This window comes from Isoptericola haloaureus, from assembly GCF_036689775.1.
GTDB classification, from domain to species: Bacteria; Actinomycetota; Actinomycetes; order Actinomycetales; family Cellulomonadaceae; genus Isoptericola; species Isoptericola haloaureus.
Window position 1 is genome coordinate 1 of the sequence record NZ_JBAGLP010000095.1, and the last position, 57,671, is coordinate 57,671.

A 57,671-nucleotide genomic window follows, 5' to 3' on the forward strand; every position below is an offset into this window, starting at 1 on the left:
GCCGCCAGCGACCGTCCTGAGCCAAGATCAAACTCTCCGTAAAAGAGAGAAGACACCACCAACCACAACAGGCCGGCGACGCCATATCGCTACTGGCCCGACCCCACAAACTAGCAAAACAAGCTGTCCAATCTCGTCCAAAGGAACCAATAAAGGTTCAAAATTTGGCATTGACTATCAAACACACTGCTGAATTCTCAAACAACCGACACACACCATCCAAGACCGGAACAACCCGTCCCGACCCCGTCCGAGGCAACCCCCCTAACTTAGCATTTCGCTTTTCTCTCTGCAAATCGCCCTGATCTCGCGATCAATGACGACTCGGACAAAAGAGCGTCGTGCTCCACCCGGTTCAGGGCGCACAATGCTACCTGTCCCGGAGGGTGGTGGTCGTCAACTCCGGCCCGGCCACCGAACTGAACCGTCGCGGTTCGTTCATCTGGTGTCCGTCGGCCCGTCGGGCTGACATCAGAGAACATTACCGACGTGTATCCCCGAGAGTCAACGCGGGACGACGTGGCGCGCGCCACTGTCGACAGGAACCGCGGAATTCCGCGCCTCTCCGCCGCTGATCCGGCCGTGGCAATCCTGTGGGCGGGTTCCTGAGCCCGGTCGGCGCCGCCGGACTCGCCCGGCGAGCAGCCGGCGGGTTCCATCGTCCGCGTCCACCCCGTCGACACCGGGGCGACAGGACGCACCGCCGCGGGACAACACCTCTCGTCCGCCCGGCGTGCGAGCACCGGGCGGACGAGGGCCCCGACAAACGGGCACCCGGCCGACCGCCAACCGGCAGGGACTGTCGGGCGACGGGCAGCCGGCCGACGCCGGAGCGTGGAGCTCCATCACGAGGACGTCGTCCGCAGTAGGCCGACCCCGGGCCGGGCAACGTGGTGTCGGCCCGACGGCGCCGTGCATCGGGGAGAAACGGGCCGGCCGCCCGAGCGGGCTGCGGCGGCCGGGTCGTGGCCTCGCGTCGTCGCGTCGTCGCGCACCCGGCCACCGGAGGCGTCCTCGTCCCCTCGGGAGCGTCCAGGAGGAGGCACCACGGCCGGCTCCGAGGACGCGGGGCGTCCGCTCCATGCCAGGAAACGAGAACGACGCCCGCCAGCAGTGCTGGCGGGCGTCGTGTCTGGCGCGCCCGGAGGGATTCGAACCCCCAACCTTCTGATCCGTAGTCAGATGCTCTATCCGTTGAGCTACGGGCGCAGACCGTCCGATGCGTTCGCACCGGCCGACGAGAACTCTACCGCCCTGACGGCCGATCCCCAAACCGGATCGGCCGTTCGTGACCGACGCCACGAGCAGCCGGTAGAGCTGCAACAGAAAAGGCCCCGGGCGTCGAGCACCGAGGCCTTCCTGGCGGAGACGGCGGGATTTGAACCCGCGAACGGGTTGCCCCGTTACCACCTTAGCAGGGTGGCGCACTAGACCAGACTATGCGACGTCTCCTTGCGGCCGGCGACGAACCACGTCCCCGTGCCGCGGCGACCAGAGTAACCGCCCGGGGCACGATGGGGCAAAGCGCCGTCGTATCGTCGGGGCATGACGCGCACCACAGACGGTGAGGACTACGACGTCCTGGTCATCGGCTCCGGGTTCGGCGGCAGCGTGGCCGCGCTCCGCCTCACCGAGCGCGGGTACCGCGTCGGTGTCCTGGAGGCCGGGCGCCGGTTCGCGGACGACGAGTTCCCCCGCACGTCCTGGGACCTGCGTCGATTCCTCTGGGCACCGGCCCTCGGATGCTTCGGGATCCAACGCATCCACCGGCTGCGTGACGTCGTGGTGCTGGCGGGAGCAGGCGTCGGCGGCGGGTCGCTCGTCTACGCCAACACGCTGTACCGGCCCGTCGGACGCTTCTGGCAGGACCCGGCCTGGCGAGGCATCACCGACTGGGAGGCCGAGCTCGACCCGTACTTCGACCAGGCCGAGCGCATGCTCGGCGTCGTGGACTACTCCCGCACCACGCCCGCCGACGAGGTGGTCCGCGACGTCGCTGCGCAGATGGGCGTCGGAGCGACGTGCCGCACGGCCCGCGTCGGCGTGCATCTCGGGGATCCTGCGAGGACGGAGCCGGGTGCCTCCCGCCCGGACCCCTACTTCGGCGGCGCGGGGCCCGACCGCCACGCCTGCCTGCACTGCGGCGAGTGCATGACGGGGTGCCGGCACGACGCCAAGAACACCCTCGTGAAGAACTACCTGCACCTGGCCGAGCGGGCAGGCGCCCAGGTGCACGCCCTGACCACGGCCACCGCCGTCGTCCCCCGGTCCGACGGCGGCTACACCGTCCGGACGCACCGCACCGGGCGCCCCTGGTCACGACGCCGGGCGCTGCACGCCGGGCAGGTCGTCCTCGCGGCCGGCACGCTCGGGACGCAGCGACTGCTGCACGCGATGCGCGACGGCGGCGCCCTCCCCCGGCTGTCCGACCGCCTCGGCGAGCTCACCCGCACCAACTCCGAGGCGCTGCTCGGGGCGGTGCGTCCGTCCGGCGCACCGGACGCGCCCGACTACTCCCGCGGCGTCGCGATCACCTCGGCGTTCGCACCCGACGCCGACACGCACGTCGAGCCGGTCCGCTACGGCCACGGATCGAACGCGATGGGGCTGCTGCAGACCGTCCTGGTCGACGGCCGGCGCCGTCCCGGCGACCGTCCGCGGGTCCGGCGCTGGCTGACCGAGCTGTGGCGACAGCGGCGGCACCTGCCCACGCTGCTGAACCTGCGCGGTTGGTCGCAGCGGACGGTCATCGCCCTGGTGATGCAGAACCGCGACAACTCCCTGACCACGGTCACCCGACGGGGGTTGTTCGGCCGCCGACTGACGTCCCGTCAGGGCACGGGCGAACCGAACCCGACGTGGATCCCGGTCGCCCACGACGTCGTGCGGGCCATGGCCGACCGGATGGGCGGGGTGGCCGGCGGGAGCATCGGCGACCCGTTCGACGTCCCGATGACCGCGCACATCCTCGGCGGATGCACCATCGGGGTCTCGGCGGAGTCCGGGGTGATCGACCCCTACCACCGCGTGCACGGGTATCCCGGACTGCACGTCGTCGACGGCTCGGCCGTGACCGCCAACCTCGGGGTCAACCCGTCGCTGACGATCACGGCCATGGCCGAGCGCGCCTGTGCGCTCTGGCCCAACCGGGACGAGCCCGACCGCCGGCCCGCTCCGGGCAACGCCTACACCCCGGTCGCGACGACCGCTCCCCGGCGACCGGTCGTGCCTCCGACGGCACCAGGGGCCCTGCGGCTGCCCCTCGTCGAGATCCGCTGAGACGACGACCGGGGTGCGACGTCGTGCGTCGCACCCCGGTCCGTCCGGCGGAGGGCGGGGGATTCGAACCCCCGGTTGCTTGCGCAACAACGGTTTTCAAGACCGTCACATTCGGCCGCTCTGTCAGCCCTCCTCGGCCCGACAGTGTAGTCGGGCCCGTTTCCGGCCCAGCACGACGGTCGGGGGACGGAGCAGCTCCGTCCCCCGACCGTCGTCCGACGTCGTCAGGCCGGCTGGCTGCCCGTCCGCAGCTGCCGCATCGCGAGCTGCACCAGCGAGGTCAGCGTCTGCTTCGTCGCCGCACGCGACCGCGCGTCGGTGTAGAGCATCGGCACGTGCGCCGGGATCTGCAGCGCCTCCCGCACGTCCTCGAGGCGGTGCTTGGCCACGCCGTCGAAGCAGTTGACGCCCACGACGAACGGGACGCCGCGCGACTCGAAGTAGTCGATGGCCGGGAAGCACTGCTCGAGGCGGTCGGTGTCCACGAGCACCACGGCACCGATCGCGCCCCGGACCAGGTCGTCCCACATGAACAGGAAGCGGTCCTGACCGGGAGTGCCGAACAGGTACAGCCACAGGTTGCCCGGCAGCGACACGCGCCCGAAGTCCATCGCCACGGTGGTCGTGGTCTTGCGGTCGGTCACACCGCCGGCGTCGTCGACACCCATGGAGTGCTCGGTCATCGCCGCCTCGGTGTTCAGCGGCTCGACGTCCGAGATGGACCCGATGAACGTCGTCTTGCCCACGGCGAAGCCGCCGGCGACCACGATCTTCGTGACGGTCGGGGCGGCGCTGTTCTCGCCCGCCGTCGACTGCGCCGGCCCGGCGGTCTGCGCGGGCGCGGAGGCCGTACCGCTCGAGGCCTGCGGGGCGGCAGGGGTCTCCGCCGCCGGGGCGCTCTGCGCCGGCGGGGCGGGGTGCTGGTTGTGCGCCGGGGCGGCGGGTGCGGCCGACTCGGTCTCCGCGACCGCACCACCCTGCTGCGGGGCGGCCGACGCCGCGGAGGCGGCCGGAGCCGACGCTGCGCCGCCGAGGACGCTCTGGCGCGCCGGGCCGCTGCTCGCACCGACGGAGGGAGCCGCGCCGCCCGTCGACGCGCTCATCGCACCGGCAGGCTGCGAGACCGGCGCCCAGCTGGGAGCGAACCCGCCCGAGCCTGCGGGCGACGCACTGTCAGAGGGCGGAAATGCCATTGAGAACACTCTCCAAGACGCTCAGGGAAAGTCCCGAGTGGTTGCTGCCGTGGCCCGTGTGGACGTTCACCGGGGCCGAGGTGTGCACGGTGATGTGCCCCTCCTCCTGCATGTCCGCGACCAGGACGCGGACCACACCGAGGGGGAGCTTGAGCAGCGCCGACAGTTCGGCGATCGACACGTAGGTGTGCGCGGCGTGCTGCAGGATCGCGCGCTTCTCCGGTGTCAGACCGTGGCTGCTCACCGCCCCCGGCATCACCTCGACGAGCGCCTCGAGCGGCAGGTCGGACATCGACGAGCGGACACGACCTCCCGTGACCGCGTAGGGACGCACCGTGGCAGCCTCGTAGCCGTCCGCGGATTGCGCGCCCAGGGAACCGAACGGTGCGTGCGTCATGCTCTACCTCATCCCACCTGTGCGGAGCGCTGGTTGCCGTCGACCGGAAGGTTGCCGCGCATCTCGGAGATCAGCTGCGGCGTCAGCGTCGACTCCGTGCGGGACACCAGAAGAGCCATCTCGTATCCCACGAGCCCGATGTCGCAGTTCCCGTCGGCCACGACCGCGAGGACCGAGCCGTTCGAGACGTTCATCAGGAAGAGGTACCCGTTGTCCATCTCGATGATGGCCTGGCGGACGTTGCCGCCGTTGAGCTGGCGCGAGGCACCACGGGTCAGGCTCGACATCCCCGACACGATGGCGGCGAGCTGGTCGCCGCTCGTCCGGTCGAGCTGGTCCGACATCGCCATCAGGAGACCGTCGGCCGAGACCACCAGGGTGTGGCGGCTGCCCGGAACGGTCCGGACGAAGTTGTCGAGAAGCCACCCGAAGTTGGTCGCTTCAGTACTGAGGGTCACGCTTCCTCCTCGTCAAGTGCGCTGATCTGCGCAGGTCACCGCTGGTGCGGAGCCGATCCTTGGACATCATTCACGCTCAGGGGCCCATCCGTCGAGGCCCCCTCGTCGGTCTTCTCCGAACGGCCACGCGCCGTGGCGGTCTGGAAGGCCGACAACCGAGCGCGCAGCTGCTCCGGGTCACGCTCGATTCGGGCGGTGAAGCGCTCCGGGGGCTCCACGGTCTCGTCGCGTCGGTCGCGGCGCGTCAGCCCGTTGGCTGCCGGCGCCACGCTGGCGGGACGATAGGTCTGCTCCTCGTTGGTCGTCGTCACGTTCTCTTCCTGGAAGACGCCGCGCTGCATCAGCGTGGACATCTCCTCGTACAGGACGGCCGAGGCCATCCACTCCGACCGCGCCTCGACGGTGTCGGAGACGTCCTGCGGGTCGAACGCGTCGACGTCGGCCGTCTCGGTGGATCGCAGCGGAAGGACGGAGTCGCCGTAGGACGTCCGGGACGGACGCTCCCCGTTCACCGTCGGGTCGGTCTGGGTCTCCCTCGCCGCCGGAGCAGGCTCCGCCGACGCGGACGCCGGCGTCGACGAGGCGGCGGGCTCCGGCCGGAACGGCACCTCGTCCGCCACGGGCGGGGAGAACGCCGACGGCGCGGAGCCGTCCGGACGCGCCGCTCCCCAGGCCTCGTCGAACGGCCGGTCGGCCGGTCGACGCTGGGCGGAGGGCAGCGGGAGCTCGTCGGGACGCGGTGCCGGCACCGGTGCGGCGCCGTCCTGCGGGGCGGCGTCCAGGGTGGCGGCGTCCTCGACTCGGGCCGGGCCGCCGTCACGGGGTGCGGGCACGGTCGACGGCGTCGCCGAGGAGTCGGCGGTCGGCGCGGTCAGCGGGTCCACCCCGCCGGCCGAGCCGACCGGCTGCGCGGAGTCTCCGCGGGTCACGGACCCGACGGCGGACTCCGGGGCGTCCTTGGGGGCCGGCTTGCGACCGAACAGCCCACGCTTGCGGTGCGCCGTCGACGAGCCGCCCTCGGTGCGCCGCGTCGGGAGGTCCGACATGAGCTCCTCGAAGGCGGGCAACGCCGCGAAAGCGGCGCTCGACGCGGCGGGCGCGGACTCGGCGGCGGACGAAGCGGGCGCCGAGTCGGCGGAGGCCGCCTCGGGCTGCGTCGCGGGTGCCGGCCGGTGGTCCGCCACCGGTGCGGCCGGGACGGCCGGGGCCGGTTCCGCAGGCGGCTGCCAGGCCGGAGCAGGAGCGGGCGTCGCCGCGGTCCGCTCCGGCGCGGGAGCCGAGCTCGCGGACGTCGGCTCCGACGCGGCCGGACGCTCCGGGACGGGTGCCGGCGCAGGGGCCGGGGCGGACGCCGGCGCGGGAGCCGGGACCGGCGACGGCGGCACGACCTGGTCGGACTCCGGGCGCTCGGACGGCGCCTCCTCCTCGACCCGCGGGGCCGGGGCCGACTCGGACGTCGAGGTCTCCAGCTCGGGGACGTCGGCCGGGTCGTCCGTCACCGCGTCGAGCTGGAGGGTGCTCTCGGCGAGGTTGTCCATCGTCCGGAAGCTGGAGAACAGGCCGGTGCGCTGCTGCGGGGCGACGGGCTCCGTCGTCGGCTCGGCGTCGGGCAGCGCGATGGCACCGGACTGCGCCTCCGGCTCCGGCGGCCCGGTCGGGGACGGCCGGCGGCTCGGCAGCGAGGCCGCCGCCGGCTCGACCGCGGTCGGCGGGGCCCACGCGCTGTCTCCGGGGTCCGACTCCTCGAGGTGCGGCGTCTCGAGCGGCGGCAGCACGATCGCCTCGGTCGGGGTCGCGGTCGTCTCCGAGCGGCGGCGACGCGGCATGCCGGCGCGGGTCGTGCCGTCCGTCAGCGCCGCGATGTCGACCGGTTCGACCTCGGGCGCCTCGGGGGCGACGCTCTGCATCGACGACGTGGCCGGGGCCGGTGCCGGAGCCGCGGGTGCGGGCGGCGCGGGCGCCGGCTCGACCGGGGCGGGGGCGGGAGCGGGCTCGGCCGGCGCGGGAGCCGACGCCGGCGCGTGGTCCTCCCCCGGGACCGGGACGGTCGACGGCTCGCCCTGCGGCAGCGGGGTGTCGGTCGACGGGCTCGTCAGCTGGGCGGCGGAGGCCTGGGTCGACGCCTCCAGCGGGTCGGTCGGCTGCGGCAGCGGCATCGCCTCGTCGGCCACGAACAGCTCGTCGGGGAAGGTCACGGTCGCGACCGTGCCCTTGCCGTCCCGACCGCTCGAGAAGTCGACGTGGACGCGCAGACGCTGCGCCAGGCGGCCGACCACGAACAGGCCCAGGCGCTGGGCGCCGACGGCGTCGGACGCCGCGGACGAGGCGACCTTGGCGTTGGCGTCGGCGATCTCGGCCGCCGACATGCCCAGGCCCTGGTCGACGACGGAGACGACGACGCCGCGCGTGTCGCGCGAGGCCGTGACCTCGACCGCGGTGTGCGGCTCGGAGAACATCGTCGCGTTCTCCAGCAGCTCGGCCAGCAGGTGAGCCGCGTTCAGCGCGTTGTGGCCGAGCATGTGCGGGTCGGCCTGCAGGTTCAGCCGGACCCGGTCGTACAGCTCGATCTCGGAGGACGCCGTCCGGATAACGTCGGAGATCGGCATCGGGGTGCGCACGCGGCGGCCGGAGTCGATGCCCGCCAGGACCAGCAGCGACTCGGCGTTGCGGCGCATACGGGTCGCGAGGTGGTCCAGCCGGAACAGGTTGGACAGCGTGCCCGGGTCCTCCTCGGACCGCTCCAGCTCGTCGAGGAACGCGAGCTGACGGTTCAGGAGCACCTGGTCGCGGCGGGCCACGTTGACGAACATCTCCGCGATCGAGCCACGCAGCGCGGCCTGCTCCCGCGCCACCTCGATCGTGGTCGCGTTGACCTCGTTGAACGCGTTGGCCAGACGACCGATCTCGTCCGTGGACTCGACCGGGATCTGGACCACGTCCATCTCGGGTGCCTGGCCCGGCACCGCCATCTGCTCGACCATCTGCGGCAGGCGGTCGCGCACGTCCGCCGTCGCGACGGTCAGGCGCCGCAGCGGCGTGACGATCCGGCGCGCGATGACCAGCGCCAGGACCAGCGAGATGAGCACGATGCCGAACGTGGCGGCGACCGTGCCGATCGCCTGGTTGCGCGCGTCGGCCGAGGCCTGCGCGGCGTAGCTGACGGTCTCGGTCCGGACCTCGTCGCGGACCGGGCGCATGGAGTCGATCCAGCCGGCGGAGAGCTCGGACCAGCTGTTCGCGGTCTCCGGCTCGATGGAGGAGAAGTTCACGTAGCGGAGCTTGAACCGCAGCTCGTCCAGCTCGTCGGAGAACGGCGGGACCGTGATGTCCAGGCCGAGGCGGTCGGCCTGCGCCTGCGCGGCGACCTGCAGCTCGTCGGTGGTCTCGATGGCGTTGACCATCCGGCTGACCAGCTCGCCGTCGCGGTCCTCGCCCTGCTGCGCCGCGCGGGCGGCGTCGGCCAGCGCCAGGCCCACGATCGGACGCTCGATCGTGTTGGCCAGCATCACCTCGTCCATCGCGACGTAGGCGTTGAGCAGCTCGGCCAGCCCGGAGTCCGTGGAGGACGCCGACACCGCGCGCGGGAGGTCCAGGGCCCGCTGGATGATGTCGGTGTACTGACCGGTGGCGGCGGTCTCGGTGATCTGGCCCGCGATGACCTTGCGCTGCAGCTCGTCGAGCGCGCGCCGGTCCTCGAGGGTCACGTCGATGGCGTCCTGGACGTTGACGCTCAGGGCGTCCGTCTCGAGAGCACGCAGCTCCTCGTCGCGGGCGTCGACGGCCTCGTCGGTCTGCTCCTGCGCGGCGACCAGCTGTTCCATCGCACCGTCGGCACCGTTGAGCGCGGCGACGGCGAGCGCGCGCTCGGTCGCCACCGCGGTGCCTGCGGCGTCCTGCGCCTCGAGGCTGTCCACCAGCTCGGACGTCTGGTCCGCGCTCACGGCGTCCTGCAGCGCGCCCCAGGAGATGTAGGCCGCCGCCAGCATCAGGACGAAGATCGGCACGGCGAGTGTCGCCAGGATCTTCCCGCGAACGCCCAACCTGCGGAGCATCTGGACCTCTCTCCATCACTTATCGTTCGAGGTCGGCGGGGGGTCACCCTCCCCGAACCTCCGGCATGTCGCCACCCGCCGGCGGGACCGCTTCCCCACGCACGACGGCGCGCGCGAGTAGTCTTCGTCGGTGTGCGAGCCGTCACGATATCGGGCGATGGGCCCACAGCGAAACTCACCACGAGCCAGGTCGAACCAGACGAACCGGGCGAGGGCGAGATCCTCGTCGACGTCGCCTCGAGTGGCGTGAACCGTGCTGACCTGCTACAACGCGCCGGGCTCTACCCTCCGCCACCCGGCGCCCCCGCCTGGCCGGGGCTCGAGATATCCGGCACGGTCGCCCGGCTCGGCGCGGGCGTGTCGGACCGGCGTGTCGGCGACGAGGTCGTCGCCCTGCTCGACGGGGGCGGCTACGCGGAGCAGGTCGTCGTCCGCGCGAGCCAGACGCTCCCCCGACCGGACGGCGTCGACCTGGTCGACGCGGCCGCGCTGCCCGAAGCTGTCTGCACGGCCTGGACGAACCTCGTGGACACCGCGCGGCTGCAGGCGGACGAGACGTTGCTGGTCCTCGGCGGGTCCGGCGGCGTCGGGAGCATGGCCGTCCAGCTCGGCCACGCCCTCGGGGCCCGCGTGGTCGCCACGGCGGGCGGACCCGAGCGGGCCGCGCGCTGCCGCGAGCTCGGGGCCGACGTCGTCGTCGACCACCGCACCGAGGACGTCGTGGACGCGGTGCGGGCCGCGACCGACGGCCGGGGCGCCGACGTCGTCCTCGATGTGCTCGGCGGCGGAGGCCTCGGCGACAACGTCCGCGCCCTCGCCCCGGGTGGCCGCCTCGTCGTGATCGGGCTGCAGCAGGGGCGCACCGGCGAGCTCGACCTCGCCCGCCTCATGGCGAAGCGCGCCCTCGTCACGGGGACCCTGCTGCGGTCGCGCAGCCCGCAGGAGAAGGCCGCCATCGTCGAGGCCGTCGGGGAGCACGTGTGGCCGCTCGTCGCCGCGGGCCGGGTCCGCCCGGTCGTGCACGCCCGGCTGCCCTTCGACGAGGCGGACCGGGCCCTGGGGATGCTCGAGTCCGGCGAGGCCTTCGGCAAGGTGCTCCTGCTGCCCTGACGTCGCGGCGCGCGCGGGGCAGACTGGGACCATGACGGACGAGCATCCCGGCGAGGCGTCGGCACCGGAGCCCGCGGAGACCTCACCCGCCGCACCGGAGACCTCCCGCATCTCCGAGCCGGCCAAGGTCATGCGGATCGGGAGCATGGTCAAGAAGCTGCTCGACGAGGCACGGGCCGCCCCGCTGGACGCCGCGGCGCGCGGGCGGCTCGCCGAGATCCACGAGAGGTCGCTCACCGAGCTGGAGGACGGGCTCTCGGAGGATCTCGTCGCCGAGCTGCACCGCATCACGTTGCCGCTGACCGACCACGACCCGCCGTCGGACGCGGAGCTGCGGGTCGCCCAGGCACAGCTCGTCGGCTGGCTCGAGGGGCTCTTCCACGGCATCCAGACGGCGTTGGTCGCCCAGCAGATGGAGGCGCACCACCAGCTCGACCAGATGCGGCGCCAGCTACCCCGCGGCGCACGCCCCGGACCGGGTCTCGCGGGCAGGGGGCCGGAGGACGGCGACGACGCCGCGTCGCCGGGCCAGTACCTCTGAGCCGACGCCCTACTCGCGCCCGGTCGCCGTCATCGCGATGGCTCCGGACACCAGCACCAGGCCGACGATCTCCGGCCAGCTCGGCAGCTGCCCCAGGACGACGGCGCCGACCACCGTGGCCGTCGCCGGCAGCAGGGCGAGCAGCACGGCGAAGGTCGCCGTGCCGATCCGGCGCAGCACCACCTGGTCGAGCACGTACGGCACCACGGACGAGCACACGGCGACCACGAGCAGGAACCCGAGCAGGCGCAGGTCCGGGACCACCGTGGTGACCGAGCCCGCGAAGAACGGCGCGAACACGACGGCACCGGTCGCCATGCCTACGGCGAGCCCGTCGATCCCCGCCCCACCGCCGGCCACGCGCTTGCCGAGCACGATGTACCCCGCCCAGCAGGCAGCGGCGGCCAGCACGGCGACCAGGCCGACCAGCGCGTCGGAGCGGGCCAGGTCCCCCTCGAGCGTGACGCCGGCGAGCAGGATCACGCCGGCCGCGGCGACGACGATCGCGCCGCGCTCGCGCCAGCCGCGCCCGGTGATCGCGGCCACGGCGATGGGACCGGTGAACTCGATCGCGACCGCCACGCCCAGCGGCAGATGGTCGATGCCCACGTAGAAGACGATGTTCATCGCGGCCAGCGCCACGCCGAACAGCCCGGCGCCCACCAGCTCCTGGCGGGTCCAGCGCCGGCGCCAGGGACGGCGCCAGGCCACCAGGACGACGGCGGCGAGCACGATCCGCCACCAGCTCACCGTGGGCGCGCCGAGGGTGTCGAAGAGACCGACCGCGACGGCCGCACCCAGGTAGAGCGTCAGCCCGGAGGCGACGAACAGCAGCGGTGCCGGCACACGGTCGGCAAGGCCGCCAGGGGCCGACGGCGGCGAGCCGGGCCGGGCGGGGGAGGTCGCGTCGGGCACGCGGGGAGCCTACGCGGCGCGGTCGTGTCGCCGCGCGAGGACCGGCCGCAGCCGCCAGGATGTCACCGAGAGGTTCCGGGACGAGATGTCCATCGACCTGCACGAGGAGCTCGGCATGGGGTTCGGCGAGGCCGTCACGACCGTCTTCGGCAAGTACGCGACCTTCTCGGGGCGGGCACGCCGCGCGGAGTTCTGGTGGTGGTACCTGTTCGTGCTGCTCGTCAGCATCGCGCTCTCCGTGATCGCGGCCGCCACGGGTGGCTTCACCCTCGACCCGGACACCGGGATGCCCGAGATCGGCGGCATGTACTACGTGACGCTCCTGGTCGGTCTGGCGCTGCTGCTCCCCAACCTGGCGGTGACCGTGCGCCGTCTGCACGACACCGACCGCTCCGGCTTCTGGTGGTTCATCGGTCTGGTCCCCCTGGTCGGATGGATCATCCTGCTCGTGCTCATGGTGCTGGAGGGAACCACGGGACCGAACCGCTTCGGCCGCGACCCGAGGTACCGGTCCGACCTGCCGAGCTGATCCGACCTGCCAGGCTGACCAGCGCCGACGACCCGATGTGGAGAAACCCTGATGATCTCCTGGACGTGAGGTGTGCGGTGCCCTAGGTTCGGCACGCGTCGGCACGCAGGGTGGCGACGATCGACCGTCACGAAAGGCACATCATGGGATTCGGCGAAGCCGTCAAGACCGTCTTCGGCAAGTACGCGACCTTCTCGGGCCGAGCCCGCCGCTCGGAGTTCTGGTGGTGGGCCCTGTTCACGTTCCTGGTCAGCATCGTGGTGTCGATCATCGTCAGCGCCACCGGCGGCTACTCGATCAACACCGAGACGATGATGCCGGAGTTCGGCGCCAGTTACCTCCTCGTCGTCGTCGTGAACCTCGCGTTCCTGCTGCCCTCCCTCGCCGTGACGGTCCGTCGTCTCCACGACACGGACCGCTCCGGCTTCTGGTGGTTCATCGGCCTCGTGCCGTTCGTCGGCCCGATCGTCCTGCTGGTCTTCATGGTGCTGGAGGGCTCGCCGGGCGCCAACCGCTTCGGCCCCAGCCCGAAGGGTGCCGCCGCGCCGGTGCAGCCCACCGTCTGAGCACCGCCGTCGTCCCGCGCACCTGACGCCGGGCCGGACGGCGGCCCGAGGCCCGGCCCGGCCTGCGCCCGCCGCGCACCGGCGGGGATGCGCAGGGCCCTCGCGACGTCGTCGTCTCCCGAAGTGGAGGCCGCCCAGCGGCCGTGAACGCGACGTCTCGAGGGCCCTGCGCATCCCCGCCAGGAACGAGAGCTACCCCTTCACCGCCCCCGCCAGCATCCCGCGCACGAAGTAGCGCTGGAGCAGCAGGAACACGATCAGCGGCACGATCATCGAGATGAACGCCCCGGCGGTCAGGATGTGCCAGTCACCGCCGCGGGTACCCGCGAGCTCGGCGACGGCCACCGTCAGCGGCCGGTACTCCGGTGCCGCGAAGGTCAGGCCGACGAGCAGGTCGTTCCAGACCCAGAGGAACTGGAAGATCCCGAACGCCGCGATGGCCGGCACGAGCAGCGGGAACAGCACGCGGAAGAAGATCTTCACGTGCCCCGCCCCGTCGACGCGGGCCGCCTCGACGAGCGACCGCGGGATGTCCTTCATGAAGTTGTGCAGCAGGAACACCGCGAGCGGCAGCGCGAAGATCGAGTGGGACAACCACACGGCCCAGAACGACCCTTCCATGCCCCAGTTGTTGTAGTTGGTCAGCAGCGGCACGAGGGTGACCTGGATGGGCACCACCTGCAGCGCGAAGACCGCCACGAACAGCAGGTTGCGGCCGGGGAACTCGATCCACGCGAACCCGTAGGCCGCCAGCAGCGCGACGGTGATCGGGATGATCACCGCCGGGATCGTGATGACGAAGGTGTTGATGAACACCTCCGACAGTCCCGTCCCGCTGCCGTAGAGCGCCTGGTCGTAGTTGTCGAGCGTGAACTCCGTCTCGCCCGTGAAGATGCCGGGGATGACGGTCCACCAGCCGCTGCGGCGGATGTCGATCTCCGGCCGGAACGACGTCACGAGCAGCCCGACCGTGGGAATGGTCCACAGGATCGCCAGGATCACCGCGGTCAGGGAGGCCCAGGGCGAGGTCAGCCGACCCTTGGTGGCGATGGCCCGCTTCTCGAGACGCGTCAGTTTGCGTTCCTTGACCGGAGCGGTGTCCTCCGTCTCGGGGTTCGTCGTGGGGACGGGCGGCGTCGTACTCATCGAATCTCCTCCGACCTACGCATCTGCCGCACGTTGTAGGCGACGATCGGCACGACCAGGATGAACAGGACCACGGCGAGCGCAGCGGCCAGTCCCTGGTTGTTCTGGCGGAACGCCTGCGTGTAGAACTCGTTCGCGATGATCTGGGTGCCGAACTGACCGCCGGTCATGGTGCGGACGATGTCGAACGCCTTGAGCGTCGTCATGGCGATGGTGGTCAGGACGACGACGAGGGCCGGCCGGATGCTCGGCACGGTGATGTAGCGGAACATCCCCATCCCGTGCAGCCCGTCGAGGCGGGCCGCCTCGACGATGTCGTCCGGGATGGCCTTGATCGCCGCCGCGAGCACCGTCATGGCGAAACCGGTCTGGATCCAGATCATGACGACGATGAGGAACGCGGTGTTCCACGGTTCGCCGATGAGGAACTGCTGGGGTGGCAGTCCGAGCCAGACCAGCAGCTGGTTGAGCAGACCGATCTGCTCGATGCCCGGCTGGTCGGGCCGGAACTCGTACACGAATCCCCAGATGATCGAGGCGCCGACCATGGAGATCGCCATCGGGATGAAGATCAGCGTCTTGGCGATCTTCTCGAAGCGGGCACGGTCGACCAGCACCGCGTAGACCAGCCCGACGAACGTGCTCACCAGCGGGGCCAGGATCACCCAGGCCGCGGTCACGACGAGCACCTTCTGGAACTGCGCACCGGTGAACATCGTCACGTAGTTGTCGAACCCGACGAACTCCGTGGTGGTGCGGTTGAAGAACGAGTTGAACAGCGTCTCGAGCCCCGGGCGCAGCAGACCGTAGGCGATGAGCAGCAGGGCGGGGCCGACGAAGCCCACGGCGACCACCCACGACGGGATGCGCTTCGGCCGGTCGACCAGGAACAGGATCAGGCTCATCACCGCGACGAACAGCGCGATGCCGACGCCCATGACGACGAACTTCTGGGTGACCGTGTCAGGATTCAGCAACCAGTCCACGACATTCTCTCCTCACGGCGTAGGACGGACCGGGTCCGCCGACGGCCTGTCGGCGGACCCGGTCCGAGGACGTCACGGCCAGCTGTTCTCGATCTGGTCGGTGACCTCCTGGGTGGAGGAGCCGGTCACCCAGTTCACCATCCCGGTCCAGAAGGTTCCGGCACCGACCTCACCGGGCATCAGGTCCGAACCGTCGAACCGGAACACGGTGTTCTCGTCCGCGAGGATCGCGGCGGCGTCCTGGTCGAACTCCGTGGCGAGGTTGCTCACGTCCAGGCCGTTGTTCGCGCTGATCCAGCCGCCCTCGGGCGTGGCGATGGCCTTCTGGTTGGCCCAGTCGGCGCTGGCGAGGTAGGTCTGGAACGCCTGCACCTCCGGGCGGTCCTCGAACGCCAGCACGAACTCCCCGCCGCCCAGCATCGGCTGGGTCTCCCCGTCGCCGGGCAGGTAGAAGGCGTAGACGTCACCGTCCGACCCGACCTCGGTCCCCTCCGGCCACTGCGTGGCGTAGAAGTTGGCCATGCGGTACATCCAGCAGGTGCCGTCCAGGACACCGACGCCGGCCTGGTCCCACGGCGTGGTGGCGATCGAGTCCACGCCGCCCAGTCCCGCGTTGACGTAGTCCGGGTTCTTGAGGATCTCCCCGGCGGTGTCGAACGCGTCCACGATCTGGGGGTCGTTGAACGGGATGTCGTGCATGTACCACTGGTCGTACACGTCGGGGCCGGCCGTGCGGAGCACGACGTCCTCGATCCAGTCCGTACCGGGCCAACCGGTCGCGTCACCGGACTCGAAGCCGACGCACCACGGCAGGACCTCCTGCTCGGTGGCGATCGTCTCGCTGAGCTCCATCAGCTCGTCCCAGGTCTCGGGGACCTCGTAGCCGGCGTCGGCGAACATCGCCGGGTTGTACCAGACGAACGACTTCGCGTTCGCGCCCAGCGGGGCCGCGTAGAACGTGCCGTCGACCGAGCCGTACTCCTTCCAGTCCTCGCTGAAGTACTCGTCGACGTTGGCCGCGGTCGCCTCCGGAGCCTCCACGACGGCGTCCGGGAAGTCGGACACGATCGTGTTCAGCAGGCCGGGCTGCGGCATGTAGGCGATGTCGGGGGTGTTGCCCGCCTGGATGCGGACGAGCAGCTGCGCCTCGAACTCGCGCGAGCCCTCGTACTCCACCGTGACGCCGGTGCACTCCTCGAACGCGTCGTAGGAGTTCTCCTGCTGCGTCTGCTCGGGGTCGACGATCGAGGTGTAGATGCTGACGCTCGTGCCCTCGAGGTCACCGAACTCGTCGTACGCGGCACAGTCGATGTCCGCGGCGGCACCTCCGCCACCGCCGTCGCCCGTGTCGTCGCCGCCACCGCCGTCGTCGTCCCCGCCGCCGCACGCAGCGAGCACGAGGGCGAGACCGGCACCGGCGGCCACCGCCGCCAGACGTCGGCGCGCGCTCGTCGTGGTCCTTCGTGTCATCGCAGACCCTCCACTCCATCGTGTGTGGTCGCCCGGCGGCCGTCCGCCGTCGGACTCGTCCAGGACTTTCGACCGGCCGCCACCGGACACGTCGTTCCTGGTGAAAGTCGACCGCAAGGTTTCACGCGGTGCAACCTCACAGCGCGCACAACTTGATGACGATGCCGTAACGATCAAGACGGGGTCGGATCTGTGACACCCTTGAGCCGACACCGTCGGACCGCACCGGAAGGACCACCATGATCGAGCTGAGGACGCCCCGTGAGATCGAGGAGATGCGTCCTGCCGGCCGGTTCGTCGCCGAGACGCTGCAGGCTGTCCGCGAGGCCGCCGAGCCCGGCGTCAACCTGCTCGAGCTCGACGCCCTGGCGCACCGGCTCATCAAGGAGCGCGGTGCGGAGTCCTGCTACATCGACTACCACCCCTCCTTCGGCGCGAGCCCGTTCGGCAAGGTGATCTGCACCTCCGTCAACGACGCCGTGCTCCACGGGCTCCCGCACGACTACGACCTCGTCGACGGGGACCTGCTCACCCTCGACTTCGCCGTCGCCGTGGACGGCTGGGTCTCGGACTCGGCGATGTCCTTCGTCGTCGGCGAGTCGCCGTCCGAGGAGCGGGCGGCCGCGGACGAGAAGCTGATCCGCACCACCGAGGTCGCGCTCGAGGCCGGGATCGCCGCCGCGCAGCCGGGGAAGAAGGTCGGGGACATCTCCGCCGCGATCGCCGCGGTCGCCCGGGAGGCCGGCTACACGATCAACACCGACTTCGGCGGTCACGGTGTCGGACGCACGATGCACGGCGACCCGCACGTGCCGAACGACGGCCGCGCCGGGCGCGGCTTCCCACTGCGTCCCGGGCTCGTCATCGCCATCGAGCCGTGGTTCCTGGAGACCACCGACGAGATCTACACCGACGACGACGGCTGGACGCTGCGCTCGGTCGACGGCTCGCGCGGGGCGCACAGCGAGCACACGATCGCCATCACCGCCGACGGTCCGATCGTCCTCACCGCCCGCGACTGACCCCCGCACCCCGCCGAGGCAGGCACCCTCCGGCCGAGGTAGGCAACTTCTCGACGAGGTAGGCAGCTCCCTCTCGGGGCCGCCGCAGACGCCGCCGGAGGTTGCCTCCCTCGGCCCACCTTTGCCTACCTGGTGGGAAGGTTGCCTACCTCGGCCCGCCTTTGCCTACCTGATGGGAAAGTTGCCTACCTCGCCGGAGAACTGCCTACCTCGGCGGGAGGAGGGAGCGGAGCACCTCCACCGCGCCGTCGTCCTCGATCGGCCCGGTGACCTCGTCCGCGGCCGCCTGCACGGCGTCGTCCGCGTGCCCCATCGCGACGCCGCGCGCCGCCCAGCGCAGCATCTCGAGGTCGTTGTGCCCGTCGCCGATCGCGACCGTGCGGTGCGGCTGCAGGTGCCGCCGTCGCCGCACCTGCTCGAGCGCCGTCGCCTTGGACACCCCCAGCGGGGCGAGGTCCATCCAGGCGCTCCACCCCACGGCATAGGTGACGTCCTCGAGGCCGAGGTGCTCGACCAGCTCGTGGAAGTGCCCCGACGTCGAGTCCGGCCGGCGCACGATGACACGGGTGACCTCGGTGGACCAGAGGTCCTCCATGGGGACGATGACGTGCTCGCCCTCCAGCTCGCCGTCCGGGAAGTGCTCGGTCATCCGGAACCCGACGCCGAGGTCCTCGACGGCGTACCGCGCGTCCGGGAGCTGCTCGCGCAGCAGGCGCAGCGCCGGTTCCGGGTCGAACGTCACGACGTCCTCGGTGGCCCACCCCTGCGGCGACGCCGGGTCCAGCCGGACCGTGACGGCACCGTTCGAGCACACCATCCACCCGGTCCCGATCCCGAGAGCGGACGCGACCGGGAGCATGGCCAGCAGCGACCGTCCGGAGGCGAGCACGACCTCGTGCCCGGCCTCGCGGACCGCTCCGACGGCCTCGCGCACGGCGTCGGTGAGGTCGCCGTCGTAGGACAGCAGGGTCCCGTCGATGTCGAGGGCGACGAGCATCGGGCCGTCCGGAGGCAGGGTCCGGGCCATCTCAGCGCACCGGCTCGAGGACCTCGAGTCCGCCGAGGTAGGGGCGCAGTCCCTCGGGGACCCGCACCGAGCCGTCCGGCTGCTGGTGGTTCTCCAGGATCGCGACGATCCACCGGGTGGTGCCGAGGGTGCCGTTGAGGGTCGCCACGGTCCGCGTGCCGTGCTCGGCGCGCTCGCGCACGTTGAGCCGCCGCGCCTGGAACGTGGTGCAGTTGGAGGTCGAGGTCAGCTCGAGGTAGCGCTGCTGGGTGGGCAGCCACGCCTCGCAGTCGAACTTGCGCGCCGCGCTGGTGCCGAGGTCCCCGGCCGCCGTGTCGATCACCCGGTAGGGCAGCTCGACCGCGGCCATCATGGCCTCCTCCCAGGCGAGCAGACGCTGGTGCTCGGCCTCGGCGTCGTCCACGGAGCAGTAGCTGAACATCTCCACCTTGTGGAACTGGTGGACGCGGATGATGCCGCGCACGTCCTTGCCGTGCGAGCCCGCCTCGCGGCGGTAGCAGGCGCTCCAGCCCGCGTACCGCTTCGGGCCGTCGGACAGGTCGATGATCTCGTCGCCGTGGTAGCCCGCGAGCGCCACCTCGGAGGTGCCGACCAGGTACAGGTCGTCCCGCTCGAGGCGGTACACCTCGTCGGAGTGCTCCCCCAGGAACCCGGTGCCCCGCATCGTCTCCGGGGTGACGAGCGTGGGCGTGATCATCGGGGTGAAGCCCTCGGCGACGGCCTTGTCCATGGCCGCCTGCAGGATCGCGAGCTCGAGGCGGGCACCGACGCCGGTGAGGAAGTAGAACCGCGACCCGGAGACCTTCGCGCCGCGCTGGGTGTCGATCGCGCCGAGGCCCTCGCCGAGGTCGAGGTGGTCGCGCGGCTCGAAGCCCTCGGCCGCGAAGTCGCGCGGCGTGCCGACGGACTTGACGGTGACGAAGTCCTCCTCGCCGCCCGCCGGGGCGCCCGCGACGATGTTCGGGATCCGGAACAGCAGCTCGTCGAGCTCGGCCTCCGCCTCGTTCGCGGCGGCCTGGTGGTCCTTGACCTCCTGGGCGAGCTGCTTGGTGCGGCCGATGAGCGCGGCCTTCTCCTCGCCGGTCGCCTGGGCGACCTGCTTGCCCATCGCCTTCTGCTCGGCCCGCCGGGACTCGAACTCCGCCAGGGAGGAGCGCCGGCGGGCGTCGGCGGCCAGCGCCGCGTCCACCAGGTCGAGGTCCTCGCCGCGGGCACGCTGGCTCGCGCGGACGGCGTCGGGGTTGTCGCGCAGGAGACGGATGTCGATCACGCCCGCCAGCCTAACGGCCGCGCGGACTTCCGCTCCCGGACGTCCGCGCGGCGACGCGCCGCCGACGCCGTCGTGCGGTCGAGGGGGATCAGTCCTATCTTTCGGTCATGCCCTGGGAACTCACCGTCGGGATCGTCGCACTGGTCGTCGGCCTGACCGCACTGGTGGTCGCGCTCGTCGTCCTGCGCCGCAGCCGGCACGCCGCCGCCCCGTCGTCGGGGCGGGGGACGCCGACCGACCGTCCGCAGCGTCCCCAGCTCGCCGTGGTGGTCAACCCCTCCAAGGAGAGCACCCAGCAGGCGATGGAGACCGTGCGCCGGGTCGCCGGGGAGGCGGCGCTGCCGGCACCACGCTTCTACGAGACGACCGTCGACGACCCCGGCACCGGGCAGGCCCGCGCCGCCGTGCGCGACGGGGCCGACATCGTCGTCGCGGCCGGCGGGGACGGCACCGTCCGCGCCGTCGCCGAGGGCATGCTCGGGTCCGAGGTGCCGATGGGCATCATCCCGGCCGGGACGGGCAACCTGCTGGCACGCAACCTCGACCTGCCGCTGACCGACCCGAAGGACGCCCTGGCGGTCGTCCTCGGCGGGATCGACCGGTCGATCGACGTGGGCCGCGTCCGCGTCACCGAGCGCCCGCCCGACGAGGAGCCGGACGACACCGACCACCTGTTCCTCGTCATCGCCGGCCTCGGCTTCGACGCCGCGATGGTGGCCGACGCCGACGACCAGCTCAAGGCGAAGATGGGCTGGGTCGCCTACTTCCTGGCCGGGGCGCGCCACCTGCACGGTCGGCGTATGGCCACGCGCATCACCGTCGACGACGAGGAACCGGTCGAGGCCAGGCTGCGCAGCATCATGGTGGGCAACTGCGGCCGGCTGCCGGGCGGCATCAACCTGCTGCCCGACGCCACGCTCGACGACGGCGTGCTCGACGTCGCCGCGATCGACACGCGCGGCGGGCTCGCGGGCTGGGCACAGCTCTTCGGCGAGGTCGTCGCGCAGGGCATGGGCGTGCAGAACGACATGCGGGCCAAGATCGGCCGGATCGACCACGTCAAGGCCCGGCGGGCCACGATCCGCGTCGAGGACGGCGAGCAGGCGCAGGTCGACGGCGAGGTGCTCGGCAAGGCGGTCCAGATCGAGACGTGGGTCGAGCCCGGGGCGCTGGTGGTCCGCGCGCCCGCCTGAGCCGCATAGGCTGACGGGGTGCGTCTCCTCGTCCGACTCGTCGTCGCCGTGGTGGCGCTCCTGGTCACCGCCGCGTCCGTCGTCCTGCCGACGAGCGCGCACGCCGAGGAGTCCGCCGCCCCGACCGACACGCCGCTCGTGCTGGCCGGCGTCGCCGGGCTGCAGTGGACGGACATCGACGCCGCGCGCACCCCGCACCTGTGGCGGCTGGTGGGCGGCGGGTCGGTCGCGTCGGTCTCGGTCCGCACCCTGACCCCGACCTGCCCGCGGGACGCCTGGCTCTCGCTCTCCGCGGGCAGCCGGGTCGTGACCGAGCGGCCCGAGGACACCGGCGCGGGCGCGGACGGAGGCAGCGCCGGCGGGGGCGACGACGGCGAGGACGACGGCCGGGCGGCGGCCGGGGAGCCGGAGCAGCCCTGCCCGCCGTTGCCCGCGGTCCGGGGGCCGGACGGCGGCGGACCCACGCAGGTGCCCGGCTGGGACGCGCTCGTCGACGAGGACGCCCTGGCCTCCACGGGTGCCGAGCCCGGCACCCTCGGCGAGCTGGCCCGCACGGTCGGCACGTGCACGACGGCGGTCGGCCCGGGCGCAGCTCTCGCGACGGCGGACCGGTCCGGCGACGTGCTCCGCTACCTCGCCGGCCCCGACGACGTCACGGCGGCGGCGGACCTGACCACCTGCCCCGTGACTGTGGTCGACCTCGGCGAGCTGCCGGACGCCGCCACCGAGCGGGCCGACGCCGTCGCCGCCGTCGACGCGGCCGTCGGACGGATCGCCGACCTGCTGCCCACCGGTGGCCGGCTCGTGGTGGCCGGCCTGGCCGACACCCCGCTGGGCCCCGCCGACCTGCAGGTGGTGGTGGACTGGACGCGTCCGGGCGGCCAGGCCACCTGGCTGACCTCCACCTCGTCACGCTGGCCCGGCGTGGTGGTGGCCGGCGACCTGTCCGCGACGCTGGCCGACGCCCTGCTCACCGACGCCGATCCCGACGAGCTGGCCGCCGCCGAGCAGGACCCCGACAGCAGGCTGGCCGGGCTCGTCTCCGCGTTCACGGGGTCCCCGCTGGAACGCGGCGAGGACCGCCGGCTGTCGGTGTTCCGCACCGTCGAGAACCGGCAGTACCTGTCCGTCCTGACCGAGACGCTGCCGCGCATGACGCCGGTGCTGGTCGGCGTGCTCGCGATCGGCGTCGTCGGCGTCGTGACCGGGCTGCTGCTCGCGCGTCGCCGGCGCACCGGCGACGCCGCGTCCGCAGGGTCCCCCGCGGACGTCCCGCCGCCGTGGCGCACGGGGCTGGCGATCGCGGTGCTGACCGTCGTGGCCTCGCTGCCCGCCGCCGCCACCCTGGCCACGCTGTCGCGCTGGTGGGTGTGGCCGGTCCCGGTCGCGGTCCTGTGCCTCGCGATCGGTGCCGCCGCGCTCGCCGTGGCGCTCGGCGCGTGGTGGGCCCGGCTGCTGCTGCCGCGCACGCCGTGGCGGCTGCCCACGACTCTCGCGGCGATCACCTGGCTCGTGCTCACGGTGGACGGACTGACCGGCACCACGCTGCAGCAGGGGTCGCTGCTCGGCCCCGCCCCCTCGCTCGGGGCGCGCTTCTACGGGTTCTCCAACTCCGTGTTCGCCGTGTACGCCGTCGTCGGCCTCGTGCTCGCCGCCGGCGTGGCCGCGCTGCTGCGCGACCGGGGCGCCTCCCGCCGCGCCCAGGCGTGGTCGGCCGCCGCGGTCGGCACGGTCACCGTGCTCGTCGACGGGCTGCCGCCGTTCGGCGCCGACCTCGGCGGCATCCTCGCGCTCGTGCCCGCCTTCGCCGTGCTGGTCCTCGGCGTCGCCGGGATCCGGCTGACCTGGCGGCGCGTGCTGCTCGTGCTGGCCGCCTCCGCCCTCGTGGTCGCCGTCGTCGCCGTCCTGGACTGGGCCCTGCCCCCGGCGACGCACCTGGGCGGGTTCGTCGACTCCGTCCTGGACGGCACCGCCCTGGCGGTGATCGCCGGCAAGGCGGCCGGAGCCTGGGCCACGGTGGCGAACCCCGCCGGGGCGTTCGCCGCCGTCGTCTGCGCGCTCGCGGCCTGGGCCGTGATCGACCCGCGCCGGGCCCGGCTCGACGGCGTCGCCGCGGCCTACGCCCGCGAGCCCCTGCTGCGCCGCGCCGTCCTGGCCGTCGTCACGGTCGGCGTCGTCGGCACCGTGGTCAACGACTCGGGCGTCGTGGTGGCGATGTACGTGCTGCTCGTCGGCACGCCGCTGCTGCTCGTCGGCCGCCTCGAGGCGACGCTCACCCCGCCCGCCGCACCCTCCGGCGCCGCCCGGGGCACGGGACGCCGGATCCTCGGCGTGGCCGCCGGCGTCGTGGTCGCGCTGCAGCTCGGCGGCGCCGCGGTGCCGGCGGGCGGCATGTCCCACGCCGGGGACGTCACCGCCGGTGGTGATCCCGTGCTGACCGACGAGGAGCCGGTCGTCGTCGTCGGCACGAACGGTCTGCGCTGGCAGGACGTCTCCCCCACCCGCACCCCGACCCTGTGGGGCCTGCTGCGCGACGGCGCGAGCGCCGGCGGGATGACGACGACCGTCACCGGACCGTCCGGGGACTGCCGGGCCGCCGGGTGGCTCAGCCTGTCGGCCGGCCGCAGCACCGTCACCGGCGCGTTCGACGACGGCACCTGGCGCTGCACGGACTGGGGGGTGACGGCGGACGGCGAGGGCGCCGTCGTCGACGGCTGGGACGCGCTGCAGGCCGAGCAGGCGGCCTCGGAGTTCAACCCGCACCCCGGGGTGCTGGGCGAGACCCTGTCCGCGGGCGACGTCTGCACGACGGCGGTCGGCCCCGCGGCCGCCCTGACGCTCGCGGGCCGCGACGGCACCGTCGAGCGGTACCGGACCCTGGACGCCGCGCTGCAGGACCCGGACGACGTGTTCTCGTGCCCGGTGACCGTCGTGGACGCCGGCGCCGCGCCCTACCACCCGACCGGCGAGGGATCGGACGCCCGGCCCGTGCCGACGGACGCCACGCAGCCCGGGCCGGAGCGCGACGCGATGCTGCGCGACGTCGACGCGACGGTGCGCAGCGTCCTGCTCGCCGCCCCGCGGGACGTCACCGTGCTCGTCGCCGACATGGGGAACCCCGCGCCCACGCGGCCGGCGCTCGGCGTGGGCGTCGCCCGGACGCACACGGACGCCGCGCCGTCGTACCTGGCGTCCTCGGCCACCCGCTGGGTCGGCGTCGTCCGGCTGCTGGACCTGCCCCCGACCCTCGTCGCGGACTTCGACCTGCCACGGCCGACGGACTTCTCCGGGGCGCCCGTGACGCTCAGCGAGCAGCGTCCGAGCGGCACGGGCGCCACGGTCCGCGACCTGTCGTCCCTGACGGAGCGGGACCACGGCCTGCGCGAGGTGACCGGCGCCGTGACCGGGCTGCCGACCTACGTCGCCCTCGCCGCCTTCGGCCTGGTCGTGCTCCTGCTGCCGACGGTCCGACGACGCGCCTCCGACCGCACCACCCGGCTGTGGACGGGTGCGCTGGAGACGGTCCTGCTGGTGTGCGCGGCGATCCCGGCGGCCTCGTTCCTCATGACGACCTGGTCGTGGTGGCGGATGCCGGACCCGCAGGCGGGTCTGTGGGTGGCGCTCGCGGGCGGCACCGCGCTGGTGGCTCTCGTCGGGACCCTGGCGCCACGTCGCCCGGCGTGGGCGGGCACGGTCGTGCTCGCCACGGTCACGTTCGTGGTGCTCACCCTGGACGCGGTGCTGGGCACACCCCTGCACCGCGGCAGCCCGCTCGGCGCGGCACCCACGCTGGGCGGCCGGTTCTACGGCTTCGGCAACCCGACGTACTCGGTCTACGCGGTCGTGGCGGTGCTGGCCGCCGCCGGGCTCGCGACCGTCGTCGCACGGCGGTGGGGTCGGGTCGCCGGCGCCGTCGTCGCGGGCGTCGTCGGCCTCGTCGCACTGGTCGTGACGGTCTGGCCCACGTTCGGCGTCGACGTCGGGGGCGGGCTGGTCCTGGTCCCGGTGTTCGCCGTCGTGGTGCTCGCGGCGCTCGGCGCGCGGCTGACCTGGCGCAAGCTGCTGGTCGCCGGGGGCGCCGGCGTGCTGCTGGTCGCCGTCATCGGCGTCCTGGACTGGCTGCGGCCGCCGGCGCAGCGCTCGCACCTGGGCGCCTTCGTGCAGTCCGTGGTGGACGGCACCGCCGTCGAGACGATCTGGCGCAAGGCGGGCTACGCCCTCGGCTCCCTGGACGGCGGTCCGCCGGCCTGGCTGTCGCTGGCCGTCCTGCTCGGGGTCGTGGCTGCCCTGTGGGCGGGTCCACGCTTCTCCGCGCGATGGCTCGAACGGGCCGAGGAGGCGTGGCCCCTGCTGCGTCCGGTGCTGGTGGCGCTGCTCATCGCGGGCGTGGGCGGTGCGCTCGCGAACGACTACGGCATCCGGGTCGTGACGATCATGCTCTTCCCTGCGGTGCCGCTGATCGGTCTGCTCGTGCTCCGCACCGACGATTCTCGACAGATGTCTGCCAACTGAGTCACATCTTTTGGTTGACACTCGTCATAAGTGCCCCTAGATTCGGGGCCATGGTCATTGACGACCGCGCGGCGCGGATGCCGCGCCAGCGGGCGCTTCAGTCGCCTACCGGACCCGTGATCGCTGCGACGTCGCCGCGGAACGGGTCACATCACGCTCTCCGTCACGGACGCGAGAGGAGGCTCCTGCTCCACACCCCGGAATGAGAAACCCCGCCCTGTCCGTATCCGTCGTGGCGGCGACGGGGACGTCGGCGGGGCACTCACGCACTACATCCAGGAAGGCAAGTGCGATGTCCCATTCTATGCGTTCACGTGCTCTCGCGGCGGTAGCCACCGCGGCGTTGGCACTGCCGATCGCAGCGGCGACGGCGTCGGCCCACGACGGCGTCGACCACGGCTCCGAGGACGGCGCCGAGGCGGCGCTCGACTGGTCCAACTACGAGAAGATCCTGCTCACCGAGAACACCGGCGAGCCCATCGCCATGGCCGTGATGCCCGACGGGTCGGTGCTGCACACCGCCCGCGACGGCGCGATCCGGCACACCGACCCCAGCACGGGCGTCACCGAGGTGGTCAACACCGTCGACGTCTACGCCAACTCCGAGGACGGCATGCAGGGCATCGCCCTGGCCCCGGACTTCGAGGAGTCCGGCTGGGTGTACCTGTACTACGCGCCCCGCGTCATGGACGTCGAGGGCTACCCCACCACGACGCCGTCCGGCTCGGCCCCCAACTCCCTGCCCGAGGGCGAGGACGAGTCCTACTGGGACCAGTGGAAGGGCTACAACCAGCTGACCCGCGTGCAGTGGGACGCCGAGGCCGGCGCCCTGGACATGAGCACCGAGCAGGACCTCCTCGAGGTCGAGGTCCAGCGCGGGCAGTGCTGCCACGTCGGTGGTGACATCGACTTCGACGCCGAGGGCAACGTCTACGTGTCCACCGGCGACAACACGCCGGCCGGCACCCCGGGTTCCAACGGCTTCGCCCCCAACAACAACGCGCCCGGCATGAACCCCGGGTTCGACGCGCGGCGCGGCGCCGGCAACACCAACGACCTGCGCGGCGCGATCCTGCGGATCCACCCCGAGGAGGACGGCAGCTACACGATCCCCGAGGGGAACCTGTTCGCGCCGGGCACCGAGGGCACCCGTCCCGAGATCTTCGTGATGGGCCTGCGCAACCCGTTCCGGATCGACGTCGACGACGTCACCGGTGCGGTGAGCTGGGGCGACTACGGTCCCGACTCGGGCGTCGCCAGCGACGAGCGTGGCCCGATGGGCTACGTCGAGTGGCAGAGCACGACGACGCCGCTCAACGGCGGCTGGCCGTACTGCCACGGCCCGAACGCCAACTACAACGAGTGGGACTTCGAGACCGCGACGCAGGGCGACTGGTTCGACTGCGAGGCCGGGGCGGAGAACAACTCCACCTGGAACACGGGTCTCGACGTCCTGCCGCCGGCGACGGCGCCGCAGGTCTACTACGGCGACAACCCGGGTGACCAGCCGTTCGACGAGTTCGTCGAGTTCGAGGCGCAGGGCGGCCAGGGCCCGATGGGCGGCCCGACCTTCGCCTTCGACCCGGAGGGTCCCGAGACCCAGTGGCCGGAGTACTGGGACGGCAAGGCGTTCTTCTACGAGTTCTCCCAGGACTACATCGCCGGGATCACCATCCCGGACCGTGACGGCCCCGTCACGCACGTCGAGCACGTGCTGCCCAACGCGGCCCTGACCGACAACGTGCAGGCCATCACCGACAGCCCGATCGACATGGAGTTCGGTCCCGACGGGTCGCTGTACATCCTCGACTATGGCAACGGCTTCTTCCGGCAGAACCCGGAGGCGGGCCTGTACCGCGTCGACTACGCCGAGGGCAACAAGGCCCCGACCGCGGTCATCGAGGCCGACCCGATCTCGTCCTCCACGGCGCCGCTCGAGGTGACCCTGGACGGCTCGGGCTCGACCGACCCCGAGGGCGAGGAGCTCACCTACGAGTGGGACACCAACGGTGACGGCACGTTCGACGAGACCGGCGTGGAGATCACCACGACCTACACCGAGCTCGGCCAGTACACCGCTCGCCTGCGGGTCACCGACCCGGCCGGCCGCATCGGCCTGACCTCCGAGCTGATCACGGTCGGCAACGTGGCGCCGACGCTGACCGCCGACTACCCGGCGGACGGCGCATTCTTCGCCTGGGGCGACGCCGTGCCGTACGCGTTCAGCACCTCCGACCCGGAGGACGGCACCGACACGGTGTGCTCGAACCTGTCCTGGACGCTGGGTCTGGGCCACGACACGCACGCTCACCCCGAGGTGCTCGGCAGCGGCTGCTCCGGCGCCTGGGTCACCCCGGCCGACGCCCCGGAGCACGGCGAGACGGAGAAGCTGTACGCCGTCGTCGTGGCGAACTACACCGACCAGGGCAACGGGGACATCCCGCCGGCCCAGGCCGAGGTCTCGCTCCTGCTCAACACCTTCACCCAGCAGGCCGAGCACGCCGACACCCTCTCCGGCGTGGAGGTCGTCAGCGACGACACCGCGGGCGGCCTGGCCAAGGTCGTCTCGTTCGACGCCGGTGACCACCTCGCCTGGGACCCGGTGAACTTCGCCGGGATCGACGGCGTCGAGGTGACCGGTGCCGGGACCGGCACGATCGCGCTCCGCTGGGGCGCGGCCGACGCCGAGCCCTTCGCCACCGCCGACCTCGACTCGTCCGGCTGGTCCACCGTGGCCGCGGACGTGACCGCGTTCCCCGAGGGCACCGGCGAGCTCTTCGTCACCTCCACCGGCGGCGTCGAGCTCGACACCCTGGAGTTCCAGGGCGACGGCGTCAGCGACGTCACCCCGCCCGAGGCGAGCCACTCGCTCGACCCGGCCGAGCCCACCGGTGACAACGGCTGGTACACCGGCGAGGTCGAGGTGGCGATCAACGGCACCGACAACGGCGAGGTCGCCGACGCCGAGGTCTCCTACGACGGCGGCGAGACCTGGGAGAGCATCCGTCACCGCTGGTTCGGCATCCAGCCCGTCACGCTCGACTCCGACGGCGTGCACGACCTGCAGTACCGCGTCATCGACAGCGGCGGCAACGTCTCCGAGGTCGGCGAGGTGACCGTCTCCATCGACACCACGGCCCCCGAGGTCGCGGTGACCGGTGTGGCCGACGGTGACGAGCTCGGCTCCTCCGAGGTCCTCGACCTCGGCGCCGAGGCCTCGGACGCCACCTCCGGTGTCGCGTCGTGGAGCCTCACGCTCGACGGCGAGGAGATCGAGGTCGGCGAGATCGAGCTGTGGACGCTCGACCTCGGCGACCACGAGGTCGTCGCGACCGCGACCGACGAGGCCGGCAACACGGCCGAGACGACCGTGAGCTTCACGGTCACCACCTCGGCCGCCGACCTCGCGGCGCACCTCGACCGCCTCGAGGAGGCCGGCGAGCTGTCGACGTCCGAGTCGGCCCGCCTGCACGCCTTCCTCGAGCAGGCCGAACGGCACGCCGACGCCGGCCGCGACGCCAAGGCGGCGAACGCCCTGCAGCGGTTCGCCGACGCCACCGACGAGGAGGTGCTGATCCGCGACGCCGAGGCGCTCATCGCCGAGCTCGGCTGAGCCGCTCTCCGGAGCACCGGGTGGGGCGGGGCCACCGAGGCCCCGCCCCACCACCCGGGCGGCACCGCAGCCGCCCACCGATCCACCTGTGCAGCACCGATGCTGCCCACCCAAGGAGGAACCGCAGTGACCACGCACAAGACTCGTCGCCTCTTCGCGACCACCGCTGCCGGCGCCCTGCTCGCCGCCGGCCTGTTCGGCGCCGGGGCCGCCAACGCCGTCCCGGACCACCCGCACGGCGACGACTACCCCGGCGAGGGCCAGGGTCGGACCGTTCCCGCCAACAAGATCGGCATCCAGCTCTTCAGCTACCTCGGCTGGCAGCGCGACATCGGCGTCGACGGCGTCATCGACGGTCTCGAGGAGGTCGGCCTGCGCAACGTCGAGGGCTTCGGGACGCCCGGAGGCTTCTTCAGCTCGTACGGGGACTACTCCGCGTCGGAGTTCCGCACCGAGCTGCGCGACCACGGGATGCACATCCCGAGCTCGCACGGCAGCACGAACGAGGAGACCTTCGACACCACGCTCGAGCTCGCGAAGGACTTCGGCCAGAAGCACGTGGGCTCGGGTGGCTTCGCGGCCCCCGGTATCGGGGGCGGCTACGAGAACGTCATCGCCACCGCCGAGACGATGAACCGCCTCGGCGAGCGCTCGGTCAAGAACGGCACCGGGAAGTTCTTCGGCCACAACCACGCCGGTGAGTTCCAGACGATGTACGAGGTCCCGGAGACGGGCGAGATGAAGAGCGCCTGGCACATCCTCGAGGAGAACACCGACCCGCGGTACGTGGCCTTCGAGGTCGACGTCTACTGGGCCGTCTCGGCCGGTGTCGACGTGGTCGAACTGCTCGAGACCTACGGCGACCGCATCGACCTGCTCCACATCAAGGACGGTCACGCGCCGTACACCCGCGACACCCTCACCGACGTCGGCGAGGGCGACATCGACTGGGCCCCGATCCTGCGGGCCGCGCACGGCAAGATCGACTACTACATCCTGGAGCGCGACGGCGCCCCGAACAGCATCGAGTTCGCCCAGGACAGCTTCGAGTACCTCTCGACGCTGCGCTACTGAGACGCACCAGCGCCACGCCGCGGCCCCGGTCATCCTCGCGATGGCCGGGGCCGCGGTGCATCCACGACCCGCCCACCGGGCGAACACCGGGTAGACCGTGACGCCCGGCGGGTGGCGTCGAGGGGGTGAAACCAGGAATCCTTGCGCCCGCACAGACGTTGTGCAAAGTGGAACAAGCCCAACAGCCAAGGAGAGTTGTGCGACGCATCCCGAGAAAGGTCGAGATCGAGGACGACGCGGGCAACGTCACGCGGTACGTCCGACACGAGAACGGCCTGGGCTACGTCTCCCCCCACGCGACCGTCCACCCGGAGGCCCGGATCGAAGCCGGCGCCTACGTCGAGGCCGGCGCGCGGGTCGCAGCCGAAGCCCGGGTCGACCGGTTCAGCTGGATCGACGTCGACGCCGTCGTCGGTCCCCGTGCACGCGTGGGCCAGTGCGTCCACGTCGGACCGCGCAGCGTCGTGGGCGAGGACGCCCGCGTCGGCGCCTACGCCCAGCTCGGCGAGGACATCGTCCTCAAGCCGGGCGCGGACGTCGAGGCGGACGCCGTCGTGCCCGAGCGCACCGTGGTGCGCCCGGCACGACGTCAGCGCCACGACTTCAGCACCGCCGCCTGAGAGCCGTCACCACGAGGTGACGCGCCGCCCCCCAGGACGACGCCTCGCCGGGCGTGCCCGGCGAGGCGACCCGATCCTGGGGTCATGACGACAGCACCACGGCCGGCGACGGCGTCCGTCGCCGGCCAGCAGCAGCTGATCCTCCAGACCCTGCCGTTCGACGACGCCCGGGACGCCGAGGACGCCCGGCGCGGTCTGGTCGCGCGGCGCACGCCCGGCACCGTCACGGCCGACGACGGTCGCGTCGTGTGGGACGGCGACGCCTACGCGTTCCTCGACGGTGACGCCCCGGACACCGTGAACCCGAGCCTGTGGCGCCAGTCCCGGCTCGTCGCCGAGCAGGGGCTGTTCGAGGTCGTCGCAGGCATCTACCAGGTCCGCGGTCTCGACCTGTCGAACATCACGTTCGTCGAGGGCGAGACCGGCGTCGTCGTCATCGACCCGCTGATCTCGACCGAGACGGCGGCGGCCGCCCTCGCGCTGTACCGGGAGCACCGGGGCGACCGGCCGGTCACGGGCGTGATCTACACCCACTCCCACGTCGACCACTTCGGCGGCGTCCGCGGCGTCGTCGACCAGGAGGACGTCGACGCCGGCCGCGTCCCCGTCCTGGCGCCGGAGGGCTTCGTCGGGCACGCCGTCGCCGAGAACGTCTACGCCGGCACCGCGATGTCCCGCCGGGCCGGGTACATGTACGGCGCGGCCCTCGCCCGCGGACCGCAGGGGCAGGTCGGCGCCGGGCTCGGCCAGACCACGTCGACCGGGACCGTCACCCTGATCCCGCCGACGCTCGAGGTGACCACGACCGGGCAGGAGGAGGTCGTCGACGGGGTCCGCATCGTGTTCCAGATGGCCCCCGGCACCGAGGCGCCCGCGGAGATGCTGTTCTACTTCCCGGACCACCGGGCGCTGTGCGCCGCCGAGGACGCCACCCACACGCTGCACAACCTGCTCACGCTGCGCGGGGCGCTCGTGCGCGACCCGCACGTCTGGGCGCACTACCTCACCGAGACCGTCGACCTGTTCGGCCAGGACCTCGAGGTCGTCTTCGCCTCCCACCACTGGCCCACCTGGGGACGCGAGCGGGCGGTGGAGTTCCTCGAGAACCAGCGCGACCTGTACGCCTACCTGCACGACCAGACGCTGCGGATGCTGAACCAGGGCCTCACCGGCCCCGAGATCGCCGAGACCATCGAGCTGCCGCCCGTGCTCGAGAACGCCTGGAACGCCCGGGGGTACTACGGGTCGGTCAGCCACGACGTCAAGGCGATCTACCAGCGGTACATGGGCTGGTTCGACGGCAACCCGGCGCACCTGTGGGAGCACCCACCGGTAGAGAGGGCCCGGCGGTACGTGGACTTCATGGGCGGGGCCGACGCCGTCGTCGCCCGGGCCCGCGAGTCCTTCGACGCGGGCGACTTCCGCTGGGTGGCCGAGGTCGTCAACCACGTGGTCTTCGCGGACCCCGAGCACGCGGGGGCCCGCGAGCTGCTGGCCGACACCTACGAACAGCTCGGCTACGGGTCGGAGAACGGCACCTGGCGCGACTTCTTCCTGTCGGGGGCGACCGAGCTCCGCGACGGACGGTTCGGCACCCCGACCGCCACGAGCTCACCCGACATCGTCGGCAACCTCACTCCGGCGATGCTCTTCGACGCCCTGGCCGTCCAGGTGGACGGACCCCGGGCGTGGGACGAGCGGCTGTCGATCGACGTCGTCCTCACCGACACCGGCGACCGCTACCGGCTGCGTCTGGCGAACGGCGTGCTCACGTACAGCACCGCGACGCAGCGCGGCGAGGCCGACGCGACGCTGACCACCACCACCCCTGCGCTCCCGGCGCTCGCCCTGGGCGGCGCGACCACGCCCGACGCGCTGGAGGCTGCGGGCATGGAGCTCAGCGGCGACGCATCGGCGCTCCGGCGCCTCACGGCCGTCCTCGACCCCGGAGACCCCGACTTCGCGATCGTGACGCCCTGACCGGCTCGGCCGGTCGGGAGGGGCGTCCAGTCAGCGCGAGGAAGCGCGGCGGGGTCGGACCTTGTCGACGGCGCGACGCACCTGACGCGCCCCGACGGCGGCCATGACGTCGCGGTACTGCCCGGCGCGGTGGAGCTGACCCGCGAGGTCGTTCGACGACGGCCGGTGCCGCAGGTCGCACGGGACCTCGACGGCGACGTAGCCGGCGCGCAGGAGGTCGATCGTCATCCCGGTCTCGACGCCCCACCCGTGGGCGAGCGGCGTGGCCGCCTCGAAGGCGTCCCGGGTGAGGCACCGCATGCCGGACAGCGGCTGCGTGGGGCTCCAGCCCGCGAGGCGCTGGATCGCCCGGCGGGCCGCGCCCACGACGACGCCGCGCCCGCCGGCGCCCTTCTGCTTCGGCAGCAGCGCGATGGCGAGGTCGGCGACGCCCTCGCGGACCGGGGAGACCAGCGGGGCGGTGTTGACCGCCGTGTCGCCGAGGTCCCCGTCGACGAACAGCAGGAGGCGCGGGGCGCGGCCGTCCGCGTCCCGCATCGCCACGACGGCGGCGCCGGTCTCCATGGCGGCAGCCTTGCCGCGGTTGTGCGAGTGCCGCACGACCACCGCCCCGGCCTCGCGCGCGACGTGCTGGGTGTCGTCCTCGGAGCCGTCGTCGACCACGAGCACGAGGTCGACGTGCGGGATCGCCCGGGCGGAACGCACCGTCGCGGCGATGCGCTCGGCCTCGTCCTTCGCGGGGACGATCACCGCGACGCGCTGCGAGCTGCGGCCGTCCCGCGTGGTCGGCGGACGCGGCGTCTTGGCGACCGGCATGCTGGGCCGACGTCCCGCCGGCCGTCCCGTGGCGCCGCTGGTACCGCCCTCGGGGACGGTCGCGCCGTCGGTCCTGGTACCCCCTGGATCCGCGTTCACAGCTCCCTGCCTCGTGCGGTGGTCACGACCGCGGTCGTCGATGATCCCGGCCTGTCGCGCCGGGATCGGAAGTGCAAAGAACTTCCCTCGGAATCTTACGCCCAGAGTAGGGCGGACCGAAGGACCGACGGCCGGTGCGGCGGGGCGGAGCGGGTGAAAATTCCGTGAGGATCAGCGCAGCGTGACCTGGCGGGAGACAATCCCGGCCCGGGCGCGTCGCTGGGTGGCGTCCAGGGGCTCGTCCACGGCGAGCGCCGCCTCGAACCGGCTCGACAGGTCCTGGATCGGCTCGGCCAGCTCGTCGGCCTCCGTGCCGCGCGGCAGCTCCCACACCGGCACGACCAGACCGCAGGCGCGGAACATACCGAGGAACTTGCCCCCGGCGAGGCCGGAGTCGCGCTTCGCGTGCATCCGGGCGATGGCGTCGACGACGCGGTCCTCGTCCTCCGTGCGGGCCCACCGCACGAACTCACGGCTCATGCGGCACCAGTACGCGGCCTCGACCCCGTCGATCTTGACGGTGGGGACCGACTGGCCGGCGGCCTCGTCCAGACCCGCCTTGATCTCGTCGGTCATCTCGGCGGAGTCGTCGATCCAGTAGTCGTACCCCTCGTGCACGGTCACCTCGAAGGGCACCGAGTCGTCCAGGACGTCCTGCAGGCGCGGACCGTCCGCAGACACCTCGAGGTGCTCGGGCAGGATCCCGGTGCCCGGCTCGCCCTCGACGGCGGCCAGCAGCGCGGCGGCCAGGTCGCGGCTCAGGTCGTCGGAGTTCAGCACGCCCTGGACGCCGAGCAGCACGGTGCCGTCCTCGCGGCGCATGGCGGCCCACCCGCCGGGCAGCACCGTGGCGATGACCACGTCCTCGCCGCCGTGCTCGGCGGTGGTACGAGCGGGGGCGGTCGCCGAGGGCACGATCTCCCGCATCGAGACCCAGTCGGCCTCCCCGGACAGACCCTGGAACGGACGCAGCACGAATTCAGCGGTGGACTTGGCCATGGGTGGCATCCTAACGGGCCGCGATCCGCCGTGTCCCCGCGCCGCCGGCCGGGTGCCGGCTCAGCCGACGAGCTCGTCGAACAGCCGGGCGCCCTCGCCGTCGGCGAACCCGATGACGTTGCCGGACGGGTCGGCGAACCAGACCCCGTCGCCACCCTCCATGAAGCCGCGGACGACCCCGCTGTCGTCGTGCTCGAAGCCCTCGTAGCGGATCGGCTCGACGCCGTGGGCCGCGAGCTCGTCGACCACCGCGTCCACGTCGTCGACCATCAGGTGGAACACGGTGAACGACGCCGGGGTGTGGTCCTCCCCCTTGGGGTAGACGAAGACCGAGGTCCCCCCGGGCAGGTGCAGGACCAGCGAACCCCGGGCCTCGGTGACCTGCAGCCCGAGCACGTCGGAGTAGAACCGCTGGGCCGCATCGACGTCGTCGACGGAGAAGCTGGCGATCCCGCGCTGTGCAGTGACCATGACGCACTCCCTCGTGCCGCGACGGCACCCGGGGACCGCGACCGGTCCGTGCGATGAGGACGCCGCCTCTTCCAGGATGCGCCGACATCGGGCACCCGGCCGGGTGAAATCCGGCCGGGTGCCCGACGACGTCCCGCGGTGTCAGCCCCTGCCGGGCGTGGCGACGGTCAGCGTCGCCGCGGCGGCGTCGTCGACCACTGTGGTCTCCCGGTCCGTGGTGACCGTGACGGCGGAGGCCAGGTCGACCCCGGCCTCGCCCGGCCCGTGGGTCCGGAACGTGACCGTGACCAGCTCCAGGTCACCGGACGGCGCCGGCGAGGTCCCGAGCCGCGTGTGGACGACCTCCAGCGAGCCCCGACCGGCGCTCGTGTCCGAGTAGCCGCCCTCCGGCGTCGTGGCCGACCCGGCGACGTAGGTGAGGTCGCTGCGGTCGTACTCGAGGGTCAGCTCGTACGCGTAGAGGTCCACGACGTCGGACGCCGTGACGGTCACCTCGACCGTGTCGCCGGGCGAGGGGGCCGGGTCCGAGACCTCGACGGCGAACGACGGGTCGGCGTCGTCCGCGGTGGCCACGGCGGCACCGCCGGCGCACAGGGCGAGGCCGAGCACCCCGGCTCCCGCCAGGAGGCGGGTCCGACGGGTCCGCGCAGGGGTGGTGGGCATGGTTCGGTCCTCTCGGAGGCGGGTCGGCGGGACGGTCGCGCGGGTCACTGGTCCAGCTCCCCGTACAGGGCGGGGCTGGTCCGCGCGCCGGTGGCCTGCTCGAAGGCGTACGTGAGCCCGAGGAGCGTGCCCTCGTCGAAGTCGCGGCCGAGGAACTCGAGGTTCACGCCCGCGCCGTCGATCGTGTCGTCCTCCGGGATCGCCTGCCCCATCGGGACGGTGACGGCCGGCATCCCGGTGTTCGGGCTGAGGCGCAGGTTGCGGCCCTGGGTGCGGTAGGGGTTGCCCGAGGGGTAGACGAGCGCGTCGAGCTCGGCCTCGTCGAGCATGCCGGTGACGAGCTCCTTGCCCATCGCCAGCACCTGCGTGTGCGAGCCCTCCGGCCCGGCCCACGCCTCGTACTCCTCCTCGGTGACCGCGGCGCGCCGCTCGTACGTCCACTGACGGCTGGTCACGAAGCGCCCGGAGTCGATGATCTCGGGCAGCGTGCGTGCCTCGACCTCCGGAGCGAGGTACGCCTCGACGTACTCGGCGAGGTCGTGCCGGAACTCGGGCGTGCTGCCCGAGCCCTCGGCGAGCACCGTGGCGAAGGCGTCCGGCTCGGCGACCTCGACGACCTCGGCCCCGAGGGACTCGAAGGTCTCGACGGCCTCGGCCCAGAGCCGGTTCGTCGTCGCGTTGCTGCCGAGCATGGAGGGCACGTACCCGATGCGGGCACCGTCCAGGGCGTCGGCGTCGAGGTACGCGGTGAACGAGTCGGGGACCAGCCCGTCCTGCCGTGCGGTGACCGGGTCGTTCTCGTCCACGCCCACGACGGCGTCCATCGCCACGGCGGCGTCGGTGACCGAGCGGGTCATGGGGCCGCCCGTGTCCTGGCTGAGCGCCAGCGGCACGATCCCGTCGCGGCTCGCCAGCCCGACGGTCGGGCGGACGCCCACGAGCTGGTTGTAGGAGGACGGCACGCGGATCGAGCCGCCGGTGTCGGTCCCGAAGCCGATCCCGGCGAGGTTCGCCGCGATCGCCGCGCCCGTGCCGCCGCTCGAGCCGCCGGCGGTGCGGGAGGTGTCGTACGGGCTGGCGACGTAGGTGGTCTCGCCGGCCGGCTGGTACGAGGAGAACTGGGAGGAGAACCCGTAGGCGAACTCGTCGAGGCTGGCCTTGGCCAGGAGGACCGCCCCGGCGTCGCGCAGGCCGGTGACCATCGTCGCGTCGTCGGTGGTGACGTTGTCGTCCCAGCAGCCGCAGCCGGCCGTGGTCGGCATGTCGACGGTGTTGTAGTTGTCCTTCACGGCGACCGGCACGCCCAGCAGCATGCTCGTCATGCCGGACGCGGCGCGCTCAGCGTCGGCCTCCGCGGCCACCCCGAGGGCGACGTCGCTGGTGGAGATGATCGAGGCGAGCGGACGTCCGTCCTCGGCCGGGTCCACCAGCGTGCGGTCGTAGGCCTCGATGCGGTCGAGGTAGGCCTGCGTGATCTCCACCGAGGTGGTGACGCCGGCGTTCATGGCGGCCTGCATGTCCACGACGGAGGCCTCGACGAGGTCGAACGGGCCGTCGTCGTAGACCATGCGCTGGGCCAGGTCGGCCAGGTCGGTGACGGTGATCTCGCCGTCACCGTCGGTGTCGGCGACCGCCACGGCGTCCCAGCCCTTCGACCCCGTGGTGGTGCCGAGCGCCTCGGTCAGCACGTCGAGGTCGTCGGTGGTGACCTGCTCGTCACCGGTCAGGTCGAGCTCGCTGTAGTACGGGGCCAGGAACGCGGCGCCGGGCTCGTCGGCGGCGGCGGCAGGTCCGGCGACGACGGCCACGGCGGCCGTCCCGGCCAGGGTCGCGGCGGCGCCCGTCGCCACGACACGCATGCAGGGGATCCTCACGGACGTTCTCCTCCGGTCGGGTGGGGCCGGGCTCGTGCTCGGCCCGTCCCGACGCTAGGTCGATGACGTTTCATCGACCGGCATGAATCGTTTCGATCACTTTTCGGACCAGCGGTCGGGATTCGGTCCTCTCGGCGCGCCACGGCGGGGCGTAGCGTCGCCCTCATGAGCTGGCTCGCCGCGACCCTGCCGGTCCTCGACCTCGCCACCCACGCCCTCGAGGCGGTGCGCACCGCCGCCCGGCGGGCCGGGGCGACGGGTGCCACGGTCGACGAGCCCCTCGACCCCGCCCGTGTCGCCGCGTCCTTCGCCTCCGACCGGCTGCTGCGGGTCGACGGCGCGCCGGTCGCCGGCTTCGCCCCGCACTCCGGCTTCTTCCCGACCGCCGACGGCTGGGTGCGCACGCACGCCAACTACCCCCACCACCGGACCCGGCTGCTGCGGCTGCTCGGGCTGCCCGACGACGCGACGCGGGACGACCTGGCCGCCCGGCTCGCGACGTCGTCCGCCCAGCAGGTCGAGGACGACGCCGCGGCCGCGGGGGCGGTCGCCGTGCGGGTCCGCACCGAGGACGAGTGGCGGGACTCCGGCCCCGGCCGGGCAGCCGCCGTCGGCCCCCTCGTCCGGATCGATCCCCGCGCTGCCGCCCCCGACGGGCACGGCTCCTCCCCGCAGGCCGGCCCGGTACCGCTGCGCGGACTGCGTGTGCTGGACCTGACCCGGGTCGTCGCCGGGCCCGTCGGCACCCGCACGCTCGCCCTGCTGGGCGCGGACGTGCTGCGCGTCGACCCGCCCGCACCGGCGGAGATCCCCGCCCAGCACCTCGACACCGGCCAGGGCAAGCGCACGACGCTCCTCGACCTGCGGGACCGCCCCGACCGCGAGCGCGCGCAGGAGCTGCTCGAGGCCGCCGACGTGCTGGTCACCGGGTACCGGCCCGGCGCCGTGGAGGACCTCGGCCTGCGCGTCCCCGCGTCCGCCGTCCACGCCCGGGTCTCCGCGTGGGGCACCGCGGGGCCGTGGGGCACGCGGCGCGGGTTCGACTCGATCGTGCAGGCGGCCTGCGGGATCGCGCTGGTCGAGTCGCCCGACGGCGTCACCCCCGGTGCGCTGCCGGCCCAGGCCCTCGACCACGCCACCGGCTACCTGCTGGCCGCCGGGGTCCTCACGGCGCTCACCGACCGGGCCGCCGATGGCGTCGGACGCGACGTGTCGGTCTCCCTGGCCCGCACGGCGACGTGGTTGCTGGACGCCCCCGGGCGCGACGCGCGGCACGCGACGCCCGCGGTCCCGCCGTCGTCGACGAGCGTGACCCACGACGGCGTGACCACGGCACGTCCGGCGCTGCCCGTGCAGGACTACCCGGCCCCGGCGCATCCCTGGGGCACCGACCCCCCGCTGTGGGCATGAAATCTGCAGGTCCGGCAGGGCACCGATCTGCAGATTTCATGCCCACAGCGGAGGTGGGGCGGGTCGGGGTGGTGCGAGAGGGACGGCGGGTCGAGCAGGTCAGAGGTGGTCGAGGCGCTGCAGGATCGCGCCCTCGCGCAGCGCCCACGGGCAGATCTCCACCTCGTCGACGCCCAGGGCCCGCATCGCCTCCTCGGCGACGACCGCACCCGCCACGACCTGCTTCGCCCGGCCCGGCCCGATGCCCGGCAGCACCGTGCGGTCGGACGAGGAGAGCCGGGCCAGCCGCGGCTCCCAGTCGGCCAGGTGCTCCTGGCGCATCCGCCACCGCTCCCCCGTGCCCATCACCTGGCGGGGCATCCCCGCGAGGCGGGCCAGGGACCGGAACGTCTTCGACGTCGCCACCGCGTGGTCCGGTGCCGGTGCCTCGCGGACCGGGCCGACGGCGTCGCGCAGCACCTTGCGGGCGTGCTTGCGCAGCTTCTCGACGTCCTTGAGGGCGGGCGGGTCGTCCTCGTCCAGGAACTCGCGCGTCATCCGCCCCGCCCCGAGCGGGACCGACAGCGCGACGTCCGGGGACTCGTCCACGCCGGTCGCGATCTCCAGCGACCCGCCGCCGATGTCCAGCAGGAGCAGCCGGCCCGCGCCCCAGCCGTACCAGCGGCGCGCCGCCAGGAACGTCAGGCGCGCCTCCTCGTCACCCTCCAGGACCTCGATCGGCGCGCCGATGCGCTCGGAGAGGTCCTCGATGAGCTCCGGGCCGTTGGTGGCCTCCCGCAGCGCCGACGTGGCCAGGGCCATCGTCCCCTCGATCCCGTGCTCGCGGCCGACGGCGGCGGCCTCGCCGACCGCCTCCTGCAGCGCCGCGACGCCGTCGGGAGACAGGCACCCGTCCGGCTGCAGGTAGCGCATGAGCCGCACGGTCGTCTTGTGGCTCGCCTGCGGCACGGGACGCGCGCCGTGGCGTGCCTCCATCACCAGCAGGTGGACGGTGTTGGAGCCGATGTCGATGACGCCGAGACGCATGAGCGAAACCTACCCGCAGACGCGAAAGCGCCCGGGGAGAGTCCGGTACGCGATCGCGTTCACGGGCGCTGCGCGCCCTCCACTTCGGGGATGACGATCACGCACCGGACTCTCCCCGGGCGCGTCAGACCTACTCAGGTCAGGAGAGGGCCTTGGCCTTGATCGCCTCGAACTCCTGGGGCGTGATGGTGCCCTCGTCGAGCAGCTTCTTGGCCGAGGCGATCTGGTCCGCCGGCGCCGGGTGGGGGGCCACCGAGCGGATGTAGTCGTCGGTCGCCGCCTTGGACTCCTTCACGGCCGCGAGGTTGCGCTCGGCCATGCCGCGACCGCGCGCGATGAGGTAGACCAGCGCCGTCACCAGGGGGATGAAGATGAGGAAGACGACCCAGACCGCCTTCCACCACCCGCTGAGGGTGTGGTCACGGAAGAGATCGGTGAGGATCTGGAACAGGACGATGAGATACGCCATGAACAGGAAGATCCAGAGCAGGAACCAGATGTAGTCCCAGAAGCTGTCCATCGGTGGTGCGTCCTTCCGCGAGTTCGTCCGTCGGCCGGCCGGCCGGCCTCGGGACGCACGCTAGCGGAGGTCGTCGCCGCTCGCCCGACAAAGACGCTATGCGCGTGAGGCCGGTGTTGCCCGAGACGTCCGGAGCGTCTGCTCCGCTCCCTCGACGACCGCCGCCTCCGCGGCCCGTGCCTCGGCCAGCGCGGCGGCCCGCACGGCCACGATCCGGTCGTGCAGCGCGGTGTGCACCCGACGGCGCACCGACCGCGCGATGCGCTCGACGTCGGCCTCCGTCGGCCGCTGGCCCCGGGGCGCCAGCTCGTCCACGAGACGGGCGGTCTCGTGGGCGACCTCGCGGTCGACCTGCCGCTCGGCGTCGTCGAAGAGCTCCACGACGGCGACGTCTGCCGCGCGGCCCAGCCGCGTCTCCTCGAACCGGACGGCGGCGTCGTCGACCAGTCCGCGGGCCCGCTCCAGCTCGGCGTGGTCCGTGGCCGGAGCGTGCGCCTTGAGGGTCGACAGGTCGTACAGCAGCACGCCCTCGACGTCGGCGACGCGGGGGTCGACGTCCCGGTGCAGGGCGAGGTCCAGGATGACCAGCGCCGGGGGCTCCGGCGCGTCCTCGGCCCGGGCGGCCGCGCGCTCCCGGGCGCGGGCCACGGCCGCCGCGTCCAGGACGTAGGCCAGCGAGGCCTCCGCCCCGGCGGCACCCGGAGCGCCCGGGGCACGACCCCGTGCACCCGAGCACGACACGACGACGTCGGCGTCCTCGAGCGCCTCGACGAGCTCCTCGAGCCCGGTGCCGACAGCCTGGACGTCGTGCGACGCGGCGAAGTCGGCGGCCCGGCCCGAGCGGGAGTAGACGCGCACGTCGGTGCAGCCGCGGGCCCGCAGGGCCGCGACGGAGGCGCCGGCGTAGGCGCCCGTGCCGATGATGACGGCCCGCGCTGCCGGATACGGCGGCAGGGTCTCCCCGGCGAGGTCGAGACCGAGCGCGACCAGCGAGCGCCCGACCCCGCCGAGCGTGGTGTGGTGCCCCACCTGCTTGGAGGTGCGCGACGCCGTCTGGAACAGCAGCTCGAGGGTCTTGGAGGTGGTGTCGTCCTCGCGCGCCGTGACCAGGGAGCGCTTCACCTGCCCGGCGATCTCCCGCTCCCCGACGACCATCGAGTCCAGCCCGGCGGCGACGCCGAACAGGTGCTGGGCGACCTCGGAGCCGGTGCGCACGGTGAAGGAGTCCGCGGCGGTGGCCGTCGTGACGCCCGAGGAGGCGGCGACGAGATCGGCCACGTGCCGGGTGGCGTGGCGTACGGCGTCACCGTCCAGGGGCGCGTCGACGTCGAGGTACAGCTCGAAGCGGTTGCAGGTGGAGATCACCACGGCGCCCTGGACCGGCCGGCAGGTGCCCACGACCTCACGGCCCACGGAGTGCGAGCCGGACGACAGGCGCTCGAGCGCGTCCAGGTCCAGCTCGCGGTGGGAGGCGGTGAGGGAGAGGAGTACCACAGTGGCTCCACTTTAAGTTCACCCCGGCGTGGGGGCAGAATCGTCAACCGTGACATCCCCCACGCCGAGCGTCAGCAACCTGCCGTCCACCCACCCCCTGGCCGACGGTCGCACGTCGACGTCTCCCCTGGTCAGGGCGCTGCGCGGAGACCGACCGGATCGCCTGCCCGTGTGGTTCATGCGACAGGCCGGCCGCTCGCTGCCCGAGTACCGCGAGGTGCGCGAGGGCATCGGGATGCTCGAGTCGTGCCTGCGGCCCGACCTGGCCGCCGAGATCACGCTGCAGCCGGTGCGCCGCCACGGCGTGGACGCGGCGATCTTCTTCAGCGACATCGTCGTGCCGCTGAAGCTCGCCGGGGTGGACGTCGAGATCGCCTCCGGCGTCGGCCCCGTCATGGACCGCCCGTACCGCACGGCCGCCGACATCGACGAGCTGGTCTCGCGCGACCTCGACGACGCCGCGCTGGCCCCGATCACGGAGGCCGTGCAGCGCACCGTCGCCGAGCTGTCCGACGGCGCCGCGTCCACCCCGCTCATCGGGTTCGGGGGCGCGCCCTTCACGCTCGCCGCCTACCTGGTCGAGGGGCGCCCGTCGCGGGACCACCTGGCCGCACGCACCCTCATGCACGCCGACCCGGAGACCTGGCAGCGCCTGACCACCTGGACCGCCGACCTCACCGGCCGGTTCCTGCGGGCCCAGGTCCTCGCCGGCGCCAGCGCCGTGCAGCTCTTCGACTCCTGGGCGGGGTCGCTGTCCCTGGCCGACTACGTCACCCACGTCGCGCCGTCGTCCACGCGGGCCCTGCGTCACGTCGCCGACCTGCGCACGCCCGACGACGCCGGTGTGCCCGGCATCCACTTCGGCACCGCGACCGGCCACCTGCTGCCCGCCCTGCGCGACGTCCTCGTCGACGCCGGGGTGACCCACCGCACCGTCGGCGTCGACTACCGCACGCCGCTGGACGAGGCCGCCGGCCGCCTCGGCGACGACGTGCCGCTGCAGGGCAACATCGACCCGGCGCTGCTCGGCGCCCCGTGGCCCGCGCTGGAGGCGCACGTGCGCGACGTCGTCGAGCGGGGTCGCACCGCCCCCGCGCACGTGGTCAACCTCGGCCACGGCGTCCCGCCGACCACCGACCCGACGGTGCTCACCCGCGTCGTCGAGCTCGTGCACTCGCTGTGAGCCAACAGGTGGACGCCGTCGTCGTCGGCGGCGGGATCGGCGGGCTCGTCGCCGCCAGCACGCTCATCGACCGCGGCCTGCACACCGTCGTGCTCGAGGCGTCCCCGCGCCTCGGCGGCCCGATCCGCGGCGGCTCCTTCGAGTCGCTGCCGCGCGTGCCCATCGACCTCGGCGCCGAGTCGTTCGCCTCGCGCGGCACGGCCGTCGCCGAGCTCGCCGCCCGTCTCGGCCTCGACGTCGTCGCCCCCGCGCCGCTGACCGCCTGGGGCTACGCCGCCGGCCGGCCCTTCCCGCTCCCTGCCGCCGGTGTGCTCGGCATCCCGGCGGTCCCGTGGGCGTCCGACGTCCGCCACGTGATCGGCTGGACCGGCGTGGCCCGGGCGTCCCTGGACCGTGTGCTGCCGCGGTTCGTCGGCGCGGACGCCCACGACCTCGACGCGCTGGTGCGCGCCCGGCTCGGCGCCCGGGCCACCGACCGGCTCGTCGCACCCGTCGCCACGGGCGTGCACTCCGCGCCGCTGGACCGGCTGGACGTCGCCGCGGTCGCTCCCGGCCTGCGCGACCGGTTCGCCGTCGAGGGCTCGCTGACCCGCGCCGTCGCCGGCCTGCGGGCCGCGGCACCGGCCGGGTCGGCGGTGCGCGGCATCGCGGGCGGGCTGCACGGCATCGTCGAGGCGCTGGCCGGCCAGATCGCCGCGAGCGCCGAGGACTGGACCGACTCGCCCACCACCGACGCCACCGGCCCCATCCACACCACGCTGCGGCTGGGTCACGAGGTCGTGGGGATCGAGCGGGCCGACGACGGCGGCTGGGTCGTGCGCTCGCGGGCCACGGCCGCGCAGGTGCGCGGCGGCCGCGGGTCGGTGCACACCACCACGGCCCCGCGCCTGGTCGTGGCCACGCCCGCCGTGGCACCGATGCTCGAGCCGTGGACCGACGTCGTGCCACGCCCGGAGCAGGGGGCGGACGTGTGGCTCGCGACGCTGCTGCTGGACGCCCCCGCGCTGGACGCCGCCCCCCGCGGGTCCGGCATGCTCGTGGCGCCGGACGCCGGCCCGGTCCGCGCCAAGGCGATGACCCACGCGACGGCGAAGTGGCCGTGGCTCGCCGACCGGGTCCGCGCCGCCGCCGGCGAGGGGATGCACGTGGTGCGGCTGTCGTACGGACGGCTGGGCGAGCCGACCGTGCCCCCGACGGCCGAGGAGGCCGCGCGGGACGCCGCCGAGCTGTTCGGCGTGCCGGTGGCGGACCGCGTCGTCGACCACCTGCTGCAGCGCTGGGACGGTGCGCTGCCCCCGCCGACGCCCGCCTACCGGACGGCCGTGGCCGACCTGGCGGCCGCCGTCGGCCGCACCCCGGGCCTGGCCACCACCGGCGGGTGGGTCGCCGGGACCGGGCTCGCCTCGATCGTCGCGCACGCCCAGGCGGCGGTCGCGGGACTCTGACCGGTGCTCCGGTCCGGGCCGTCGGCCCGCGGGACGACCGGGCCGGACTACCGGGCGGCCCGTCCGCGGGCCACGTACACCGTGTTGGCGGACTCCCCGCCCGTGATCGGGTTGCCGAACCGCACCGGGTGGGACGCGCGCTCGGCGAAGACCTCGTCGAGGGTCGCCTCGAAGACCGGCTCGGGAGGGTCGTCCGACCAGAGCGCGAACACGCCGTCCGGCGTGAGGTGCTCGGCCGCGTTCCGCAGCCCGTCGGCGGTGTAGAACGCGGCGTGGCTCGGGTGCAGCACGTGGTCCGGGGTGTGGTCGATGTCCAGCAGGATCGCGTCGTAGCGGTCCTGGGGGGCGGCACCCATCCGGCGGAAGAAGTCGTCCTGGACCAGCCGGCAGCGCGGGTCCGTGGCGAGGCCGGCGGTGTCGGGCAGCAGCTCGCGCCGGTGCCAGTCCAGCACGGGCGCGGAGTACTCGACGACGTCGAGGGCCGCGACGCGCGGGTCGGCCAGCGCGGCGTGGGCCGTGTAGCCGAGGCCGAGACCGCCGACCAGCACCCGCAGCCCGGCGTCGGGGCCTGTGTCAGGACCGGCGTCGAGGACGTCGAGCGCCAGGGTCGCCAGCGCCCGCTCGGCGGCGGTGAACAGGCTCGACATCAGGTACTCGTCGCCCAGGCGCACCTCGTAGACGTCCTGGCGCGCTGCCGGGTCGTACCGCCGGCGCAGGCTGATCTCGCCCATCGGGGTCGGCTGGAAGTCGAGCTCCTCGAAGCGCAGGGCCATCACTCGGCCGGTTCCCCGCCGACCCAGCCGCGCTGGTCGATCACCGGGCGGTTCGCCGTGTAGTCCTGGTGCATCATCGGCGAGGAGATCATCATGTCCGCGGTGGCGACGTTGCACGCCATCGGCACGTTCCACACGGCGGCGAGGCGCAGCAGCGCCTTGACGTCGGGGTCGTGGGGCTGCGCCTCGAGCGGGTCCCAGAAGAAGATCAGCATGTCGATCGTGCCCTCGGCGATCTTGGCGCCGATCTGCTGGTCTCCCCCGACCGGGCCCGAGAGCAGCCGGTGCACCGGCAGCCCCAGCTCGAACTCCAGCATGGTGCCGGTCGTGCCCGTGGCCCACAGCGCGTGACCGGAGAGCGTGCCCCGGTTGAACTCCGCCCAGCGCAGCAGCTCGACCTTCTTGTTGTCGTGCGCCACCAGGGCGATGTCGTGCCGGACGGCCTCCATGGTGCGCTCCTCTCCGTCACCGGGCGCCCGCCGCACCCGCCTGCTGCTCATGCTGTCACGCCGCCCATCCGCCATCGGAAACAGCCCGTACGGCCGTGGTCTCCCCGAGGTTCAGCTGCATGCCTCCGTCACCGATGAACACACGTCGACCTCGCGCGCGTCCTGCCCGCCTAGACGTCTTGCCGTGCTAGACGTCTAGGCGGACAATACAAGGATACGGAGGGGGTGCAGCAGTGTCAGACGTCGACACACTCGTCGAGCGGATCGCAACGCGATGGCACGACGACGGGGTCGAACTGACCCTCGCGGGCCCGGTGGCCCGCATCGAGGTCGACGGGATGTCGTCCGAGAGACGGTGGTGGTGGTTCGACGCCAAAGACCCGGAGCATCGCCGAGCTCTGCGCGCGGAGGACAGCTTCGAGGACCTCTTGCTCATCGGCGACAAGATCCCCCTCTCCGTCGCTGAGCGCACGCGAGAACGCGGAGGCTGGCACATCGATGCCGCGGGGAACGCCTACGTTCGCGCCCCCGGTGTGCACATCGACGTTCGTGGACGCCGCACGGCGTCGCGGACCGAGCGGACGACCAGACTGTCGACGGCGCAGGAGACGAACCTCATGAGCGCAGGACGCGCCCAGGTCATCTTCTGCCTGCTCAGCTGGCCAGACCTGGTGAGCATGCCGATCCGCGCCATCGCCGACGTCGCCGGCGTATCGCCCGGCACCGCGCACACCACCATCAAGGCACTCACGGAGGAGGACTACCTCTTTCTCGGCGCCTCCGTCATCGCCCGCCGAGAAGAGCTGCTCGATCGATGGGCGACAGCTTTCCCCCTCGGACTCGGAAGATCACTCGAGCTCGGCAGATTCTGCGGGAAGCCCGATCTCAGCGCATGGGAGGCGACGGGGAGCAGCGTCCGTGTGAGCGGCGAGTACGCCGCGGACAACATCCGCGGAACTGACCTCACCCTGTACGCCAAGGAACTGGAACCCGCACTGATCGCGCGCTCACGTTGGCGCAGGCCCGAACCGGGTGAGTCAGCCAACATCATCGTGCGCCGTCAGTTCTGGACCGAGCCGACGTCACCACTCGGCAGGAACACCGGGGCACCCTCGATCCGGAGAGCACCCGCGCTTCTCGTCTACGCCGACCTGCTCGCCTCTCGAGAGCCGAGACAACAAGAGACTGCACGAGCGATGCGGGGAGACCTGGTTGACCAGGGCGGCTGAAGAACACCTCCGGCACTCCGCAGCGGCCACGGTGCTGCACGAACTACGCAGGGGCGAAAGGGATCTTCCTGAGGTCATGATCGTGGGCGCCACCTGCCGCGATGCTCTGCACCACGCATGCGGCCACGACGACGCGCTGCGGCAGACAGACGACCTGGATATCGCACTGGCTGTCGAGGACTGGGACAGGTACCGCGCACTGACAGATCGTCTCGAACGCGTCTCAGGCTCGACGAACGGGATCAGGTTCCTCGTGGGAGGCATCCCGGTCGACCTCATGCCCTTCGGTGAGACGATCGAAGAGCCAGATGGTGAAGTCACCCCGCCGCCACGCCAGGACGTCATGAGCGTCTTCGGCTTCCAGGACGTCTGGAACGACGCGCAGGTGATCGATGTCAACGGCGCTGGACCAGTGCGGCTCCCCACGGTCGCCGGATACACCCTGCTCAAGCTCAGGGCCTGGCTCGACCGGGTCCAACAGCCGAACTACAAGGACGCCCCCGACCTTGCCTGTGCCATGTACTGGTGCGTGGACCCGATGAACCGGGGAACGTTCAGGCACGTCGTCCGCGATCGGCTGTACGACACCGCTGCTGGTCGGGCCCATCTCACCGCGACCGGCTTCGACGAAGCGACCGCTGCCGTACGTCAGCTCGCGACCGACGCCATCGGCCTCTTGAGCCCCGACCGCCAAGCGGTGCTCCGACGGGACTGTGCTGCCGGCTCTGAGGATGCGCTCCTCGCGGGCAACCTCCTGCTCCCGCTGCCTGGGTGGCCGCGTCCCCGTGACGAGCGGCTCGGTCGATACGCTGCTGCTGTGCGTTCCGCGCTCGCCGTCGAATCGGCGACTGGTCCTGTGTGAGATCCGCCGGAGTCGGCCCGCGGGAGTTGTCCCGCACCCCTCGGTTCGCGAGAGACTGAACCGGTGAGCCCCCTCGACGTCGAACACCTGCGCCTCGGCACCCGGGCCAGCCGGCTGGCCACCACCCAGTCCGGGTTCGTGGCCCGCCGCCTGACCGAGCTGCTCGAGCACCCGGTGGAGCTCGTGCACGTCCGCACCCAGGGCGACGCGGACCGCACGACCTCGCTGTCCGCGCTCGGCGGCACGGGCGTCTTCGTCGCCGCCCTGCGCGAGGCCCTGCTGGAGTCCCGGTGCGACGTCGCCGTGCACTCGCTCAAGGACCTGCCGACGACCCAGCCGGCCGAGCTGGCGTTCGTCACCCCCGAGCGCGAGGACCCCCGCGACGCCCTGTGCGCCCGCGACGGGCTCACCGTGGAGACCCTGCCCCGCGGCGGCCGCGTCGGCACCGGCTCGCCGCGGCGCGCCGCCCAGCTCCAGGCCGCCCGTCCGGACCTGGAGATCGTGGACATCCGCGGCAACGTCGAGACGCGGCTGGCCCGCGCGCTCGGCGAGGACGCCGACCTCGACGCGGTCGTGCTCGCCTTCGCCGGCCTGAGCCGTCTGGGCCGCACCGAGGTCGTCAGCGAGGTGCTCGACCCCGCCGTCGTGGCCCCGGCCCCCGGCCAGGGCGCCCTCGCGGTCGAGGCCCGCAGCGCCGACCTGGCCGACGGCGGCCCGCTCGCCGAGGCGTTCGCCGCCCTGGACCACCGGCCCACCCGGCTCGCGGTCACCGCCGAGCGCGCGGTCCTCGCCCGCCTCGAGGCCGGGTGCGCCGCCCCGATCGGCGCCTACGCCCGTCTGGAGGACGGCGAGCTCGTGATGTCGGCGGTCGTCGGCCGGGTCGACGGCGCCGAGCAGCTCACGCACACCGCGCGCGTCGCCGTCGGGCCGGACCTGGCCGACGCCGCGGCGGACACCGAGGCCCGCGAGCTCGGCGTGCGCGTCGCCGAGCGGCTGCTGGCCGACGGGGCCGCCCGGCTGGCCCCTCTGACGGCCGCGGCGCCGCCGGCCCCGCGCGAGCCGCAGCGGGGACCGACGGGGACGGACGACCCGGAGGTCCCGTGACCGCACCGGGCCCGGGACCCGACCTGACGGGACGGTCCGTGCTGCTGCCCCGCTCCCCCGACCGCGCGGCCGGGCTGGCGCGGCGGCTGCGCGACGCCGGGGCGGACGTCACCGTCGCCCCCGTGATCGAGCGCGCCCCGGCCCTCGACCAGCACGCGCTGCGCGACGCCGTGGACCGCCTGCGCGACGGCCGCTACGCGTGGACGGTGATCACCAGCGTCAACGCCGTCGACGCCCTGGCCGACGCGCTCCCGGTGTCCGACGGCGGCAGCCCGGCCGCGCAGGCCACGTTCGCCGCCGCACCCACCCGGTGGGCCGCCGTCGGACCCGCCACCGTGCGCGCCCTGCGGTCCGTCGGCATCGAGCCGGAGCTGGTGCCCACCGACGCCTCCGCCGCGGGGCTCGTCGCCGCGTTCCCCGGTCCGTCCGAGGACGCGGAGGGCGCCACGCGCGACTGGACGGTCGGTGGCGCGGCGCGTGCGGCGTCGTCCGTCCCGAAGTGGAGGTCGCGCAGCGACCGTGAACGCGACGCCGCACGCGCCGCGCCACCGACCTCGCACCATGTCCTCCTGCCGCTCGGCGACCGCGCCCGCCCCACGCTGCGCGACGGGCTGGCCCGGCTCGGCTGGACGCCCGAGGTCGTCACCGCCTACCGCACGGTGCGCTCGGAGCTGCCCGCCGACGTCGTCGGCCGCGCCTACGACCTCGTGGTCGTCACCTCCGGGTCCGTGGCCCGCGAGGTCGCCGACCAGCTCGGCACCGCCGCCCCCGTCGTCGCGATCGGCCGCCCGTCGGCCGAGGCCGCCGACGAGGTCGGGCTGACCGTCGCGGGCGTCGCGTCCGCACCGACCGACGACGGCCTCGCCGCCGCCGTCACGACCGCCCTGGAGCAGAACCCATGAGCACGTCCGGCATCGTCTACCGGCCCCGCCGTCTGCGGACCACCCCGCGCATGCGGCGGCTGGCCGCCGAGACCCGTCTGCACGCGGCGGACCTCGTGCTGCCGCTGTTCGTCAAGGAGGGTCTGACCGAGCCGGCACCGATCGCCTCGATGCCCGGGCAGGTGCAGCACACCGAGGCCACGCTGGCCGACGCCGTCACCGCGGCGGCCCGGGCCGGCGTCGGCGGCGTGATGCTGTTCGGCATCCCGGCGGTGCGCGACGCCCGCGGCACCGCCGGGGACGCGCCGGACGGGATCCTGCAGCGCGGCATCCGCATCGCGCGCGAGGCCGTCGCCGCCGCCGAGGCGGAGACCGGGCGGCCGGGGCCCGTCGTCATGGCGGACACCTGCCTGGACGAGTTCACCGACCACGGGCACTGCGGCGTGCTGACCCGCGACGGCGCGGTGGACAACGACGCCACGCTGGAGCGGTACGCCACGACGGCCGTCGCCCAGGCGAAGGCCGGGGCCGAGGTCGTCTCGCCGTCGGGCATGATGGACGGCCAGGTCGCGGTGATCCGCGACGCGCTCGACGACGCCGGCTTCGAGGACGTCTCGATCCTCGCCTACAGCGCCAAGTACGCCAGCGCCTTCTACGGTCCGTTCCGCGAGGCCGTCGACTCGGCCCTGCAGGGCGACCGCCGGACCTACCAGATGGACGCCGCCAACGCCCGCGAGGGCCTCCGCGAGGCCGACCTGGACATCGCCGAGGGCGCCGACATGGTGATGGTCAAGCCCGCCGGGTCCTCCCTGGACGTGCTGCGCGGCGTGGCCGACCGGGCCGAGGTGCCGGTCGCCGCCTACCAGGTCTCCGGCGAGTACGCGATGATCGAGGCGGCGGCCGCGAACGGCTGGATCGACCGCCGGGGCGCGGTCCTGGAGTCGGTGCTGGCGATCAAGCGGGCCGGTGCGGACGTGATCCTCACCTACTGGGCGCTCGAGATCGCCGACTGGCTCGCCGGAGCCTCCTGACGGCCCCTGACGCCCCCGCTGCCACTCCCCACGGAAGGACGACGATGACGGACACCGCAGGCTTCGGCCAGGTCGAGACGGCGCTGGTGGGCGCCACGCCCCCCGCCGACAACCACACCGCGTTCCTGCGCGCGCAGGACGCGATCCCCGGCGGGGTGAACTCACCGGTGCGCGCCTACGGCTCGGTCGGCGGGGACCCGCGGTTCCTCGCCTCCGCGCGCGGCCCGTACGTCACCGACGTGGCCGGGCGCGAGTACGTCGACCTCGTGGGGTCCTGGGGTCCGGCGCTGCTCGGCCACGCCCACCCCGAGGTGGTCGCCGCCGTGCAGGAAGCGGCCTCGCGGGGCCTGTCGTTCGGGGCGCCCACGGTGGGCGAGGTCGAGCTGGCCGAGGAGATCCGACGGCGCGTCCCGGCCGCCGAGCACGTCCGGCTCGTCTCGACGGGCACCGAGGCGACGATGACGGCGGTGCGCCTCGCCCGCGGCGTCACCGGCCGTCCGCTGGTCGTGAAGTTCGCGGGCTGCTACCACGGGCACGTCGACTCGCTGCTCGCCGAGGCCGGCTCCGGCGTCGCGACGCTGTCCATGCCCGGGTCGGCCGGCGTCACCGAGGCCTCCGCGGCCGAGACGCTCGTCCTGCCGTACAACGACCTGGCGGCCGTCGAGGCGGCGTTCGCCGCGCACGGCGACCGCATCGCCGCGGTCATCACCGAGGCGGCCCCGGCCAACATGGGCGTGGTGCCGCCGCTGCCGGGCTTCAACGCGGGCCTGCGCCGGCTGACGTCGCAGCACGGGGCGCTGCTGATCCTCGACGAGGTGCTCACCGGCTTCCGGGTCTCCGACGCCGGTTACTGGGGGCTGGCCCGGGAGCAGGGCGAGGACTGGACCCCCGACCTGTTCACCTTCGGCAAGGTCGTGGGCGGCGGGATGCCCGTGGCCGCGCTGGCCGGTCCGGCGGCGGTCATGGACCACCTCGCCCCGACGGGGCCCGTCTACCAGGCGGGCACGCTGTCCGGGAACCCTGTCGCCGTGGCGGCCGGCCTGGCGACGCTGCGGCTGGCGGACGAGCTCGTCTACGACCGGGTGGCCCAGGTGGCGGACACGGTGTCCGGCGCGCTCGGCGAGGCCCTGGACGCCGAGGGCGTGCCGCACCGCGTGCAGCGCGTCGGCTCGCTGTTCTCGGTCTTCTTCGGCGAGGCGGCGGCGCGCGACGGCGTGGCGTCGTTCGCGGACGCCCAGGCCCAGGACGTGTTCCGGCACAGGCCGTTCTTCCACGCCATGCTCGACGCGGGCGTGAACCTGCCGCCGTCGCTCTTCGAGGCCTGGTTCTGCTCGGCCGCGCACGACGAGGACGCCGTCGGTCGCATCCTCGAGGCGCTGCCCTCCGCGGCGCAGGCTGCGGCGGCCGCGACGGCCTGACCCTCGGGCCGGGCCCCCCCGGGAGCGAGTCGACGTCCGCACCGCCCGGCCCCGGTACCCCCAGCGGGTACCGGGGCCGACGTGCGTCCGCGTCAGGCGCCGTGCAGCACCACCTCGCACCGGTAGTGCTGCGAGGCGGTCATCTCCCCGCGGAACCACAGCAACGGGCGGTTCTCCGGGTCGCCGGGGGCGACGATCGGACGCAGGTTGTCGACGGCGGAGTCCTCGGTGACGGCCGTCCACGCCCAGGTCGCGCCGCCGTCGGCCGTGCGACCGTGGAAGATCTCGTGGTGCGCCAGCCCGGCGCCGTCGCGGGGGTCGACGGGTGTCGAGACGTACAGCGAGTCGAGGTCCTCGGGATCGATCGCGGCCAGGCCCGTGTAGTCCTGCTCGTGCGGCAGCAGCCCGGGGCCGGCCAGGGCGAGGTGGTGGACCTCCCACTCGCCGCCGGGCGCGAGCCGGGCGTAGAGGAACCGGTGGTCCGTGACGTCGCGGAACCGCTCGAAGGCGTCGGCCGGGTCGTCGGGGGTGTCGTGGCGCGCGGTGACCACCATCGCGACGGTGCCGTCGGCGGCGCGTCGGACGTCGGTGGTCCAGCAGTGGGTCACGGGCACCCCGCCGTGCACCGAGCCCGCGGCGACGACGGTCGTCAGTCCCTCCTGCGAGAGCCCCTCGCCGTGCAGCGGGTCGGGGTCGAGCACGCTGCCGTCCGAGCGCCGCAGCGCCCCGTCGGCGAGGTAGCCGTGGTAGATCGAGTTGTCGAAGTCCCGCGGGTGGTGGTCGGTGGTGACGACGTCGATGCGGTCGGGCGACCCGGGGCGTGAGGCGTACCGCGTGTAGCCGTTGACGTAGCCGACCTTGGGCCGCGTGAACAGCTTGCCGGCGTAGGCCCAGGTCTCGCCGTCGTCGTCGGAGACGAGCGCGCACTGGTCGTCGTTGACGGCGCGGGCGAAGCAGTACAACCGCCCGTCGAGCTCGTGCAGGTTGGCGTAGGTGACGCCGGCGCCGCCGGTGCGCTCGCTCCAGTCGTAGGTGCGTTCCGGCCCCCACGGGCCACGGGGATCGTCCGTGTCGCTGATCCGCCAGCGGGTGAGGTCGTCGGTCTTGTGCTTGGCGTAGACGGCCAGCCAGCGGCCGTCCCGGCGTCGCCAGAGCGCCGGGGCGTCGTGGTCGTCGGCCTCGAGCCGTTCGTGCAGCGGGACGACGACGGACCCCCCGGTGGCGAGGTCGACCACCGCCAGCTCGATGGTTCCGGCCCGGGCCTCGCCCCCGGGGCCCTCGGGCGCGGCCACCGACCCCACCACCAGGGTCCCGGTGCCCGGGTCCGTCAGGGCACGTTCGTCCTGGAACCAGCACCACGCACCGTTGTCGTTGATCGTCCGGGTCATCGCCACCTCCGTGTAAGCGCTTTCCTCCACTGTCCCACGAATTCGCCTCGACGCGGCACGGCGTCCCACGTCTCGCGCGCATTCACGAGACCCTGGTCACGACCAGCACATTTCTGTACGTTTGTGCACCTTGACGCATCGCGCACCCGGAACGGTGGCAGGAGAGGAACAGAGATGAACAAGTCCGAGCTCGCCGCGGCGGTCGCGGAGCGCACCGAGAGCACTCCCACCGAGGCCCGCCGGCAGGTCGACGCCGTCCTGGACTCCATCGTCGAGAGCGTCTCCGCAGGCGAGCGCGTCTCCCTGCTCGGCTTCGGCACGTTCACGGGGGCCGAGCGACCTGCGCGCACGGCCCGCAACCCGCGTACCGGCGACACGATCGACGTCCCCGCCGCCGTCGTGCCCCGGTTCCGCGCCGGCTCGGGGTTCAAGGCGCGCGTCTCCGGCAGCGAGCCCGCGCCGGCCCGCTCGTCCGCGTCGGCCGCCTCGACCAGCACGTCGGCCGCCCCGTCGAAGTCGTCGAAGCCCTCGTCGTCGAAGTCGTCGAAGTCGTCGAAGGGCAAGAAGTCCGACAAGGACAAGGGCTCGAAGAATTCGACGAAGGACTCGACGAAGAAGTCCAAGAAGAAGAACAAGAAGTCGAAGAAGAAGTAGCGGCGCGCCGGCGGGCCCGACGGCGCCGTCGGCCGATGCTGCGGACCCCTTGACCGCATACCCCCTGAGGGTATGCTGGATCCATGACCGAGACCGCGCCACCCGCCCCCGAGAGCCTCGCCGCACGGGAGGACCCGACGGCCGTGGAGCACGACGGCCCGCACGGGTACGCCTCGGACAAGGCCGCCTACCTCAAGCGCATGCGCCGCATCGAGGGGCAGGTCCGCGGCATCGCCCGGATGATCGACGACGACGTCTACTGCATCGACATCCTCACCCAGGTGTCCGCCGTGACCAAGGCGCTGCAGTCCGTGAGCCTCGCGCTGGTCGAGGACCACCTCAACCACTGCGTCGTCGGCGCCGCGCGCGAGTCCGACGAGGCGGGCGCCGCCAAGGTCAAGGAGGCGACCGACGCGATCGGCCGCCTCGTCCGCAGCTGACCCGAGGAGACACAGGAGCACCATGAGCACCGTCACCACCCTGGGCGTCACCGGCCTGACGAGCGCCGACTCGGTCGCGCGCGTCACCGAGCAGATCGAGGCCGTCGAGCGGGTCGAGCACGTCAGCATCGTGCTCGAGTCCGACGGCGAGTCCGAGGTGAGCGTCTTCTCGGACCAGCCCGTCGACGAGGACGCCCTGCGCGGCGCCGTCGACACCGCCGGCTACGCCGTCGCCTCCGTCGAGGTCCAGACCGACGCCCTGGCCGCTCAGCAGGCCGAGCAGGCTCCCGCCAAGCAGCGGGCGCACGACGACGCCGCACGCGGCGCCGACGACTGAGCGCTCCCGCACCCCCAGCCTGCGGGAGCACCCGCCACCGCGGACCGTCCGCCGATCCGCCGTCCCCCGGGACGACGCGGACCCTCCGCGCCGCGCCGACCACCCCTCGGCGCCCCGACCACGACGACCGCCACCCCGGACCGTCGCCGGTGACATCCCCGCACGTCCCCAGGAGTCACCCCATGACCACCACTCCCACCCCCGCCGTGCGCGAGGTCGACCTCGCCGTGTCGGGCATGACCTGCGCCAGCTGCGTCGCGCGGGTCGAGAAGAAGCTCGCCAAGCTGCCCGGTGTCGAGGCCACCGTCAACCTGCCGCTCGAGAGCGCGCACGTGGTCCTCACCGAGGAGCACGACGACGACGACCTGCTGCAGGCCGTCGCCTCCGCCGGCTACACCGCGACCGTCACGCGGTCGCGGACCGCCGCCGCGCCGTCGGAGCCGCAGCAGGAACCGGAGTCGTCCGCGGAACCCGCTCCCCGGACCGACGAGACGGCTGCGGGGACCGACGGGGCACCCGCCGCGAGCGACGAGGCACCCGCCGCGGGCGGTGCCGAGTACCGCGGGGCGGACCTGCTGCGCCGGCTGCGCGTGTCCGCGGTCCTGACGGTGCCCGTCGTCGCGCTCTCGATGGTGCCGGCGTGGCAGTTCCCTGGCTGGCAGTGGGTCGTGGCCGCCCTCGCGCTGCCCGTGGTGACCTGGGGCGCCTGGCCGTTCCACACCGCGGCCGCCCGTGCCGCCCGCCACGGCTCGTCGACGATGGACACCCTGGTCTCGATCGGCGTCGTGGCCGCCACGCTGTGGTCGCTGTGGGCGCTGCTGCTGGGCGGTGCCGGCGAGATCGGCATGACGATGGACGTCTCCCTGCTGCCCTCGCGGGAGCACGCCGGCGCCCCGGAGCTCTACTTCGAGGTCGCCGCCGTGGTGACGACCTTCCTGCTGGCCGGCCGGTACGCCGAGCACCGCTCGAAGCGCCGGGCCGGGGACGCCCTGCGGACCCTGCTGGCCATGGGCGCCAAGGAGGCCGAGCGCGTGCGCACGCGGCCCGACGGCACCCCGGTCACCCGCGACGACGGCCGGCACGTCACCGACCTCGTCGCCGTGTCGGCCCTGCGCGTCGGCGACCTGTTCACCGCGCGTCCCGGCTCCACGATCGCCACCGACGGCGAGGTCGTCGAGGGCACCTCGGCGGTGGACACCTCGCTGCTGACCGGTGAGCCCGTGCCGGTGGACGTCGGACCCGGCGACGCCGTCACCGGCGCCACCGTCAACACCTCGGGCCACCTGCTGGTGCGGGCCACCCGCGTCGGCGAGGAGACGACGCTGGCGCAGATCGGCCGGCTCGTCGCCCAGGCGCAGACGGGCAAGGCCCCCGTGCAGCGCCTCGCGGACCGCATCTCGGCCGTGTTCGTGCCGATCGTGCTGACACTGTCCGTGCTGACGCTCGGTGGCTGGCTGCTCGCCGGCGCGGACCTGCCGTTCGCCTTCACCGCGGCGGTGGCGGTGCTCATCATCGCCTGCCCGTGCGCCCTCGGCCTGGCGACCCCCACGGCACTGCTGGTCGGGACCGGCCGTGGTGCCCAGCTCGGCATCCTCATCAAGGGACCGGAGATCCTGGAGTCCACCCGGCGCATCGACACCGTGGTGCTCGACAAGACCGGCACCGTCACCGCCGGTGCGATGGCGCTGGAGGACGTCGTCCCGGCCCCCGGCGTCGACCCCGACGAGGCGCTCCGGTACGCCGCCGCCGTCGAGGCCCGCAGCGAGCACCCGATCGCCCGGGCGGTCGCCGAGGCTCCCTCTGCCGGCGAGAGCCGTCGCCCCGTGGAGACCGGGGACGACGGTGTCGCGATCGGCGCCCTGCAGGTGTTCGACTTCCGCACCGTCCCCGGTGGGGGCGTCGAGGCGGTCGTGCGCACGGCCCACTCCGGCCTCGGCGAGACCGGGCTCGGCGTCGGGGGCCTCGGCAGCCGGCGGGTCCTCGTGGGTCGCCCGAGCTGGCTCGACGAGGCCGACGTCCGGGTGCCCGACGAGGTGCGCGACGCCGTCGAGCAGGCCGAGAGCGACGGGGCGACCGCCGTCGTCGTCGCCTGGGACGGCTCCGCCCGCGCCGCGCTCGTGCTGCGCGACCCGGTCAAGCCGACGTCGGCCGA

General features: G+C 73.2%; 46 protein-coding genes and 3 tRNA genes (1 of these 49 running past the window's edge). 25 read left to right on the forward strand and 24 right to left on the reverse strand.

The genetic code is table 11. The features are described 5' to 3' along the window. Nucleotides 1-1,133 precede the first annotated feature (1,133 nt). Together V5O49_RS00310 and V5O49_RS00315 are read right to left on the reverse strand one after the other, a co-directional pair. Nucleotides 1,134-1,209 (reverse strand) — tRNA-Arg (locus tag V5O49_RS00310). A 151-nt stretch (nt 1,210-1,360) separates the two neighbouring features. Beyond that, a tRNA-Ser gene (locus tag V5O49_RS00315) sits at nt 1,361-1,452 on the reverse strand. A gap of 93 nt (nt 1,453-1,545) precedes the next feature. Between V5O49_RS00315 and V5O49_RS00320 the strand changes: the two genes are divergently transcribed. After that, a complete protein-coding gene (locus V5O49_RS00320; protein WP_332900470.1) occupies nt 1,546-3,279 on the forward strand; it encodes a GMC family oxidoreductase in 1,734 nt (577 codons plus the stop codon). 48 nt (nt 3,280-3,327) lie between these two features. On the opposite strand, the gene V5O49_RS00325 is transcribed toward V5O49_RS00320, so the two are convergent. From V5O49_RS00325 to V5O49_RS00345, 5 genes are all read right to left on the reverse strand, one after another. After that, nucleotides 3,328-3,412 (reverse strand) — tRNA-Ser (locus tag V5O49_RS00325). A gap of 91 nt (nt 3,413-3,503) precedes the next feature. Then, nucleotides 3,504-4,049 (reverse strand): GTP-binding protein, encoded by a 546-nt coding sequence (locus V5O49_RS00330; RefSeq protein WP_332900512.1) that lies wholly within the window; start codon nt 4,047-4,049, stop codon nt 3,504-3,506. Between the two features lie 403 nt (nt 4,050-4,452). Then, nucleotides 4,453-4,869 (reverse strand): DUF742 domain-containing protein, encoded by a 417-nt coding sequence (locus V5O49_RS00335; RefSeq protein ID WP_171245892.1) that lies wholly within the window; start codon nt 4,867-4,869, stop codon nt 4,453-4,455. Nucleotides 4,870-4,877: 8 nt separating this feature from the next. Then, on the reverse strand, nt 4,878-5,327 hold the full coding sequence (locus V5O49_RS00340) for a roadblock/LC7 domain-containing protein (protein WP_278235590.1): 450 nt from the start codon (nt 5,325-5,327) through the stop codon (nt 4,878-4,880). Between the two features lie 35 nt (nt 5,328-5,362). Continuing rightward, nucleotides 5,363-9,379: a sensor histidine kinase gene (locus V5O49_RS00345; RefSeq protein WP_332900471.1), complete on the reverse strand. Its 4,017-nt coding sequence runs from the start codon at nt 9,377-9,379 to the stop codon at nt 5,363-5,365. Between the two features lie 132 nt (nt 9,380-9,511). Here V5O49_RS00345 and V5O49_RS00350 point away from each other — a divergent pair, with 132 nt between their 5' ends. Both V5O49_RS00350 and V5O49_RS00355 read left to right on the forward strand, forming a co-directional pair. Further along, nucleotides 9,512-10,489: an NAD(P)H-quinone oxidoreductase gene (locus V5O49_RS00350; protein WP_332900472.1), complete on the forward strand. Its 978-nt coding sequence runs from the start codon at nt 9,512-9,514 to the stop codon at nt 10,487-10,489. A gap of 31 nt (nt 10,490-10,520) precedes the next feature. Then, nucleotides 10,521-11,030 (forward strand): bacterial proteasome activator family protein, encoded by a 510-nt coding sequence (locus V5O49_RS00355; protein ID WP_332900473.1) that lies wholly within the window; start codon nt 10,521-10,523, stop codon nt 11,028-11,030. Between the two features lie 9 nt (nt 11,031-11,039). Here the strand turns inward: V5O49_RS00355 and V5O49_RS00360 are convergent, their stop codons facing one another. Beyond that, nucleotides 11,040-11,876 (reverse strand): EamA family transporter, encoded by an 837-nt coding sequence (locus tag V5O49_RS00360; protein ID WP_278237562.1) that lies wholly within the window; start codon nt 11,874-11,876, stop codon nt 11,040-11,042. A gap of 154 nt (nt 11,877-12,030) precedes the next feature. Here V5O49_RS00360 and V5O49_RS00365 point away from each other — a divergent pair, with 154 nt between their 5' ends. Together V5O49_RS00365 and V5O49_RS00370 are read left to right on the forward strand one after the other, a co-directional pair. Next, on the forward strand, nt 12,031-12,474 hold the full coding sequence (locus tag V5O49_RS00365) for a DUF805 domain-containing protein (RefSeq protein WP_332900474.1): 444 nt from the start codon (nt 12,031-12,033) through the stop codon (nt 12,472-12,474). A gap of 143 nt (nt 12,475-12,617) precedes the next feature. Next, nucleotides 12,618-13,040: a DUF805 domain-containing protein gene (locus tag V5O49_RS00370; protein WP_332900475.1), complete on the forward strand. Its 423-nt coding sequence runs from the start codon at nt 12,618-12,620 to the stop codon at nt 13,038-13,040. Between the two features lie 192 nt (nt 13,041-13,232). Here V5O49_RS00370 and V5O49_RS00375 read toward each other — a convergent pair whose 3' ends face one another. From V5O49_RS00375 to V5O49_RS00385, 3 genes are all read right to left on the reverse strand, one after another. Continuing rightward, the gene (locus V5O49_RS00375) at nt 13,233-14,186 is read right to left on the reverse strand and encodes a carbohydrate ABC transporter permease (RefSeq protein ID WP_332900476.1); all 954 of its coding nucleotides are present in this window, start codon (nt 14,184-14,186) and stop codon (nt 13,233-13,235) included. Beyond that, nucleotides 14,183-15,172 (reverse strand): carbohydrate ABC transporter permease, encoded by a 990-nt coding sequence (locus V5O49_RS00380; protein WP_332900477.1) that lies wholly within the window; start codon nt 15,170-15,172, stop codon nt 14,183-14,185. The genes V5O49_RS00375 and V5O49_RS00380 overlap by 4 nt, the downstream gene beginning before the upstream one ends. A gap of 72 nt (nt 15,173-15,244) precedes the next feature. Then, nucleotides 15,245-16,642 carry an ABC transporter substrate-binding protein gene (locus V5O49_RS00385; RefSeq protein ID WP_332900478.1) on the reverse strand — a complete coding sequence of 466 codons (1,398 nt, stop codon included), beginning with the start codon at nt 16,640-16,642 and terminating at the stop codon, nt 15,245-15,247. Between the two features lie 239 nt (nt 16,643-16,881). Between V5O49_RS00385 and map the strand changes: the two genes are divergently transcribed. Then, complete coding sequence (map, locus tag V5O49_RS00390; RefSeq protein WP_278235598.1) at nt 16,882-17,664, forward strand: type I methionyl aminopeptidase; 783 nt, start codon at nt 16,882-16,884, stop codon at nt 17,662-17,664. 205 nt (nt 17,665-17,869) lie between these two features. Here the strand turns inward: map and V5O49_RS00395 are convergent, their stop codons facing one another. Further along, complete coding sequence (locus V5O49_RS00395; RefSeq protein WP_332900479.1) at nt 17,870-18,691, reverse strand: HAD family hydrolase; 822 nt, start codon at nt 18,689-18,691, stop codon at nt 17,870-17,872. 1 nt (nt 18,692) lies between these two features. Then, nucleotides 18,693-19,961 (reverse strand): serine--tRNA ligase, encoded by a 1,269-nt coding sequence (gene serS, locus V5O49_RS00400; RefSeq protein ID WP_332900480.1) that lies wholly within the window; start codon nt 19,959-19,961, stop codon nt 18,693-18,695. A 107-nt stretch (nt 19,962-20,068) separates the two neighbouring features. Here serS and V5O49_RS00405 point away from each other — a divergent pair, with 107 nt between their 5' ends. From V5O49_RS00405 to V5O49_RS00430, 6 genes are all read left to right on the forward strand, one after another. After that, nucleotides 20,069-21,154, forward strand: a complete 1,086-nt coding sequence (locus V5O49_RS00405; RefSeq protein WP_332900481.1) for a diacylglycerol/lipid kinase family protein — start codon at nt 20,069-20,071, stop codon at nt 21,152-21,154. An 18-nt stretch (nt 21,155-21,172) separates the two neighbouring features. Next, on the forward strand, nt 21,173-25,666 hold the full coding sequence (locus tag V5O49_RS00410; RefSeq protein ID WP_332900482.1) for a hypothetical protein: 4,494 nt from the start codon (nt 21,173-21,175) through the stop codon (nt 25,664-25,666). A gap of 343 nt (nt 25,667-26,009) precedes the next feature. Then, nucleotides 26,010-29,279, forward strand: coding sequence for a PQQ-dependent sugar dehydrogenase (locus V5O49_RS00415; protein WP_332900483.1), 3,270 nt, complete (start codon nt 26,010-26,012; stop codon nt 29,277-29,279). Between the two features lie 126 nt (nt 29,280-29,405). After that, entirely contained in the window at nt 29,406-30,353 is a 948-nt protein-coding gene (locus tag V5O49_RS00420; protein ID WP_332900484.1) for a sugar phosphate isomerase/epimerase family protein, read from the forward strand. 197 nt (nt 30,354-30,550) lie between these two features. Further along, nucleotides 30,551-30,973, forward strand: a complete 423-nt coding sequence (locus V5O49_RS00425) for an LbetaH domain-containing protein (RefSeq protein ID WP_332900485.1) — start codon at nt 30,551-30,553, stop codon at nt 30,971-30,973. 84 nt (nt 30,974-31,057) lie between these two features. Further along, entirely contained in the window at nt 31,058-32,953 is a 1,896-nt protein-coding gene (locus V5O49_RS00430) for an alkyl/aryl-sulfatase (RefSeq protein ID WP_332900486.1), read from the forward strand. Between the two features lie 30 nt (nt 32,954-32,983). Here V5O49_RS00430 and V5O49_RS00435 read toward each other — a convergent pair whose 3' ends face one another. The 5 genes from V5O49_RS00435 to V5O49_RS00455 all read right to left on the reverse strand — a co-directional run bounded on the left by V5O49_RS00435 (nt 32,984) and on the right by V5O49_RS00455 (nt 37,860). After that, a complete protein-coding gene (locus V5O49_RS00435; RefSeq protein WP_332900487.1) occupies nt 32,984-33,769 on the reverse strand; it encodes a glycosyltransferase family 2 protein in 786 nt (261 codons plus the stop codon). Between the two features lie 270 nt (nt 33,770-34,039). Next, nucleotides 34,040-34,867: a DUF5926 family protein gene (locus V5O49_RS00440; RefSeq protein ID WP_332900488.1), complete on the reverse strand. Its 828-nt coding sequence runs from the start codon at nt 34,865-34,867 to the stop codon at nt 34,040-34,042. Nucleotides 34,868-34,927: 60 nt separating this feature from the next. After that, nucleotides 34,928-35,338 (reverse strand): VOC family protein, encoded by a 411-nt coding sequence (locus tag V5O49_RS00445; RefSeq protein ID WP_332900489.1) that lies wholly within the window; start codon nt 35,336-35,338, stop codon nt 34,928-34,930. A 141-nt stretch (nt 35,339-35,479) separates the two neighbouring features. Then, nucleotides 35,480-36,001, reverse strand: a complete 522-nt coding sequence (locus tag V5O49_RS00450; RefSeq protein ID WP_332900490.1) for a cohesin domain-containing protein — start codon at nt 35,999-36,001, stop codon at nt 35,480-35,482. A gap of 44 nt (nt 36,002-36,045) precedes the next feature. Further along, a complete protein-coding gene (locus tag V5O49_RS00455; RefSeq protein ID WP_332900491.1) occupies nt 36,046-37,860 on the reverse strand; it encodes an amidase family protein in 1,815 nt (604 codons plus the stop codon). 180 nt (nt 37,861-38,040) lie between these two features. On the opposite strand from V5O49_RS00455, the gene V5O49_RS00460 reads away from it, so the two are divergent. Continuing rightward, entirely contained in the window at nt 38,041-39,285 is a 1,245-nt protein-coding gene (locus V5O49_RS00460; protein ID WP_332900492.1) for a CoA transferase, read from the forward strand. 99 nt (nt 39,286-39,384) lie between these two features. Here V5O49_RS00460 and V5O49_RS00465 read toward each other — a convergent pair whose 3' ends face one another. From V5O49_RS00465 to V5O49_RS00475, 3 genes are all read right to left on the reverse strand, one after another. Then, a complete protein-coding gene (locus tag V5O49_RS00465; protein ID WP_332900493.1) occupies nt 39,385-40,311 on the reverse strand; it encodes a Ppx/GppA family phosphatase in 927 nt (308 codons plus the stop codon). 139 nt (nt 40,312-40,450) lie between these two features. Further along, nucleotides 40,451-40,831 carry an SHOCT domain-containing protein gene (locus V5O49_RS00470; RefSeq protein ID WP_332900494.1) on the reverse strand — a complete coding sequence of 127 codons (381 nt, stop codon included), beginning with the start codon at nt 40,829-40,831 and terminating at the stop codon, nt 40,451-40,453. 96 nt (nt 40,832-40,927) lie between these two features. Next, the gene (locus V5O49_RS00475; protein ID WP_332900495.1) at nt 40,928-42,325 is read right to left on the reverse strand and encodes a glutamyl-tRNA reductase; all 1,398 of its coding nucleotides are present in this window, start codon (nt 42,323-42,325) and stop codon (nt 40,928-40,930) included. Between the two features lie 49 nt (nt 42,326-42,374). Here V5O49_RS00475 and hemE point away from each other — a divergent pair, with 49 nt between their 5' ends. Both hemE and V5O49_RS00485 read left to right on the forward strand, forming a co-directional pair. Next, nucleotides 42,375-43,508 carry a uroporphyrinogen decarboxylase gene (gene hemE / locus V5O49_RS00480; protein ID WP_332900496.1) on the forward strand — a complete coding sequence of 378 codons (1,134 nt, stop codon included), beginning with the start codon at nt 42,375-42,377 and terminating at the stop codon, nt 43,506-43,508. Next, the gene (locus tag V5O49_RS00485) at nt 43,505-44,953 is read left to right on the forward strand and encodes a protoporphyrinogen/coproporphyrinogen oxidase (protein ID WP_332900497.1); all 1,449 of its coding nucleotides are present in this window, start codon (nt 43,505-43,507) and stop codon (nt 44,951-44,953) included. The genes hemE and V5O49_RS00485 overlap by 4 nt, the downstream gene beginning before the upstream one ends. A 47-nt stretch (nt 44,954-45,000) precedes the next feature. On the opposite strand, the gene V5O49_RS00490 is transcribed toward V5O49_RS00485, so the two are convergent. Together V5O49_RS00490 and V5O49_RS00495 are read right to left on the reverse strand one after the other, a co-directional pair. Next, on the reverse strand, nt 45,001-45,726 hold the full coding sequence (locus V5O49_RS00490; protein WP_332900498.1) for a spermidine synthase: 726 nt from the start codon (nt 45,724-45,726) through the stop codon (nt 45,001-45,003). Then, nucleotides 45,726-46,226, reverse strand: a complete 501-nt coding sequence (locus tag V5O49_RS00495) for a methylglyoxal synthase (protein ID WP_332900499.1) — start codon at nt 46,224-46,226, stop codon at nt 45,726-45,728. Before V5O49_RS00495 ends, V5O49_RS00490 begins: the two co-directional genes overlap by 1 nt. A 182-nt stretch (nt 46,227-46,408) precedes the next feature. Here V5O49_RS00495 and V5O49_RS00500 point away from each other — a divergent pair, with 182 nt between their 5' ends. From V5O49_RS00500 to hemL, 6 genes are all read left to right on the forward strand, one after another. Beyond that, nucleotides 46,409-47,404, forward strand: coding sequence for a type IV toxin-antitoxin system AbiEi family antitoxin (locus V5O49_RS00500; RefSeq protein ID WP_332900500.1), 996 nt, complete (start codon nt 46,409-46,411; stop codon nt 47,402-47,404). A 76-nt stretch (nt 47,405-47,480) separates the two neighbouring features. Then, nucleotides 47,481-48,266, forward strand: coding sequence for a hypothetical protein (locus tag V5O49_RS00505; RefSeq protein ID WP_332900501.1), 786 nt, complete (start codon nt 47,481-47,483; stop codon nt 48,264-48,266). A 63-nt stretch (nt 48,267-48,329) separates the two neighbouring features. Continuing rightward, a complete protein-coding gene (gene hemC, locus V5O49_RS00510; RefSeq protein ID WP_332900502.1) occupies nt 48,330-49,370 on the forward strand; it encodes a hydroxymethylbilane synthase in 1,041 nt (346 codons plus the stop codon). Then, nucleotides 49,367-50,272 carry a uroporphyrinogen-III synthase gene (locus tag V5O49_RS00515; protein WP_332900503.1) on the forward strand — a complete coding sequence of 302 codons (906 nt, stop codon included), beginning with the start codon at nt 49,367-49,369 and terminating at the stop codon, nt 50,270-50,272. The genes hemC and V5O49_RS00515 overlap by 4 nt, the downstream gene beginning before the upstream one ends. Beyond that, entirely contained in the window at nt 50,269-51,282 is a 1,014-nt protein-coding gene (hemB, locus tag V5O49_RS00520; RefSeq protein ID WP_332900504.1) for a porphobilinogen synthase, read from the forward strand. The genes V5O49_RS00515 and hemB overlap by 4 nt, the downstream gene beginning before the upstream one ends. 44 nt (nt 51,283-51,326) lie before the next feature. Further along, nucleotides 51,327-52,700, forward strand: a complete 1,374-nt coding sequence (hemL, locus tag V5O49_RS00525; protein WP_332900505.1) for a glutamate-1-semialdehyde 2,1-aminomutase — start codon at nt 51,327-51,329, stop codon at nt 52,698-52,700. Nucleotides 52,701-52,792: 92 nt separating this feature from the next. Here the strand turns inward: hemL and V5O49_RS00530 are convergent, their stop codons facing one another. Continuing rightward, nucleotides 52,793-54,088, reverse strand: coding sequence for a BNR-4 repeat-containing protein (locus V5O49_RS00530; RefSeq protein WP_332900506.1), 1,296 nt, complete (start codon nt 54,086-54,088; stop codon nt 52,793-52,795). A 174-nt stretch (nt 54,089-54,262) separates the two neighbouring features. Here V5O49_RS00530 and V5O49_RS00535 point away from each other — a divergent pair, with 174 nt between their 5' ends. The 4 genes from V5O49_RS00535 to V5O49_RS00550 all read left to right on the forward strand — a co-directional run. Beyond that, on the forward strand, nt 54,263-54,742 hold the full coding sequence (locus tag V5O49_RS00535) for an HU family DNA-binding protein (RefSeq protein WP_332900507.1): 480 nt from the start codon (nt 54,263-54,265) through the stop codon (nt 54,740-54,742). Between the two features lie 83 nt (nt 54,743-54,825). Continuing rightward, a complete protein-coding gene (locus V5O49_RS00540; RefSeq protein ID WP_332900508.1) occupies nt 54,826-55,182 on the forward strand; it encodes a metal-sensitive transcriptional regulator in 357 nt (118 codons plus the stop codon). A gap of 22 nt (nt 55,183-55,204) precedes the next feature. After that, on the forward strand, nt 55,205-55,519 hold the full coding sequence (locus V5O49_RS00545) for a heavy-metal-associated domain-containing protein (RefSeq protein ID WP_332900509.1): 315 nt from the start codon (nt 55,205-55,207) through the stop codon (nt 55,517-55,519). Nucleotides 55,520-55,701: 182 nt separating this feature from the next. Continuing rightward, nucleotides 55,702-57,671, forward strand: the 5' portion of a protein-coding gene (locus V5O49_RS00550; RefSeq protein ID WP_332900510.1) for a heavy metal translocating P-type ATPase. It continues 505 nt past the right edge of the window; the window shows 1,970 of its 2,475 coding nt (coding positions 1-1,970); its start codon is at nt 55,702-55,704; its stop codon lies beyond the right edge, outside the window.

Bases quoted from the DNA above. Each gene is read 5' to 3' on its own strand.
- V5O49_RS00490 (WP_332900498.1), bottom strand. From the start codon at position 45,726: ATGGCCCTGCGCTTCGAGGAGCTCGACTTCCAGCCGACCCCGATGGGC.
- V5O49_RS00335 (WP_171245892.1), bottom strand. From the start codon at position 4,869: ATGACGCACGCACCGTTCGGTTCCCTGGGCGCGCAATCCGCGGACGGC.
- hemB (WP_332900504.1), top strand. From the start codon at position 50,269: ATGAGCACGTCCGGCATCGTCTACCGGCCCCGCCGTCTGCGGACCACC.
- V5O49_RS00385 (WP_332900478.1), bottom strand. From the start codon at position 16,642: ATGACACGAAGGACCACGACGAGCGCGCGCCGACGTCTGGCGGCGGTG.
- V5O49_RS00405 (WP_332900481.1), top strand. From the start codon at position 20,069: ATGCCCTGGGAACTCACCGTCGGGATCGTCGCACTGGTCGTCGGCCTG.
- V5O49_RS00450 (WP_332900490.1), bottom strand. From the start codon at position 36,001: ATGCCCACCACCCCTGCGCGGACCCGTCGGACCCGCCTCCTGGCGGGA.
- V5O49_RS00345 (WP_332900471.1), bottom strand. From the start codon at position 9,379: ATGCTCCGCAGGTTGGGCGTTCGCGGGAAGATCCTGGCGACACTCGCC.
- V5O49_RS00495 (WP_332900499.1), bottom strand. From the start codon at position 46,226: ATGAGCAGCAGGCGGGTGCGGCGGGCGCCCGGTGACGGAGAGGAGCGC.
- V5O49_RS00375 (WP_332900476.1), bottom strand. From the start codon at position 14,186: ATGAGTACGACGCCGCCCGTCCCCACGACGAACCCCGAGACGGAGGAC.
- V5O49_RS00470 (WP_332900494.1), bottom strand. From the start codon at position 40,831: ATGGACAGCTTCTGGGACTACATCTGGTTCCTGCTCTGGATCTTCCTG.
- V5O49_RS00505 (WP_332900501.1), top strand. From the start codon at position 47,481: ATGATCGTGGGCGCCACCTGCCGCGATGCTCTGCACCACGCATGCGGC.
- V5O49_RS00540 (WP_332900508.1), top strand. From the start codon at position 54,826: ATGACCGAGACCGCGCCACCCGCCCCCGAGAGCCTCGCCGCACGGGAG.
- V5O49_RS00355 (WP_332900473.1), top strand. From the start codon at position 10,521: ATGACGGACGAGCATCCCGGCGAGGCGTCGGCACCGGAGCCCGCGGAG.
- V5O49_RS00445 (WP_332900489.1), bottom strand. From the start codon at position 35,338: ATGGTCACTGCACAGCGCGGGATCGCCAGCTTCTCCGTCGACGACGTC.
- map (WP_278235598.1), top strand. From the start codon at position 16,882: ATGATCGAGCTGAGGACGCCCCGTGAGATCGAGGAGATGCGTCCTGCC.
- V5O49_RS00365 (WP_332900474.1), top strand. From the start codon at position 12,031: ATGTCCATCGACCTGCACGAGGAGCTCGGCATGGGGTTCGGCGAGGCC.
- V5O49_RS00530 (WP_332900506.1), bottom strand. From the start codon at position 54,088: ATGACCCGGACGATCAACGACAACGGTGCGTGGTGCTGGTTCCAGGAC.
- V5O49_RS00460 (WP_332900492.1), top strand. From the start codon at position 38,041: ATGAGCTGGCTCGCCGCGACCCTGCCGGTCCTCGACCTCGCCACCCAC.
- V5O49_RS00440 (WP_332900488.1), bottom strand. From the start codon at position 34,867: ATGGCCAAGTCCACCGCTGAATTCGTGCTGCGTCCGTTCCAGGGTCTG.
- V5O49_RS00435 (WP_332900487.1), bottom strand. From the start codon at position 33,769: ATGCCGGTCGCCAAGACGCCGCGTCCGCCGACCACGCGGGACGGCCGC.
- V5O49_RS00545 (WP_332900509.1), top strand. From the start codon at position 55,205: ATGAGCACCGTCACCACCCTGGGCGTCACCGGCCTGACGAGCGCCGAC.
- V5O49_RS00430 (WP_332900486.1), top strand. From the start codon at position 31,058: ATGACGACAGCACCACGGCCGGCGACGGCGTCCGTCGCCGGCCAGCAG.
- V5O49_RS00370 (WP_332900475.1), top strand. From the start codon at position 12,618: ATGGGATTCGGCGAAGCCGTCAAGACCGTCTTCGGCAAGTACGCGACC.
- V5O49_RS00320 (WP_332900470.1), top strand. From the start codon at position 1,546: ATGACGCGCACCACAGACGGTGAGGACTACGACGTCCTGGTCATCGGC.
- V5O49_RS00455 (WP_332900491.1), bottom strand. From the start codon at position 37,860: ATGCGTGTCGTGGCGACGGGCGCCGCCGCGACCCTGGCCGGGACGGCC.
- V5O49_RS00535 (WP_332900507.1), top strand. From the start codon at position 54,263: ATGAACAAGTCCGAGCTCGCCGCGGCGGTCGCGGAGCGCACCGAGAGC.
- V5O49_RS00395 (WP_332900479.1), bottom strand. From the start codon at position 18,691: ATGGCCCGGACCCTGCCTCCGGACGGCCCGATGCTCGTCGCCCTCGAC.
- hemL (WP_332900505.1), top strand. From the start codon at position 51,327: ATGACGGACACCGCAGGCTTCGGCCAGGTCGAGACGGCGCTGGTGGGC.
- V5O49_RS00465 (WP_332900493.1), bottom strand. From the start codon at position 40,311: ATGCGTCTCGGCGTCATCGACATCGGCTCCAACACCGTCCACCTGCTG.